This window comes from Pseudomonas sp. dw_358, from assembly GCF_018449655.1.
In the GTDB taxonomy this organism is placed as follows: Bacteria; Pseudomonadota; Gammaproteobacteria; order Pseudomonadales; family Pseudomonadaceae; genus Aquipseudomonas.
This window is the reverse complement of record NZ_JAAVUX010000003.1, coordinates 167,217-224,887: the sequence shown is the minus strand read 5'-3', so window position 1 is coordinate 224,887 and position 57,671 is coordinate 167,217. Positions and strand designations below refer to the sequence as shown.

Here is a 57,671-nt window from a genome sequence, read left to right as displayed (position 1 = left end):
GAACGAGACCATGACCACAGCCATGATCACCCGCGAGCCGACGCTGCCGAAGGCATTGTTGAGCACGGTGGTCACCGGGTCCTTGTCGGTGCCGTTGATCACCGCCTGCATGTTTGGTACGGCGAGGATCAGCGCCAGGCAGGCAAACATCGCCGAGATGCCACCGATGTAGAGGGTCATGCGCATGGCAATGGGAATTTGCCTGCTCGGGTTGGGGGTTTCTTCGGCCACGTCGCCGCAGGCTTCGAAGCCGTAGTAGAGAAACATCCCGGCCAGCGACGCGGTGAGGAAGGCCGGCAGGTAGGAGCCGTCGACGCGGATGTCGAAGGTATTGAACAGCACGCTGAACGGCTGATGGCGTTCGAAGATCAGCAGGTAGAGACCGACGATCAACGCGCCCACCAGTTCACAGACGAAGCCGAACATGGCGATACGCGCCAACACCTTGGTGCCGCTGAGGTTGACCAGGGTGGCGAACAGCGTCAGCACCAGGGCAATGGCGATGTTGGTGTTGTTGCTTGGTTCAAAACCCAGCATCACAGCCAGGTACGGGCCGGCCCCGACCGCCACGGCGGCGATGGTCACGCACAGGGCGATGGAATACACCCAGCCCACCATCCACGCCCAGCGCTTGCCTGCCAGACGGCGGGCCCAAGGATAGACGCCACCGGAAATCGGGAATTGCGACACCACTTCGCCGAAGATCAGGCACACCAGCATCTGCCCGAAGCCCACCAGCAGGTAGGTCCAGAACATCGGCGGGCCACCCGCAGCCAGGCACAGGCCAAACAAGGTGTAGACGCCCACCACGGGGGACAGGTAGGTGAAGCCCAGGGCGAAGTTTTCCCACAGGCTCATGCTGCGATTGAAATTGGAGGTATAGCCAAGTTGACGCAGTTGTTCTGCGTCGCTGTCGTGGTCGAGGGTGCTCATGGGTCGGGATGCTCCGTAGGTACGGCCGTTTTTTTTGGTTTTATGAGGGGCGGTCTGAGGTGCCGCTTTTTTGAGAGGTGTCGGGTTCTCTGCAGGACCGAGCTTGCTCGGGAATTGGCCAGGCCGGGTTCCCGAGCAAGCTCGGTCCTACAGATAATCGCGGTGGTTCAATGCTTGAACATCACATGCCGAATGGTGGTGTAGTCCTCCAGCCCATACATCGACATATCCTTGCCGTAGCCCGACAATTTCTGCCCGCCATGGGGCATTTCGCTGACCAGCATGAAGTGCGTGTTGACCCAGGTGCAGCCGTACTGCAGGCGCGCCGAGAGGCGGTGGGCGCGGCCTACGTCCGTCGTCCACACTGATGAGGCCAGGCCGTAGTCAGAGTCGTTGGCCCAGCCCAGCACCTGGGCTTCATCCGCGAAACGGGTCACCGAGACCACTGGGCCGAACACTTCGCGGCGGACGATCTCGTCATCCTGCTGCGCGTCTGCCAGCACGGTGGGCTGGAAGAAATAGCCGTCGCCGTCCACCGCCTTGCCGCCGGTGATCAAGCGGATGTGCGGTTGCGCCACGGCCCGTTCGACGAAGGCCGCCACACGGTCGCGATGCTGGGCGGTAATCAGCGGGCCCAGCTCGGTGTCCGGGTCATCCTGCAGGCCCACTTTGATGCTGCTCACCGCTTCACCGAGCTTCTCCACGAAGCGCTCGTAGATGCCCGCCTGGGCATAGATGCGGCAGGCCGCCGTGCAGTCCTGGCCGGCGTTGTAGAAGCCGAACGTGCGAATCCCTTCGACTGCCGCGTCAATGTCGGCGTCGTCGAAGATGATCACCGGGGCCTTGCCGCCCAGCTCCATGTGCATGCGTTTGACGTTGTCGCTGGTGCTGGAAATGATATGGGCGCCGGTGGCAATCGAACCGGTCAGCGAGACCATGCGCACTTTGGGATGGGTCACCAACGGGCTGCCGACGGTGGGGCCGCGACCGAACACCAGATTGAGCACGCCGGCCGGAAAGATGTCGTTGGCCAACTGCACCAGGCGCAAGGCGGTCAAGGGTGTCTGCTCCGAAGGCTTGAGCACCACGGTGTTGCCGGCGGCCAGCGCCGGGGCGATCTTCCAGGCGACCATCATCAGCGGGTAGTTCCATGGCGCGATGGAGGCAATCACGCCGACCGGGTCGCGGCGGATCATCGAGGTGTGACCCGGCAGGTATTCCCCGGCCGCCGAGCCGCTCAGGCAACGGCTGGCCCCGGCGAAAAAGCGGAAGACGTCGGCAATGGCCGGGATCTCGTCGTTCAGCGCTGCGCTGTAGGGTTTGCCGCAGTTGTCCGACTCCAGTCGCGCCAGTTCTTCGCCGTGGGCTTCGATTGCATCGGCCAGTTTGAGCAGCAGCAGCGATCGGTCCTTGGGTGCGGTTTGCGACCAGCTGTCGAACGCCCCGTCGGCAGCGCTCACGGCGGCGTCCACCTGGGCTTCGCTGGCTTCGTGAACCTCGACCAGCACGCGGCCGAGCGCCGGGTTGAACACCGCTTGCAGCGGGCCTTCGCCGGTGACCAGTTGGCCGTTGATCAGCAATTGGGTTTGCATGGGAATACGCTCCATTGGCTCAGTCAGTCTTATTTGCTGCTGCCCGCAACGCTTTCGCCGCCACGGGTCAGGTAATAGGCGCCGAGGATCGGCAGCATGGTCACCAGCATTACCGCCATGGCCACCACGTTGGTCACCGGCACATCCCTTGGCCGGCTGAGCTGGTTGAGCAGCCAGATGGGCAAGGTGCGCTGGTTGCCGGCGGTGAAGGTGGTGACAATGATTTCGTCGAACGACAGGGCGAAGGCCAGCATGCCGCCCGCCAGCAAGGCTGAACCCAGGTTGGGCAGGATGATGTAGCGGAAGGTCTGCCAACCGTCGGCGCCCAGGTCCATGGAGGCTTCCACCAGACTGTGGGAGGTACGCCGCAGCCGGGCGATGACGTTGTTGTAGACGATCACCACGCAGAAGGTCGCGTGGCCGATGACGATGGTCAGCAGCCCCGGCTCGATCCCCAGCGCCTTGAACGCCGAGAGCAAGGCCAACCCGGTGATGATGCCGGGCAAGGCGATGGGCAGTATCAGCATCAGCGAGATGCCGTCCCTGCCGAAGAAATGCCGCCGGTACAGCGCCGCCGAGGCCAGAGTACCCAGTACCAGAGCGATGGCGGTGGCCAGGCAGGCGACCTGCAACGACAGCTTGATCGCGTCTAGCACGTCGGGCCGCGAGAAGGCGATGCTGAACCACTTCACGGTGAAGCCCTGCGGTGGAAAGCTGAAGGCCGAGTCTTCGGTGTTGAAGGCGTAGACGAAGATGATCAGGATCGGGAAGTGCAGAAACACCAGCCCACCCCACGCCGCCAGGCGCAGGCCCCATGGCGCTTTTTCAGAGTGCATCGAAGGCCCCCAGGCGTTTGACAATGGAGAGGTAGATCGCGATCAGCACGATGGGCACCAGGGTGAACGCCGCCGCCATGGGCAGGTTGCCAATGGCGCCTTGCTGGGCATACACCATGCTGCCGATGAAGTAGCCGGGCGGGCCCACCAGTTGCGGCACGATGAAATCACCGAGGGTCAGGGAGAAGGTGAAGATGGAGCCGGCAGCGATGCCGGGCACCGACAACGGCAACACGATCTGCATGAACGTCTGCCGAGGCCGCGCACCCAGGTCCGCCGAGGCCTGCAGCAAGGATGGCGGCAGGCGCTCCAGAGACGCCTGCACCGGCAGGATCATGAACGGCAGCCAGATGTACACGAAGACCAGAAAGCGCCCCAGCTGAGACGTGGACAGGGTGCTCCCGCCCACCCCCGGAACCTGCAGCAGCCATTGCAGCAGCGGTTCCAGCCCCAGGTGCTGGAGGAACCATTGCGCCACGCCGCCCTTGGCCAGCAGCAGGGTCCAGGCGTAGGTCTTGACGATGTAGCTGGCCCACATCGGCATCATCACCGCAATGTAGAAAAACGCCTTGGTCTTGCCCGAGGTGTAGCGCGCCATGTAGTAGGCGATGGGGAAGGCGATGATGGCACTGGCAATGGACACCGCCACGGCCATCAGCAAGGTGCGCTCGATGACGTCGAAGTTGGCCGGGTTGAACAGCGCGGCGAAGTTGGCGCCGGTCAGGTCCGGGGTGACCGTCATGCTGAAGTCGTCGAAGGTGTAGAAACCCTGCCACAGCAGGTTCAGCAGTGAACCAAGGTAGATCGCGCCGAACCACAGCAGCGGCGGCACCAGCAGCAGTGCCAGGTACAGATTGGGCTGGCGGTAGAGCAGGTTCCAGACCCGCCGCAGCGGACCCGGGCGCGGCGTGGTCATGGCCGATTGCAGGGCCGTCAGGCTCATCACAGCGCACCGCCGGCATGGCTGTCGTGCAACGCCACCATGGCTTCCCGCGCCCAGCGGGCGGTCAGGCGCTGGCCGGCTTGCAATGGGGTGGCGTCGGTCTGCCATTGGCTGTTGGCCTGGCTGACGCTGAGGGTCTGGCCGTTGTCCAGCTTGAGCTCGTAACGGGTGGCGCTGCCCTGGTACTGGATGTCGTGGAGCAGGCCCGAGACCTGGACTTCATGGCTGGCGGGTGCGCTGTCGCCCAGCAGGATGTGTTCCGGGCGAATGGAGAAGGGCAGGGCGTTGCCGCTGAGCAGCAGGGCGAGATCGCCGCGCAGAACATTGGAGGTGCCGACGAATTCGGCGACGAAGGTGGTGGACGGACGCCTGTACAGGTTGCGCGGGGTGTCCACCTGCTCGATACGGCCCTTGTTGAACACCGCCACGCGGTCGGACATGGACAGCGCTTCGGTCTGGTCATGGGTGACGAAGATGAAGGTGATGCCGAGTTGACGTTGCAGCTTTTTCAGTTCGCCCTGCATCTGTTCGCGCAGCTTGAGGTCCAGCGCGCCCAGCGGCTCGTCCAGCAGCAACACCCGTGGCCTGTTGACCAACGCCCTGGCCAGGGCCACGCGTTGGCGCTGGCCGCCGGACATCTGCACCGGCTTGCGTTCGCCGTAGCCGTCGAGGGCGACCATCGCCAACGCTTCGTCGGCCCGTACCAGGCGCTCGGCCTTGGCCACGCCCTTGACCTTGAGACCGTAGGCGACGTTGTCCCGCACGTTCATGTGGGGAAACAGCGCATAGTCCTGGAACACCGTGTTGACGTCACGTTCATAGGGCGGCAAGCCGGCGGCTTCCACCCCATGGATGCGGATGGAACCGGCGCTGGGTTGCTCGAAACCGGCGATCAGGCGCAGGCAGGTGGTCTTGCCCGAACCCGATGGGCCGAGCATGGAAAAGAATTCTCCGTCCTGGATGTCGATGGACACTCGGTCGACGGCTTTGACCTCGCCAAAGATGCGCGAGACGTTAGTGAACTGGACGGCAAGCGTCATGGGTAATCTCCAGAAATTTCGCGCACACAGCGCCGCCCTCACAGGTTGGTCCTGCTTGAGGTTCACGCTGCAGGAGCAGCCCTTGGGCGCGATGGCCTCAACGCGCACCCCCGTCAGACCGGGTCGCCTGCATCGCAGCCAAGGCTTGCTCCCACAGAAAAGCAGCCGCAGAGGATGTCGGCCCTAGCGGCCGCCCATGATCGCGATATAGTCCTGGGTCCAGCGGCTGTACGGCACGAACTTGCCGCCCTCAGCCTGTGGCGTGGTCCAGAAAGCGATCTTGTCGAACTGGTCGAAGCCGTTAGTGGCGCAACCCTCGGCACCCAGCAGGGTGCTCGCCTTGCACGCGGCCGGTACCGCCGGCAGCGAGCCGAACCAGGCGGCGACGTCCCCCTGGACCTTGGGCTGCAACGACCAGTCCATCCACTTGTAGGCGCAGTTGGGGTGCTTGGCCTCGGCGTGGAGCATGGTGGTGTCGGCCCAGCCAGTGGCACCTTCCTTGGGAATGGTCGAGGCCACGTGCTGCTTGTCGGCCTGCAGGCCGTTGACCATGTAGCCCCAGGAGCTGGTGGCCACTACGCCTTCATTTTTCACGTCGCTCATCTGCACCGTTGCGTCATGCCAGTAGCGATGGACCAGCGGATGCTGTTGGCGCAGCAGGTCGAGCACTGCCTTGTACTGGGTTTCGGTCAGTTCATAAGGATTGCTGATGCCCAGTTCAGGCTTGGCGCTCTTGAGGTACAGCGCCGCATCGGCGATGTAGATCGGGCCGTCGTAAGCCTGCACGCGGCCCTTGTTGGACTTGCCGTCAGGCAGGGTCTGCGGGTTGAACAGCACACCCCAGCTGGTGGGCGGCGTCTTGAAGGTGTCGGTGTTGTACAGCAGCACGTTCGGCCCCCACTGGTAGGGCGTGCCATAGGTCTGCTTGTTCACCACGTACCAGGCGCCGTCCTTGAGCCGCGGGTCAAGGTTTTTCCAGTTGGGGATCAGCGCGGTGTTGATCGGCTGCACCCGCTTGCCGGCCACCAGGCGCAGGGACGCATCCCCGGACGCCGTGACCAGATCGTAGCCACCCTTGGTCATCAGACTGACCATCTCGTCAGAGGTGGCCGCAGTCTTGACGTTGACCTTGCAGCCCGTCTCCTGTTCGAAGCCGGTGACCCAGTCGTAGGCCTTGTCACTTTCGCCCCGTTCGATATACCCCGGCCAGGCGACGATATCCAACTCGCCTTCGCCCGCGCCGACGGCCTTGAGCGGCTCGGCGGCCTGAACGCCACAGCTGCCCATCAGCAAGGTAGTCAAAGCGCTCAACAGTGCGGTCTTGTGCACAAACATGGTGATCCCTCTTTTTCAAATTATGTTCGGGGCAGTTGTGAACAGCTCAAGCAGGTGCATCTGGTTATTGGAATGGGTGCGGCGGGTTAAAACTGTGCAGCGCCGTGGCGCGCCATGATGTGGCGCACCACGCTGTAGTCGTGCAAAGAATCGCTGGACAGATCCTTACCATAGCCCGAGCGTTTCAAGCCGCCATGGGGCATCTCGCTGACCAGCATGAAATGGCTGTTGATCCAGGTGCAGCCGTACTGCAAGCGCGCGGCCACCTGCATGGCCTTGTCCAGGTTCTGGGTCCACACCGAAGAGGCAAGGCCGTACTCCGAATCATTGGCCCATTCCACTGCCTGACCCAGTTCCTCGAAGCGGGTCACGGTCACCACCGGGCCGAACACTTCGCGCTGGACGATCTCGTCGCCTTGCTTGCAGCCGGCCAGCAACGTCGGCTGGTAGTAGAAACCGGGGCCCGAGTGCACGGCAGCGCCAGTCACCCGTTCGATGTGCGGCTGGCTCAAAGCGCGCTCGACAAAGCTGGCAACGCGGTCGCGCTGACGTGGGCTTATCAGCGGGCCGAGCTCGTTGTCGCCATCGCGCTTGCCGGCAAAGCGCAGGGTCGAGACGGCCGCGCCCAGCTCGGCCACCAGCCGGTCGTGAATCCCGGCCTGCGCGTAGATGCGGCAGGCGGCAGTGCAGTCTTGACCGGCATTGTAGTAACCGTAGTTGCGTACCCCCTCGACAACGGCGGCGAGGTCGGCGTCGTTGCAGACAATCACCGGCGCCTTGCCGCCCAGTTCAAGGTGGGTGCGCTTGACCGTGCGGGCGGCGGCCTGAAGGATTTTCTGACCGGTGACGATATCGCCGGTCAACGACACCATGCGTACCTTCGGGTGGCTGACCAGATGGCTGCCCACCCCTTCGCCGCCGCCGCAGATGATATTCAGCACGCCCTTGGGCAGCCGCTCGGCAAGCACCGGCGCCAGCGCGAGGATCGACAGCGGGGTGTGCTCCGAGGGCTTGAACACCAGGGTGTTGCCCGCGGCAAGGGCCGGGGCGATCTTCCACGCGGCCATCATCAGCGGGTAGTTCCACGGCGCAATGGACGCCACCACGCCGATGGGGTCGCGACGCACCATACTGGTGTAGCCGGGCAAATATTCGCCTGCGAGCTGGCCGGTCTGGCAGCGCACGGCGCCGGCGAAGAAGCGGAACACGTCGACCGTAGCGTTCAGGTCATCCTGGCGTGCCTGGTGCAAGGGTTTGCCGCAATTCAACGATTCCAGACGGGCGAGAGCATCGGCGCGGCTTTCAATGGCGTCGGCGATGGCCAGCAGACAACTGGCCCGCTGCTGCGGGGTGGTGCGCGACCAGCCGTCGAACGCGCGGTGGGCGGCGAGGATGGCCGCTTCCACCTGTTCGGTGCTGGCTTCGGCAATCTGCGTGATGAGCTCGGCGGTGGCCGGGTTGACGATGGCTTCGACAACGCCCTGGCCGGCCACTAACTGGCCGTCGATCAACAGGCATGTCTGAAGTTCGCTCATCTTGTGCGCTCGGGTCTTGTTCGGCACGGCGGCTCTCCTGGGCTTGCAACTGAAGATCCGCGCAGTGCGCTCGATGAATCGAGACTAGTGGCTGCGCAGGGGGACTACAAATTCTAAATAACGAAGGCAGCATTCGATTAAATCGATAGCCGCTTGCCGCCATGGGGTTGCTCGCGGGCGACGGTCAGGAACGGGTCCACCAGCGCCGGTCGCGCCGTGCCCCGGCGCCAGGCCAGGCCGACGTCCAGCGTCTGGGTCAGGTCGGCCAGTGGCCGTGCTTCGATGATGTCACCCTCCAGAGACCAGGGTCGGTAGGTCATGTCCGGCTGGATCGACAGCCCCAGCCCGGCAGCCACCAGGCTGCGCACCGCTTCGGTGGACGCCGTGCGCAGGCTGATCCGCGGCTGCAGACCGGCACCGGCCCAGATGCGCTGGGCATTGCGGTCCATTTCATCGACGTTTAGCTGAATCAACGGCTCGCCGGCAACGTCGGCGAGGTTGATGCTGTCGTGTTCCAACAGCGGGTGCTGGGGTGGCAGCCATAAGCGGTGGGGCGAGTGGGTCAGTACTTCGGTCTGCAAGGCGTGCCGGTCTTCGAGGTTGGAGAGAATCAGCACCCCGACATCGATCTCGCCACTGACGAGCAAATGCTCGATGTAGGGGCGCTCGTCCTCCATCACACGGATGCCGACATTGGGGTAGGCGCGCTGGAAACGGGTCAGCAGGTCGGCCAGGTAATAACCGGCCACCAGGCTGGTCACCCCCACGGTCAACTGACCGGCGACCTGATCAGTGCTTTGCTGCAGGCTGCGCTTGGCGTTGTCCACCGTGGCCAGAATCAAATGCGCCTGGCGCAGGAATTGATGGCCCTGATGGGTCAGGGTCATGCCCTTGGCATGGCGACTGAACAGGGTCACGCCGATCTCCTGCTCCAGTTGCTGGATGGCCTGGGTCAGGGTGGACTGGGAAATGAACACGGCCTGAGCGGCGGCGGAGATAGAGCCGGTCTCGGCAACGGCGATGAAATGGCGGATCTGGCGCAGGGTCATCATGCGGGCTGGGTCCGGTTTTTGCGATTGGCTGGAGTGTATATCTTATTTATCGATGGCCGAATGCTCGTGTGGGGCTGAGGGCGTTGGAACTGAAATATCCAGAAGTACATCTGCCAACTGCTGGTTCCCCATTGGAATTAATCTCCTGTGTATCCCATCCCAGCCTGGAGACCCTCATGGACACCCGCCGCCTGCTCGACCAATTATTCCAGTCCGGCCAGCAACTGCTGCAAGGCAAGCCCGGCTCGCCTGCCCAATCTCCGGTCACTGGTGCATTGGGCAGCCTGCTCGGCGGCACCGGAGGTGGGTGGCTGGCAGGCGGTGCGGTGGGGCTGCTGCTGGGCAACCGCAAGGCGCGCAAGCTCGGCGGCAAAGCACTGGCCTATGGTGGCCTGGCGGCGTTGGGGGTGATGGCTTACAAGGCCTATGGCAACTGGCAGGCGCAGCAGCAGACCGCACCCCGAGGCGAGCCCCAGACCCTGGACCGGCTGCCGGCCGCGCAAGCCGAGGAGCACAGCCAGGCGATCCTTCGGGCGCTGGTGGCGGCGGCCAAGGCCGATGGCCACGTGGATGAGCGCGAGCGGCAGTTGATCGAGGAGGAGATCACGCGGTTGGGCACGGGCGACGAGCTGCAGGCCTGGCTGCACAGCGAACTGAATCGGCCGTTGGACCCTGTAGACGTCGCGCGCTCGGCCAAGACCACGGAAATGGCCGCCGAGATGTACTTGGCCAGTGTAATGATGGTGGATGAAGAGCACTTCATGGAGCGGGCCTATCTGGACGAGCTGGCGCGGCAGTTGTCGCTGGACGATAGGCTCAAGGCCGAGCTGGAGGCGCAGGTGAAGGCCGCGAGGGCAGCGCTTTCCTGACACAGGGGCGCCATCGCGGTTTGTGTGGGGAGCGCGCGCCGGCCGGCCCACCAAAATTCTGACGCCTGAATGTCAACCGCCGCTGGTAATACCCTTACATATAATGGAAAGTATTCGCTGAGCATGAATCTGTCTGAGCTGCCGTTTTATACTCGGCCGCCTTTCATGTGCAGTCGAAGCATTCCCCCGAGGGTTTACCGTGAAGAACTGGACGTTGCGCCATCGCATTCTGGCGAGTTTCGCCGTGATCATCGCCATCATGCTGGCCATGGTTGTTGCCTCTTATAGCCGTCTGCAACGAATCGAGGCCAGTGAAACGGCGGTGCGCACCGACAGCGTCCCCGGGGTGTTCTATGGCTCGATGATGCGCAGCGCCTGGGTCGACAGTTATCTCTATACCCAGCAATTGATCGGGCTGAGCTACCAGCGCGAACTGGTCACGGCCGACGATGATGCCTACAAGGGCTTCGGCGATAAGCTCACCGAGCAGATGGCGCTGTACCGCGCGACGATCCAGGACGCCACCGACCAGGCTCAGTTCGAACAGTTCGGCGATATGCGCAAGGGCTATGAGGCCTCACTGGCCAAGGTCATCGACGCCTACAAGCACAAGCGTTTCATGGAAGCGCAGGAAATGTTCACCAACGAGCTCACACCTCTCTGGAATAACGGCCGCAAGCACCTGAACCTGGTCATCGATGCCAACCGCAAGGCGGCGACCCAGGCCACCGATGCCATTGACCAGGACGTCAACACCGCGAAGCTGACCATGGGCATCTCCCTGGTGCTGGCGATATTGGCCGCCGCACTCTGCGGTTTCCTGTTGATGCGCTCGATCATGGAGCCGATGAAGAAGATCGTCGGCATCCTCGAGACCATGCGCACCGGCGACCTTAGCCGGCGCCTGAACCTGGCGCGCAAGGACGAGTTCGGCGCAGTGGAGTTGGGTTTCAACGACATGATGACGGAGCTGACCGGTCTGGTTTCCCAGGCCCAGCGTTCGTCGGTGCAGGTGACCACCTCGGTCACCGAGATCGCCGCCACGTCCCGGCAGCAGCAGGCCACGGCCACTGAAACTGCGGCGACCACCACCGAAATCGGCGCTACTTCCCGTGAAATCGCGGCGACCTCACGTGATCTGGTACGCACCATGAGCGAAGTGACCACGGCGGCCGATCAGGCCTCGCTGCTGGCCGGTTCCGGACAGCAAGGCCTTTCGCGCATGGAGGAGACCATGCATCAGGTCATGGGCGCGGCCGAGTTGGTGAACAACAAGCTGGCGGTGCTCAACGAGAAGGCCGGCAACATCAATCAGGTGGTGGTGACCATCGTCAAGGTCGCCGACCAGACTAACCTGCTGTCCCTCAACGCGGCCATCGAAGCCGAAAAGGCCGGTGAGTACGGCCGTGGTTTCGCCGTGGTGGCCACCGAAGTGCGGCGCCTGGCCGATCAGACGGCAGTGGCCACTTACGACATCGAACAGATGGTCCGCGAGATCCAGTCGGCCGTGTCCGCGGGGGTGATGGGCATGGACAAGTTCAGCGAAGAAGTGCGCCGGGGCATGTACGAAGTCACCCAGGTGGGCGATCAGCTGTCGCAGATCATTGCTCAAGTGCAGGCGTTGGCGCCGCGGGTGCTGATGGTCAACGAAGGCATGCAGGCCCAGGCCACCGGTGCCGAGCAGATCAATCACGCCTTGACCCAACTGGGCGACGCCAGCAGCCAGACCGTGGAGTCATTGCGCCAGGCCAGCTTCGCCATTGATGAACTGAGCCAGGTGGCCACCGGGCTGCGCGGCGGCGTATCGCGCTTTAAAGTCTGATGAGTATCCCCGGCACTGCGGGCGCGCCCGCGCCGCGCCATAAATTGTTTCTGGTGTTCAGCATCGGCCAGGACCGCTTTGCCTTGCAGGCAGCGGAAATCGCCGAGGTGCTGCCGCGCCTGGCACTCAAGCCGATCGCCCGTTCGCCGGGCTGGGTCGCGGGGATTTTCGCCCATCGCGGGCAGATGGTGCCGGTGATCGACCTCAGCCAACTGGCGTTCGGCCACCCCGCTGCCGCGCGCACCAGCACCCGGCTGGTGCTGGTGCACTACCGCACGGACCCCCGGTATCCCGAGCGTTTGCTCGGGCTGGTGCTGGAGCATGCCAACGAAACCTTGCGCTGCTCGCCGGACGAATTTCGCAGCTATGGTTTGAATAATCGCGAGGCGCCTTACCTGGGGCCGGTGCGCGAGGATGCCCAGGGGATGATGCAATGGGTGCGTGTCGGGGACTTGCTCAGTGAGGCGGTGTGCGAGTTGCTTTACATGCCGGCCGATACGGATGAGGTGGGCCCATGAGCGACGATTCGCGGTTTTTCGCCTATCTGCGTGACCGCATCGGTCTGGATGTGGCGTCGGTGGGTGCGCCGATGATCGAGCGGGCCGTGCAGCTGCGCTGCAAGGCCGCCGTACAGCCGGACTTGTCCGCCTATTGGCAGCTGTTGCAGAGCTCACCGGCCGAGCAGCAAGCCTTGATCGAAGCCGTGATTGTTCCCGAGACCTGGTTCCTGCGCTACCCGGAAACCTTCGACGCCTTGGCGCGGCTGGCCCAGCAACGGCTGGCCACGCTCAAGGGCGTGCGCGGCCTGCGGCTGCTTAGCCTGCCGTGCTCCACGGGCGAAGAGCCTTATTCCATTGCCATGAGCCTGCTGGATGCCGGTATCGCGCCAGCGCAATTCAAGGTCGACGCCGTGGACATCAGCCCGTTGTCGGTGGCCAAGGCCCAGCGCGCCGTGTATGGGCGCAACTCGTTTCGCGGGCAGCAACTGGGTTATCGCGACCGGCACTTTCAGGCCGAAGCCGACGGCTATCGCCTCAACGAACGGGTGACGGCTCAGGTGCGCTTTCAGGCGGGCAACATTCTCGACCCGGCGCTGCTGGCCAAAGAGCCCCGCTACGATTTCGTGTTCTGCCGCAATCTGCTGATCTATTTCGACATCGAGACCCAGCAGCGGGTGTTCGAGGTCTTGAAGAACTTCACTCTGGCCGACGGCGCACTGTTCATCGGCCCGGCCGAGGGCAGTCTGTTGGCGCGCATGGGCATGCGCCCGATCGGTATCGCGCAGTCCTTCGCCTTCGTCCGTGCAGAGCCTGAGCCTGCGCCGATGCCGAGCCCGGCGGCGCCGGTCATCGCGCCTCCGGTGCCCGTCCGCCAGGCCAGGGCCGCGCGCCCGGCCCCGAACGTCACGCCCAGGCCAAGGCCGGTACTGGCGGCGCCGATCGCGCCCCAGGCCGCCAGGGACACCGATAACCAGGCGCTGTTGACGCATATCGCCAACCTCGCCAACGGAGGCAAAAGCCTGGAGGCTCGGGCGGCCTGCGAGGACTACCTCAAGCAGCATGCGCCCACGGCACAGGTGTATTACTGGCTGGGCCTGCTCAGTGATGTGGCCGGCGACATCAGTGCTGCGCAAGCCTTCTACCGCAAGGCGCTGTACCTGGAACCCCAGCATGTCGAAGCCTTGTCCCAGTTGGCCATGTTACTGGCCGCCCAGGGGGACACTGCCGGTGCGCGGCGTCTTCAGGAGCGCGCCGCCCGCAGTGGCCGCTCGGGTGAGCAGGAGCCGCGCGGATGAGTGAGCACAGTCTGCAGACGCTGGATGTGATCCAGCAGGATGCCGAGCCCATCGACGATTGCTGGAACCGGATCGGCGTACTGGGCGACAAGTCCTGCCCCCTGCTGGTGGAGCATATCCATTGTCGCAACTGCTCGGTGTATGCCGCCGCAGCCACGCGCCTGCTGGACCGCTATTCGCTGGGTCAGCAACGGGTGCAACAGGAATACCGGGCGCAACAGGGCGAAGTGGCCAGCCGCTCGCTGCTGATCTTTCGTCTGGGCGATGAGTGGCTGGCGTTGGCCACGCGCCGGCTGATCGAGGTTTCCACCTTGCAGCCGGTGCATTCGTTGCCCCATCAACGTTCCCGGGCCTTGCTGGGCGTCGCCAACGTACGCGGTGCGCTGGTGGCCTGCCTGTCGCTGGGCGAGTTGCTCGGTATACAGGCCGGCAGTGCGCCGCCCGCCAGCACGGCACGGGTGACACCGCGGATGCTGATCATCGGCGCCCAGGGTGGCTCGGTGGTGGTGCCGGTGGACGAGGTCGACGGCATCCATGGTATCGGTGAAGACCTGCTGGACAGTGCCTCGGTGGCCGCCAGCCAGGCGGGCGCTCGTTTCACCCGCTGCGTGCTGGCGTTCAACGGCCGCAGTGTGCGCGTGCTGGATGATGAGCCGTTGCTGGCCGCGATGACCCGGAGCCTGACATGACCCCCGACCAGATGCGTGATGCATCGCTGCTGGAGCTGTTCAGCCTGGAGGCCGAGGCTCAGACCCAGGTGCTCAGCAATGGCTTGCTGGCCCTGGAGCGCAATCCGACCCAGGCCGAGCACCTCGAAGCCTGCATGCGCGCCGCCCACTCCCTCAAGGGGGCGGCACGGATTGTCGGCGTCGATGCCGGGGTCAGCGTCGCGCACTTGATGGAAGAATGTCTGGTGCGCGCCCAGGACCGGCGGCTGTACCTGCTGCCCGAGCACATCGATGCCTTGCTGCAGGGCACCGACCTGTTGATGCGCATCGGCACGCCGGGCAATATCCCCGGCCCCCGGGACATTGACGCCTGGGTCGTGCAAATGGAGGCACTGCTGGACCCGGACGTTGCGCAGACGGCAGCCCTCGCAGCCCCCGCAACAGCGCCGCCCAGCGTGGCTCCAGAGCTGGAGTCGAGCCTGATCCTGCCCGTGGTCGAGGCGCCAGTCCCGGTCGAAGCCCAAGCCCCCGAGCCGGTAGGCGGTGGGATCGCGCCGAACCGCGGCGGCCGTCTCGAGGGTGGCGAACGGGTGCTGCGAGTCACCGCCGAACGCTTGAACAGCCTGCTGGATCTTTCCAGCAAGTCACTGGTGGAAACCCAGCGGATCAAGCCGTACCTCACCGGAATGCAGCGCATGCGCCGGTTGCAGTCCCAGAGCCTGCAAGCCCTGGACCGGGTCAAGGAGCAACTGGAGGGCAGCGCGGCAGGCGATGACGTGCGCGAAGCCCTGGGCCAGGCTCAGCACCTGCTGGCCGACGCCCAGCAAATGCTCTCGCGCCAGACCAGCGACCTCGACGAGTTCGGCTGGCAGGCCAGTCAGCGCGCGCAGTTGCTCTATGACACCGCGTTGGCGTGCCGCATGCGGCCCTTTGCCGACGTGCTGGTGGGCCAGGAACGCATGGTACGCGACTTGGGCCGCAGCCTGGGCAAGCCGGTGCGCCTGGAAATCGAAGGCGAGAAGACCCAGGTCGATCGCGATGTGCTCGAACGCCTCGAAGCGCCCTTGACCCACCTGCTGCGCAACGCCGTGGACCATGGCATCGAATCGCCCGAAGCGCGCCTGCTGGCCGGCAAGTCTGCCGAGGGCACGATTCGCCTGCGGGCCTCCCATCAGGCGGGTCTGCTGGTGCTGGAACTGAGCGATGACGGCAACGGCGTCGATCTGGAGCGCCTGCGCCGCACCATCATTGCCCGGCAGTTATCGCCGGCCGACACGGCGGCGCAGCTGAGTGAAGAGGAACTGCTGTCGTTTCTGTTTCTGCCGGGCTTCAGTCTGCGCGACACCGTGACCGAAGTGTCCGGCCGCGGCGTGGGCCTGGACGCGGTGCAGCACATGGTCCGCCAGTTGCGTGGCTCCGTGGACCTGTATCAGGTGGCGGGGCAGGGCAGTCGCTTCCATCTGGAAGTGCCGCTGACCCTGTCGGTGGTGCGCAGCCTGGTGGTCGAGGTGGGCGAAGAAGCCTATGCCTTTCCCCTGGCCCACATCGAACACATGCTGGATCTGGCCGCCGACGACATCGTCCAGCTCGAAGGCCGCCAGCACTTCTGGTATCAGGGCCAGCACGTCGGCCTGGTGGCCGCCAGCCAGTTGCTGCAGCGGCCGGCGTCCCAGGGCCCCGAAGACTCGTTGAAAGTCGTGGTGATTCGCGAGCGCGAGGCCATCTACGGCGTGGCGGTCGAGCGGTTCATTGGTGAGCGCACCCTGGTGGTGTTGCCGCTGGACCCACGACTGGGCAAGGTTCAGGACATTTCTGCCGGTGCCCTGCTCGACAACGGCTCGGTGGTATTGATCGTCGATGTCGAGGACATGCTGCGCTCGGTGGAGAAGTTGCTCAATACCGGGCGGCTGGAGCGTATTGACCGGCGCAACCGCCAGAATGAAGTGCCGCGCAAGAAAGTCCTGGTGGTGGACGATTCCCTGACCGTGCGCGAGCTGCAGCGCAAGCTGCTGACCCATCGTGGCTACGAGGTGGCCGTGGCAGTGGACGGCATGGACGGCTGGAACGCCCTGCGCAGCGAAGCGTTCGACCTGCTGATCACCGACATCGACATGCCGCGCATGGACGGCATAGAACTGGTCACCTTGTTGCGTCGCGACAGCCGCCTGCAGGCATTACCTGTGATGGTGGTCTCATATAAAGACCGTGAGGAGGACCGACGACGGGGGCTGGATGCCGGCGCCGACTATTATCTGGCAAAAGCCAGTTTTCATGACGACGCGTTGCTCGATGCGGTCGTGGAGTTGATCGGGGGAGCCCAGGAATGAAGATCGCCATCGTCAACGACATGCCGCTGGCAGTCGAGGCATTACGTCGGGCTATTGCTTTCGAGCCGGCCCACCAGATCATCTGGGTGGCGCAGGACGGCGCCCAGGCGGTGGAGCGGGCCGAGGCGCAGACGCCGGACCTGATCCTCATGGACCTGATCATGCCAGTGATGGACGGGGTAGAGGCCACGCGCCAGATCATGGCCAAGAGCCCCTGCGCCATCGTCATCGTCACCGTGGACCGTCAGGCGCACATGAATCGGGTCTTCGAGGCCATGGGCCATGGCGCACTGGATGTGGTCGACACGCCGGCCCTGGGCGCGGGCAATCCGCAGGACGCCGCAGCGCCGCTGTTGCGCAAGATCCTCAATATCGGCTGGCTGATCGGCCAGCGCGGCGCACCGGTCAAGACCTTCCAGCCGGCACCACGGCAGAGCGAACAACGCGAGCGCCTGGTGGCCATCGGTTCCTCCGCCGGCGGCCCGGCGGCGCTGGAAATTCTGCTCAAGGGGCTGCCGCGAGACTTTCCTGCGGCCATCGTGCTGGTCCAGCATGTCGACCAGGTGTTCGCGGCCGGCATGGCCGAGTGGTTGTCCGGTGTTTCGGGTCTTCAGGTCAGGCTTGCCAGCGATGGCGAACGGCCGCAAGCTGGCGTTGTGCTACTGGCTGGCACCAATCACCATATTCGTTTGTTAAAAAATGGTACCCTCGCCTACACGGCAGAGCCGGTAAACGAAATTTACCGGCCGTCGATCGATGTTTTCTTTGAAAGTGTCGCGCAGTTCTGGACCGGTGACGCCATTGGCGTGCTGTTGACCGGGATGGGGCGCGATGGCGCGCAAGGCCTCAAGCTGATGCGCGAACAGGGTTATCTGACCATTGCTCAGGATCAGCAGAGCTGTGCGGTGTACGGGATGCCCAAGGCGGCTGCGGCGATAGATGCAGCGGTCGAAATACGTCCGCTGGAGCGGATTGCCCCACGACTGATGGACGTTTTTGCCCAATGAACCCGAGCCACCGAGCGCGCCGTAACCAGGTGACAGAGCATGATTGACCTGCAGATCGAAGAATTCACCTCCTCAGACGCCTATAAATCGATGGTGTTGCTGGTCGACGACCAGCCCATGATCGGTGAGGCGATCAGGCGCAGCCTGGCCCACGAGCAAAACATCGACTTCCATTTCTGTTCCGACCCGCAGCAGGCCATCAACCAGGCCATGCGCATCAAGCCCACGGTGATTCTGCAGGACTTGATCATGCCTGGGCTGGACGGTCTGTCCCTGGTGCGCGAATACCGCAATCACCCGGCGACCCAGGACATCCCGATCATCGTGCTTTCCACCAAGGAAGACCCGATGATCAAGAGCGCCGCGTTCGCCGCAGGCGCCAACGACTACCTGGTCAAGCTGCCGGACACCATCGAGCTGGTGGCGCGCATCCGCTACCATTCGCGTTCCTACTTGACCCTGCTGCAGCGTGACGATGCCTACCGCGCCTTGCGGGTCAGCCAGCAACAGTTGCTCGACACCAACCTGGTGCTGCAGCGCCTGATGAATTCCGACGGCCTGACCGGGCTGTCCAATCGTCGGCACTTCGACGAATACCTGGAGCTGGAGTGGCGCCGCGCCCTGCGAGACAAGACGCAGATCTCGCTGCTGATGATCGACGTCGATTACTTCAAGCTGTACAACGACAACTTCGGCCACCTGGACGGCGACGAAGCGTTGCGCCGGGTGGCTGAAGCCATTCGCCAGACCACCAGCCGCGCCACCGATCTGCCTGCACGCTACGGCGGCGAAGAGTTCTCCCTGGTGCTGCCGGGCACGTCCCCGGGCGGCGCGCGCTTGATCGCCGAAAAGCTGCGCCAGACCATCATCGGTTTGAACATCCCGCACATCGCCCCGCAGGCGGGTTCCAACCTGACCGTCAGCATCGGCCTGGCCACCATGACCCCATCGCGGCCGGACAACTGCCGCGAACTGATCTCCACGGCGGACAAGGGCCTGTACCAGGCCAAGAACAACGGCCGCAATCAGGTGGTGGTGGGGCAGGATCTGTAGGGATATCTCTGCAGCTCAGGGCTGCTGTGGAAGATTCCAGGGTTGCCAGTGATGCGGACGCGGCGGTCGGGCAGAAGGGTCGCGTTGTTGCCACTGCGGCCCACGGGCTGAACCCATAGAGATCGCGCACGCCTCGCGCAGCTGGGTTATACTCTCCGGCTTTTGACACGCCCAAGCACGAGTGCCGCCCGCCATGGAAATCAACCCGATCCTTAACAGCATCAAGGACCTGTCCGAGCGCTCCGAAACTATTCGGGGGTATCTTTGACTACGATCAAAAGCATGAGCGTCTGACCGAAGTCAATCGCGAGCTTGAAGATCCCGCTGTCTGGAACAACCCGTCTTACGCCCAGGAACTGGGCCGTGAACGCTCGCTGCTGGCCCAGATCGTCGACACCCTCGACGAAATGCACAGTGGGCTGGCCGATGCCCGCGACCTGCTGCAAATGGCCGCCGAAGAAGAGGACGAAGGCGCTGTAGCCGACGTCTCGGCCGAAGTCGAACGCCTGCGCGAGTCGCTGGAAAAGCTCGAATTCCGGCGCATGTTCAGCGGCGAAATGGACGCCAACAATGCCTACCTGGACATCCAGGCCGGCTCCGGCGGAACCGAGGCCCAGGACTGGGCCAACATCCTGCTGCGCATGTACCTGCGCTGGGCCGACAAACGTGGCTTCGACACGACCATCATGGAGCTGTCGGCCGGTGAAGTAGCCGGTATCAAGGGCGCAACACTGCATATCAAGGGTGAATATGCCTTTGGCTGGCTGCGCACCGAGATCGGCGTGCACCGTCTGGTGCGCAAAAGCCCGTTCGACTCCGGCAACCGTCGCCACACCTCGTTTTCGGCGGTGTTCGTCTCTCCCGAGATCGACGACAACATCGAAATCGATATCAACCCGTCGGACCTGCGCATCGACACCTATCGGTCGTCCGGCGCGGGCGGTCAGCACGTCAACACCACCGACTCGGCGGTGCGGATCACCCACGTGCCCACCAACACCGTGGTCAGCTGCCAGAACGAGCGCTCCCAGCACGCCAACAAGGACACCGCCATGAAAATGCTGCGGGCCCGGTTGTACGAGCAGGAAGTGCAGAAGCGCAACGCCGCCTCCCAGGCGCTGGAAGACACCAAATCCGACATCGGCTGGGGTCACCAGATCCGCTCCTACGTGCTCGATGCCTCGCGGATCAAGGATCTGCGCACCAGCGTCGAGCGCAGTGACTGCGACAAGGTGCTGGACGGCGATATCGACGAGTACCTGGTGGCCAGCCTGAAACAAGGGCTGTAAGCCACGCACCCCTGCCGCGAGGCAGGGGGTAACGAACCCGTGATGGAAATTGTGAAGACATGAGCGACCAACAACTCGATCCGCAAGACCTGCAACAGGAAGAGAACACCCTGATTGCCCTGCGCAAGGACAAACTGGCCGCCGTGCGCGCCCAGGGTCAGGCCTTCCCCAACGACTTCCGCCGCGACAGCTATGCAGGTGACCTGCAAAAGCAATACGTCGACAAGACCAAGGAAGAGCTGGAAGCTGCAGCGATCCCGGTCAAGGTTGCCGGTCGCATCATGCTCAACCGTGGCTCGTTCATGGTGATCCAGGACATGACCGCGCGCATTCAGGTCTACGTCAATCGCAAGACCCTGTCGCCGGAAACCCTGGCCGCCGTGAAAACCTGGGACATGGGCGACATCATCGCTGCCGAAGGCACTCTGGCCCGTTCCGGCAAGGGTGATTTGTACGTGGAAATGACCCGCGTGCGCCTGCTGACCAAGTCGCTGCGCCCGCTGCCGGACAAGCACCACGGCCTCACCGACACCGAGCAGCGCTATCGCCAGCGCTACGTCGACCTGATCGTCAACGAAGACGTTCGCGAGACCTTCCGCGTACGCTCCAAAGTGATCGCGCACATTCGCAGCTTCCTGATGCAGCGCGACTTCCTCGAAGTCGAGACGCCGATGCTGCAGACCATCCCCGGTGGCGCGGCGGCCAAGCCGTTCGAAACCCATCACAATGCCCTGGACATGGAAATGTTCCTGCGCATCGCGCCGGAGCTTTACCTCAAGCGTCTGGTGGTCGGTGGCTTCGAGAAGGTCTTCGAGATCAACCGCAATTTCCGTAACGAAGGCGTCTCGACCCGGCACAACCCCGAGTTCACCATGCTCGAGTTCTACCAGGCTTACGCCGACTACGAAGACAACATGGACCTCACCGAAGAGCTGTTCCGTGAGCTGGCTCAGCTGGTTCTGGGCAGCACCGACGTGCCGTACGGCGAAAAGGTGTTCCATTTCGGCGAGCCGTTCGCGCGGATGTCGGTGTTCGATTCGATCCTGCACTACAACCCGGACCTCACCGCTGCCGACCTCAGCGACATCGACAAGGCCCGCGACATCGCCAAGAAAGCCGGTGCCAAGGTGCTGGGCTTCGAAGGCCTGGGCAAGTTGCAGGTGATGATTTTCGAGGAACGGGTGGAGCACAAACTGGAGCAGCCGCATTTCATTACCCAGTACCCGTTCGAAGTCTCGCCGCTGGCCCGTCGCAATGACGACAACCCCAACGTCACCGACCGCTTCGAGTTGTTCATCGGCGGCCGTGAAATCGCCAACGCCTATTCCGAGCTCAACGATGCGGAAGATCAGGCCGCGCGTTTCATGGCTCAGGTGGCCGACAAGGACGCCGGCGACGACGAAGCCATGCACTATGACGCCGACTTTGTCCGCGCCCTGGAATACGGCATGCCGCCCACGGCCGGTGAAGGCATCGGCATCGACCGTTTGGTGATGCTGCTGACCAATGCCCCGTCGATTCGCGACGTGATCCTGTTCCCGCACATGCGGCCACAGGCGTAACAAGGCTGATACAAGCCGCCTCCGATGAGGCGGTTTTTTTTGGCTTGAATTTGCACAAAACGGAAATGGACCCCAACCTCACATGGAACCCAAAGTGACCCCTATACCCCAAGGCGCCGCCACAGTCGCCACCGCCGTCGGCCAGGCCGTCCGCTACCAGGGCCGCAAGGCCGCCCGCCAAGGCAGCGAACAGCGCCGTCAGGACATTCTCGACGCCACCATGCGTGTGGTCGTGCGCGATGGCTTGCGCGGTGTGCGTCATCGCGCCGTTGCGGCCGAGGCCGATGTGCCGCTGTCCGCCACCACCTATTACTTCAAAGACCTCGACGACCTGCTCAACGATACCTTCGCTCATTACGTCGAGCGTAGCGCCGCGTTCATGGCCAAGCTGTGGCTGAACACCGAATCCCTGCTGCGCGAACTGCTGGCCGAGAACGACGGCACACCGGCAGGTCGCTCGCGGCTGGCCGACACTATTGCGCAGATGGCCGTGGATTATGTGCAGCGCCAGTTGCGCAGTCGCCGTGACTACCTGATCGCCGAGCAGGCTTTTCGTCAGGAGGCACTGCTCAATCCACGCCTGGCAGCGCTGGTGTGTTCCCACGAACGCATCCTGCTGCAAGGCGCTCGCCAGCTGCTGGAGGTGTTAGGCTCCCGGGAGCCCAGCGAAGATGCACAGCTGTTGACGGCGATCATCGGCCGCATGGAATATCAGGGCCTGCTCAAGCCGGACACCGCTCTGGATGGGCACCAGATGAATACCCTGGTGCGCTTCATGCACCTGGTGCTGGGCTCGGGTGGGCCAGGCTCTTCTCGATAACCGGCTTCTCAATTGCGGAGTGCAGATGGACGAATACCAGCAGACGATACGTGCCTTGTCCGACCGGATCGTGCAGGCGCAGACGCCGATCCGCGTGCTGGACGCCGTGAAGTGGGACGACAGCATCCGCCAAGGCTTTCTCAAGACCAAAGGCAAGGCGTTGCCGGCCGTTGACCGAGCGTATTACCAGAACCGCCCGCTGGCCTTCGACTCCAGCGCGGTGAAGCTGGAGTTCCAGAACATCGAGCGGGACATCACCCGCCAGCTCGGCCAGTTCAACCCGGTCGGGCAGATCATGCGGCGCATGTGCAAGGAATACCGCATGGTGGTGCGCATGCTTGAAGCGCGCGGCACCGAGGATTTCGGGCTGATTTCCCAGGAACTGTATGGCGCGGCCTCGGATGCCTTCCATGCCGGCGACCCGACCTTGGCCGACCTGGGCATGATGCTCTCTGATTACCTGAACAACATTGCCGGGCGCGGCGACCTCAAGGACGAGGCCAAGACCCTCACCGCCAAGGACGCCGTGGCGATGCTGCAAAGCCGTCTCAACCGCACCTTCGGTGAAGCGGAAGGCACCATCCGCGTGTTCGAGTCCGACGGCATCGTCGCCGACGCGGCGGCCGGTGCCGACTACATCAAGATCCGCGCCGATGCCATGTTCAACGAACGGGATGTACGTGCGCTGGAAGTCCACGAAGGGCTGGTCCATGTGGGCACCACCCTCAACGGCCTCAGCCAGCCGATCTGTACCTTCCTGGCCAAGGGCCCGCCGTCGTCCACCGTGACCCAGGAAGGCCTGGCCATCCTTATGGAAGTGATCGCGTTCGCCTCCTACCCCAGCCGCCTGCGCAAGCTGACCAACCGCACCCGCGCCATTCATATGGTGGAGGAGGGCGCGGACTTTCTGCAGGTCTACGATTTCTTCCGCGAGCAAGGCTTCGAGATGGCCGAGAGCTACGGCAACGCCAGCCGGGTGTTCCGTGGGTCGACGCCCACCGGGCTGCCGTTCACCAAGGACCTGTCCTATCTCAAGGGCTTCATCATGGTCTACAACTACATCCAGCTGGCCGTGCGCAAGGGCAAGCTGGAGCAGGTGCCGCTGCTGTTCTGCGGCAAGACCACCCTGGAAGACATGCGCACCTTGCGCCAGTTGGTGGACGAAGGCCTGGTGGTGGCGCCCAAGTACTTGCCCGAACAGTTCCGTGACATGAATGCCTTGAGCGCCTGGATGTGCTTCTCCAACTTCCTCAATCATTTGAGCCTGGACCGGATTGAAGCCGATTATTCGAACATTCTGTAGGTCGGCGCTGTGGGCTGCGGCATTGGCGCTGGCCGGCTGCAGCTCGCTGTTGTTCTATCCCGCGCCCGGCCAGCCGCTGACCCCGGCGGTGGCGCATCTGGCCTATCGGGACGTGACCTTGACTGCCGCCGACGGTACTCGTCTGCACGGCTGGTGGTTGCCGGCCAAGGCGGGTGTGCCGGTCAAGGGTACGGTACTGCACTTGCACGGCAACGGCGGCAATCTGGCCTGGCATCTGGGGGGCAGTGGCTGGTTGCCCGAGCAGGGTTATCAGGTGCTGATGATCGACTATCGGGGCTATGGCCTGTCGGCGGGTTCGCCAAGTTTGCCGGCAGTGTACGAAGACATCGATGCGGCCTTCGCGTGGCTTCAGGTTCAGCCCGAGGTGCGCAACAAACCGCTGGTGTTGCTGGGTCAGAGTCTGGGTGGCGCCTTGGCCGTGCATTACCTTGGCGAGCACCCGGTGCAACGGGGGCGGCTCAAGGCAATCGTATTCGATGGGGTGCCGGCCAGCTACCGCGACGTGGGACGTTACACCCTGAGCACGTCGTGGCTGACCTGGCCGTTGCAAGTGCCGCTGTCGTGGTTGGTGCCGGACAGCGACAGCGCCATTCGCGCGGTGGAGCGGCTCAAGGGTGTGCCGCAGCTGTATTTCCAGAGCATCGACGACCCTGTGGTGCCCGTGGCCAATGGTATCCGCCTGTTCAAGGCTGCACCGCCGCCGCGCGTACTGCAACTGACACGCGGCGGCCATGTGCAGACCTTCGCCGACCCGACCTGGCGTCAGGTCATGCTCGAGTACCTTGCCGACCCCGAGCACTTCAATGGTCTGCGCCGGCTGGCGATGGTGCCCGACTACCCTTGAGCGCCGAGTGGCCTCAAGGCAGCCGGGACGGCCCCGGTTGAGGTTCGCTGACGATCCACTCGGTGAGTTCCAGCCTCGCCCGCTCCACCTGATCAACCAGCGCCTGATAAGCACGCACATAGGCGGCGCTGTCCAGCTGCAACGAGGTCGGTAGAGGATCGCCTAGCGCCAGCAGGCCACTTGCCATCAATACCGAGTGCAGGTGCTGGTGTTCGACCGGCTCCCCTACCCGTGGCAATTCCTGATTGCTGACCGCCGCGTCCAGGAATTGGCCGATACTGTCGCGCCAGCGGTTGATCGCCTGGATTCGGTCGCGGAAGGTGAAGTCCACGAAGCGCCTCCAATAGGGTTGCTGGTTCAAATACACGGGCAGCAACTCGGCCTGACTGGACACCACGGCTTGGTAGGCCGCGTCCAGCATGTTGGCGGTTACCCAGCCGGTTAAGTCTTTGTAGCGCTGGTACGTCGGCTGATCCCGCAAGCCAAGGCGCGTGGTCAAGGCCATGCGAAAGTAGAAACTGATCTCGCTGGAATCGATGCGACGGGTGTGGGTGGACCAGATCGGGGTATTCGCTTGAACGTATTCCTCTAGCCGCGCCGATCGCCAGTGACTGGTTCCCATCGCTATCAACTCATGCATGGCATTGCCGTCCATGGCCCGGGCCATGGCCTGGTCGGCGTGCAGCATGTTTTCCATCTGTGAAAAAACCAAGGCATCCCGGTCCACACAGGTGATGGCCTGTTGGGCTTGTCCATACAGCTCGCGGCGCAAATCATGGTTGAACGCCCCGCGTATCAGCGCTTGAATGCGCTGGCGTATGCGTGCTGCGGGTGTGCTGGCGGCATGCGAATGGTCTATGCGCACCAGAAAATCGAAAAATTCCACCGAGCTTGAGTCGTGGGCGGCCAACAGTGGATCGGCGCGTGCCAGATCGGCGGTGCTCATGCCTTCCAGCAGTTGCTGGCGATGGTGGATACGCAAAGCCTCGCGTTCGGCAGTGCTGGCTTCGTCCTCGCCCGAGGACAGGTCCGATCCTGAGCCGTGGCTGGACTCATCTGAATCGTAAAGATTGCCGGCCATTTGCATTTCAACGCGAAAGCGATCGCGATCCCGCGGCTGCAGGTTCGCGCCGGAGAGGCGCAGGCCCGGCACGCTACCAGCCCCTTCTGGCACATCGCCGATAAGGAGATGTTCCAGACTCACGTCTTGTATCGAAGTCAGATGCTCCAGGCCAGTGGGCCACCGAGTAATTCCGGTTCTGGACAGATCAAGGTCTTGCAGATGAACCATACGACTGACGTCGGGTGCGTTTTGCAGGAGGTTTCGCGACAGGTCGAGCGCCCGGAGGTGCACCATGTCGGCCAATTCCCTCACGCTTTGCTCGTCGAGCGCAATGAGGTTCCTGTTGAGGTTCAGCTGCTCTATTTGGGCGCGCGCCATGACGGCGAACACCCCCGCTTGAAATTGGACGCTCGAGTTTTCCATGATCAGCGTGCGAATCGAGCCGCTGGCGAGCAAGCACTGCATGTACCTCGCATTCCAGGTGGACGAGGGGTTGTTCTGATCTGAGACCACAAGTGTCTCCAGGACCGGCAGTTGGCCAAGGTCGATGAGGCTCAGGGGGGGCAGCGGTATACGCGAGAGGTCAAGCCAGCGTAGATGGCGCAGTTGCAGCAATTCGGCGGGCAGCTCCTGCAGGGGTAGGTTATTCAGTTCCAGGCGGCCTAACGTGGGCAGGTGACGCAGGAATGCGGGGAGGTTGTCGAGATTTTGCAGGTCCGCCACCCGGAGGCTGTTGACTGCGGGCAAGGGGCATGGCAGTGGAGGCAGTTGATCGAGATCGGCGTTGTCGAATCTCAGCGCAAAGGCATTCATGCCGAGCCGCGCCTCCCACGCGTAGCGCAACTGGTCAGAGGCGTTGGCGCGGGCTGCGCGGATGGCTGCGGAGGGGCCAGCCTGAACCCAGGTGACAAGGGTGCTTGCGAGCAGGGCTTGCTGTTCTTCCAGCACGGCGAGCAGCGGGCCGATGGGTTCGTCGCGGGCGACCTGTTCGGCGAGGAATCGATCGCGGCTGTCGCTCAGCCACAGGGGGGTATGCACTTGCAGGCGGGTGAGGCGTACCCGTGCCGATTCGCGCCGAAGCAGGTCGTCTGTCGGGTCCGGCTCTCGTTGAACCGCACCGACCTGCGGCGGGCTAAGCCAGGTTCTGGGCACGTCCATCCCTAGAAGCAGACGGCTTCGCGCCGGACGCGCCAACGCCATCTCGCGCAGACGCTGGTGGAGCCGCTCGGGCTCGTTTTGGCCAAAGCCCAGGGCCGCGCATTGCTCCGGGCCCAGAATCAGAAGTACAGCGCGATAGAACCCCGATTCGCTGAGATCCTGAGCCAGCAGCACGCTCTGTGCGTGGGTTGCAAACCAGCCTTCGTCGTCGTCGCGGTAAAGGCTCGGGCTTTCGACATCGGCCTGGCCTAACGTGGCCATCGGCTGGCCAAAGCGCCCCTCACGGCGGAGAATCAACGTGGTGCCCGGTCGCCAGCCGTCCAGATATTCAAGCAACCGAATGGCCAGGATCAAAGTGTCTTCGTGTGCCGACCCGGGTTGGATGAAACCTTCGAGCGCACGGCACAGACGTGCCTCCTGCTCGGTGACCAAGGCCTGCTCGGCAATTTCCATCGGCAGCGGATCTTCGGCATTTTGCAGATGGCCGGCAACCCATGTTCGATTGTCGTCGACAAAGCGTTGGGCAATGGCGAGCGGCATCATCGGATAGCGGCGCTGCAATTCGAGTACTGCATTGTCCGCAGGGATCTGCGCCAGCTCATAGAGATGATTGGCGAGCGCAAAGTGCAGTCGCACCTCCCAACTGTCCAAAAACGTGAGCAGATGCGGCAAAGGCACGGGACATTCGACATTTCCATCGAGCGTCGGCAGCGGGCATTCGCCCTCCGCGTCACGCGCAGGGGCCGGGTCATCCACGCCGCGGCGCACGCGAGACACACCGTGCCGGGCATGAGCTTCTGCCAGGGCCTCGTAGAACGCCTTGACCTGGGGAATTCTGTACGGGTCATCGATTGTCTGGCCGTTGCGCAGCCGCTGCATCACAGCAGCGACCTCACCTTGGATTCGGGCGCGCACCAGTACATCGTGCAACAGGGCGGGAACCGGCTGGTCGAGCTGGTATACCCGGCGCAGTTGGGTGTTATCCACTCCGCTGACGCGCCCCAGTTGCAGCAGGCGCTCATCGTCGAACCCGGCGCTGATCGGCCCCAGGCGACGCAGCAGCGACAGCCGGCTCCAACGCTGGGGATGCTCGTGCTCGTGGTGCCAGGCGCCGGCACCGTTGTGATGCAGCCTGGGGCTGTAGGCGCCGGTCTGACGGGGGGGCTGGATACGCCAGTGGCCGTTGTCGTCGCGGCTGACGTGGTAGAAAGCCTCGTTGATGTTGATCAGCTGACCCATGTCGGCTTCGTACAAGCCTCTGGGGTCGGCCTGGCCGGTGGGATGGATGCCCTCCGGCTGGCGATACCCGCTCAGGTCTGCAATCCAGCCGCTGGGCTGCCCAGTGCCCGAGCGCACCCAGTGCAGGGAGGAGATCCAGTCGGATGGCGCCCCGCCTTCGTTTTCTTCGCCGCACCGGATGCCAGCGCCGGCCCCGTCCAGCAAATGCCTTTGCACAGCAGCCCCGAAGTCTGGCAACGCCAGGGTCAACGTCTGCACCTGCTCTACAGTGGTGGCAGTCAGGTAACGAGCATCAGCGAGCAGTCGCGCGCCCATCTGTTCGGCGACGTGGGCGCGCAAACCGTGCGGCAAAGCCCTGGTGTCCAAAGCCAAAGTGTTCAGCATTTGGCGATGACGCAAGGCAATGAAACGGCCGAAGAACGCCTGGAATGCCGGGGCCTGCAATTCGCGGCGCAGGCTCGCGTAGAAGTGCTCCAGGCTGGCGTGCTCTTTGAGTGGGTGCAGGGGATGGCCGGGAATATAGGCGACGCAGGGCGTATCCGGCCCGCTGACCAGCAGGATCACCTCGTGTGCCGGTACATCGTCTTGCAGCAACAGGTAATGGCATTCAGCCAAGTAGTGGCCGAAGAACGGTCCCTGTCGCGCAAACTCGGTCGAATCGGTCGAGTATGCCCCGATGACCCAGTCCAGCAGGCGCCGCCCGATCTTGTTCAGTCGCTGTCCGCTGATCAGCGCCAGGGTGTACTCCTCGCGCAGCGTCGCCAGGTAAGCTTCCTGCTTGCCTTGGCGCAGCGTGGCATCATCCAGTGCAGCACTCAGGTAGTCTGGGTAGGACTCGCCCAGGTTTTGAATCTGTTGCAGGGCGTAAACGTTTTGCGGGGTGATGCTCGCCAGGTCCAGCGCCGCGAGGTCCGGGCGGTGATAGGCATAGAGGCTGTGCAGGCGGCTGAAGGCCTCGGTCGCTTGGCGCCTGGCCAATCGGCCGCTTGCGCTGCGTTCGTTCATTTCTCGGCGTTGCTGGGCATCGGCGTGCTTCAGCCAGGCAGGTTGCTCGGCAGATTCCAGCGGGGAAACGAGCGTCTCGAAATGACGGACGAGGTCAGTTGATGAGTGGGGCATGGTACTGGCTTCCATTGCGGGGAGGAGCCGCTATGGATAACCCGCAGAGCCAGGTTGAATGCCCTACCTATGTATGCCGGGCCACAACGGTGGGCAAAAAAAACCCGCCGTAGCGGCGGGTTTCTGCTGTCAGTGGCCGAACACTCAGTGAGTGCGGGGTGCCACTGGCTGGTTGTCGTTGGAAATGGTCACTTCCACACGACGGTTCATCGCACGGCCCGAAGCGCTGGTATTATCTGCCACCGGGAAGTCCTTGCCGTAACCCTGGGTCACGATACGCGACGGGTCCACACCCATTTTCACCAAAGCCGCCTGCACGGAACCGGCACGGCGCTCGGACAGGCTGACGTTGTAGGACGCCGAGCCGGTGGAGTCGGTATAACCCTCGACGATCACTTTACGTTCCGGGTTCTGCTGGAGGAACTGCGCCAGTTCGCTGACGTTGTTCAGGCCGCTGGTTTTCAGGCTCGCCTTGTTCACGTCGAACAGCACGTCGCCAAACGTGACCACGGTGCCGCGATCGGTCTGCTTGGCGTTGAGGTCGTTCTGCAGCTTCTTGATCTGCTGATCACGGGCATCAAGCAAGGCCTTGGCGCGATCGGCCGAAGCGTTTTTCAACTGGCCTTCAGCCGAGTGCAGCGCGATGGTTTCCTTGGCCAGCTCGACGCGCTGGTTGGTCAGGTAAGCCAGCTGGTCAACTTTCTTGCTGTCGTCCTTGTTGCGGTAGGCCATCTCGGCCTTGTCCAGCCAGTCGGCTGCGTCCTTGGTTTCCAGCGGTGCCAGCGTGCTGGCCTGCGGGTTGGTCTGCAATGAGGTGTAGTTGGTGCGCGCCTGTTCCAGACTTTGGTTAGGCGGGGTGGCACAAGCGGCCAGGCCGACGCTCAGGGCCAACAGGGCAGGGATCATCAATTGTTTACGCATGGTGTTCGTCCTTTAAATCGAATTCGGAGGGCAAAGGGGCTGGGGCGTTATTGCGCCTGGCGCAGGCCTTCATTTTTCAGGTCCTGAACCCCTTGCTGAGAGTCCTTGAGAGCGGCCTCGGCTTTTTCAGCCTGGGCTTTGCGCTCCGCTACACGAGCGTCCCACTCGGCCTGTTCGGACAGCACCCGGGCCTTGTCATAGTTTTCGTCATGCATGGCGAATTCGGCTGCCTTGAGCTTGTCCTGGGCAGTCTTGGTTTCGACGGGTGCGTACTGAGTACCGCCCGCGCTCACCGCGCTGTTGACAGCGGATTGAGCCACGGCATATTGCGAAGTAGGTGGGTTGCCAGCGCAACCGGCCAGCAGCAGGCTGCTGCCCAGGGCCAGGGCAGCCAGTTTCAACGAGCCCACTTTGTGCAGCGATGATTTGGCAGTGCTGATGTTCATGGTCTTCAACTCCATTGGATAACTCCCGAAATACTTCTACATCCATGACAGTCGAAGGTCCCTGCGTACCGGTCTGTTCAGACCTCGATTCACGCGTTCGACTTCTCGTCCTGCGATGGCTTACAAGGTCGGACCAAATGGTTTTTTCAAAAGTTCAAGATTCGTTAGCACACGAACAATATGTCATGTTGGGAATTATGGAGGGGCGAATGGGTCGCGGGCGGACCGGGGGCTTATCGAGAGCGGCGCAAGGCCGCCCTTGACGAGAGATCAGTGCTGAGGCTCGTCGGCCTGCGCCGACAGTTCGTGCAGATAACGCTTGGACAACTCGAGAAACTTCGGCGTCGGCCCCACGTCCTCGTACAGCGGATCGCCTTCCTCGTCCGTGGAGATCACCTTGGTGCCTTGCACATAAGGAAAGCTGGCCTCCAGCTCTTCCAGGGCCGCGCCGATCAACTCGCCCAGCAGTTCTTCGGGATGATGCTTGGGGTACATTTCGCTCAGGGCCGCGAGGCGAGCGGCCGCCTCGACGTCCAGGTGGATGCTGTAGGCGGTCTTGCTCAGCCGCCCGGTGGCGGTCTGCTCCCAGTGCCTTGTCAATTCACGGATCTTCATGGACGACCTCCAGGGTGACGTTGTGCTGCAAGCTTGCAGCTTCAGGCTAGCCTCTACACCATAGAGCAGATTTTCCGCTGCCCGTTCACTCACCACCCCGTTCAGCCATAACCACAATCAAACAGGGAGAAAGCCGATGAGCGATATTGACGCGCGTCTGCGCGAGGACGTCCACTTGCTGGGCCAGTTGCTGGGCAACACCGTGCGCGAGCAGTACGGCGACGAGTTTCTCGAGAAGATCGAGCGCATCCGTCGCGGTGCCAAGGCCGACCGCGGTGCCCAGTCACGCCAGGCGTCCTTGGAGAGCGACATCAATGTCGAGCAGCTCAGGTCCAGCCTCGATGCGCTGGGTGAAGACGACCTGCTGCCCGTAGCGCGCGCCTTTAACCAGTTCCTCAACCTGGCCAACATCTGCGAGCAGTATCAGCTGATCCGCCGGCGCGACGAGGGCCAGGGCGTGGCTTTCGAGAACCGCGTCTTGCCCGAGCTGCTGGAGCGACTCACGCAGGCCGGCCACAGCGGCGACTCACTCGCCCGGCAAGTGGGGCGGCTGGACATCGAGCTGGTGCTGACCGCCCACCCCACGGAAGTGGCGCGGCGCACCTTGATACAGAAGTACGATGCCATCACTGCCCAGTTGGCCTTGCAGGACCACCGTGACTTGATGCCCGCCGAGCGTGAGCAGATCAAGCAGCGCTTGCATCGGCTGATCGCCGAGGCTTGGCACACGGAAGAAATCCGCCGTGTACGGCCCACCCCCGTGGACGAGGCCAAATGGGGCTTCGCAGTCATCGAGAACTCCCTGTGGCAGGCCATTCCCAACCACCTGCGCAAGGTCGATCAGGCCCTGCACGCGGCCACCGGCCTGCGCCTGCCGTTGGAAGCTGCACCGGTGCGCTTTGCCTCGTGGATGGGGGGCGACCGTGATGGCAATCCCAATGTCACCGCTGCCGTGACCCGCGAAGTGCTGCTGTTGGCACGGTGGATGGCGGCCGACCTGTTTCTCGCCGATGTCGACCATCTGGCCAGTGAGCTGTCCATGCAGCAGGCCAGCTCGGCGTTGCGCGCCCGCGTCGGTGACAGCGCCGAACCTTATCGCACGCTGCTCAAGCAATTGCGCGAGCGCCTGCGCGCCACCCGCAGCTGGGCGCAGGCATCGCTGGCGGTGACCCAGCCGGCGGGGGAGGAGGTGCTGAGCAACAACCGCGACCTGCTCGAACCCCTGCAGCTGTGCTTCCAGTCCCTGCATGAGTGCGGCATGGGTGTGATTGCCGATGGCCCGCTGCTGGACTGCCTGCGTCGAGCCGTCACCTTCGGCCTGTTTCTGGTGCGCCTGGACGTGCGGCAGGATTCTGCCCGCCATCGCTCAGCCATGAGCGAAATCACCGACTACCTTGGGCTGGGGCGCTACGAAGACTGGGATGAGGCGACGCGGGTCGAATTCCTGGTGCGTGAATTGAACAACCGCCGGCCCTTGCTGCCGGTGCATTACAACCCCTGCGCCGACACCGCCGAGGTCCTGGCCACCTGTCACGAGATCGCCGCTGCCCCGGCGGCCTCGCTGGGTTCCTATGTCATCTCCATGGCGGGCTCGGCCTCGGACGTGCTGGCCGTGCAACTGCTATTGAAAGAAGCCGGTGTGTTGCGTCCGATGCGAGTGGTGCCGCTGTTCGAGACCCTCGCCGACCTCGACAACGCCGGCCCGGTGATCGAACAGCTGTTGCAGTTGCCGGGTTACCGTACGCGGCTGCATGGCCCGCAGGAGGTCATGATCGGCTACTCGGATTCGGCCAAGGACGCCGGGACCACGGCGGCCGCCTGGGCGCAGTACCGCGCCCAGGAGACCCTGGTCGATATCTGCCGCGCCCAGGATGTCGAGCTGCTGTTGTTCCATGGCCGCGGGGGCACCGTAGGCCGTGGCGGCGGCCCGGCTCACGCGGCCATTCTGTCGCAGCCGCCGGGATCAGTGGCGGGGCGATTCCGCACCACCGAGCAGGGCGAAATGATTCGTTTCAAGTTCGGTCTGCCGGACATCGCCGAGCAGAACCTCAACCTGTACCTGGCCGCCGTGCTGGAAGCCACCCTGTTGCCGCCGCCCAAGCCCGAGCCCGCCTGGCGCGGGGTGATGGATGAACTGGCGGCCGATGGCGTGCAGGCGTACCGCAAAGTGGTGCGTGAGCACCCGCAATTTGTCGAATACTTTCGCCAGTCCACCCCCGAGCAGGAGCTGGGGCGCTTGCCCCTGGGCAGCCGTCCCGCCAAGCGTCGCCAGGGCGGTATCGAAAGTCTGCGGGCGATTCCGTGGATTTTCGGCTGGACCCAGACGCGCTTGATGCTGCCGGCCTGGCTAGGTTGGGAGACCGCGCTGAGCAGGGCACTGGAGCGGGGCGAAGGCGACCTGCTGCGGCAAATGCGTGAACAGTGGCCATTTTTTCGCACCCGCATCGACATGCTGGAAATGGTCCTGGCCAAGGCCGACAGCGACATTGCCCGGTTCTACGACCAGCGCCTGGTGGACGATTCCCTCAAGCCCTTGGGTGAAGAGTTGCGCGACCTATTGTCGCAGGCATGTCAGGTGGTGCTCGGTCTGACCGGGCAGTCGCAATTGCTGGCGCACAGCCCTGAAACCCTTGAATTCTTTCGCCTGCGCAACACCTACCTCGACCCTTTGCACCTCTTGCAGGCCGAGCTGCTGGCACGCTCGCGTCAGCGTGAGACCGCGCTGGACAGCCCTCTGGAACAAGCCCTGTTGGTGACAGTGGCGGGTATTGCTGCGGGACTTCGCAACACCGGTTGAGGACGGGGTGCAACCCGCACCGGGTTGCACCGGCGGGCTGCCCTCGACGGGCGCGGCCACAGACCACAGGTTCATGCGACTTTAGGCGTCTTGTGTGGCTCGGGCGCGCTGTGTATCTTGATCAGCCTTTGGCCGCCAATGTCGGTCACGATCACTATTTTTGGGAAGGGCGTCAGGCAGTTACAGCGGCCGACGCAGTTCGACAGTTTTCTATAAAAATTGAGGAGTACATCGATGCGCGTGATTCTGCTGGGAGCTCCCGGGGCCGGCAAAGGTACTCAGGCGAGTTTCATCACCACCAAATTCGGTATTCCGCAAATTTCCACTGGCGACATGCTGCGTGCAGCGGTCAAGGCCGGTACTCCGTTGGGGCTTGTGGCCAAAAGCGTGATGGACAGTGGTGGCCTGGTGTCCGATGACCTGATCATTGCCCTGGTCAAGGAACGCATTGCCCAGCCCGACTGTGCGAAGGGCTTCCTGTTCGACGGGTTCCCGCGCACCATCCCGCAGGCCGAGGAGCTGGTCAACGCCGGTGTCGAGCTGGATTACGTGGTGGAAATCGCCGTGGCCGACGAAGAAATCGTCAAGCGCATCGCCGGTCGCCGCGTCCACGAAGCATCCGGCCGCGTCTACCACACCGAGTTCAACCCGCCGAAGACGCCGGGCAAGGACGACCTGACCGGCGATGACCTGGTGCAGCGCAAGGACGACACCGAAGAAACCGTGCGTCATCGCCTGTCGGTCTACCATTCGCAGACCGAACCGCTGGTCAAGTTCTATCAGAACCTGTCGGCGGCCAAAGGCAAGCCCAAGTACAGTCACATCGAAGGCCTGGGCAATGTCGAAGACATCACCGCCAAGGTACTGGCTGCCCTGAGCTGATGTGAAAGCCCTGCCAACGGCCCGCTTGCGGGCCGTTGGCGTTTATACTGCCTCCCTTTTTCTTGCCTGGATCGACCGATGACCACCTTGCTGGCCCTGGATACCGCCACCGAAGCCTGTTCCGTGGCCTTGCTGAATGACGGCAAGGTGCTGAGCCACTATGAGGTGATCCCGCGTCTGCATGCGCAGAAGCTGCTGCCGATGATTCAGCAGCTGCTCAGCGAGGCGGGCATTGCGCTGTCGGCGGTCGATGCCATCGGCTTCGGTCGCGGGCCGGGTGCCTTCACCGGCGTGCGGATCGCCATTGGCGTGGTCCAGGGCCTGGCCTTTGCCCTCGATCGGCCGGTGTTGCCGGTGTCCAACCTGGCCTTGCTGGCCCAGCGCGCCTGGCGCGAGCACGGCGCGTCGCAGGTCGCGGCGGCCATCGATGCGCGGATGGATGAAGTTTATTGGGGCTGTTACACCGAGCAGGCCGGGGAAATGTGCCTGGCCGGTGACGAAGCCGTGCTGGCCCCGGAGTCAGTCGTGCTGCCAGGCGAGGCCGGCGGAGACTGGTTTGGTGCTGGCACCGGCTGGGGCTACGCAGACCGCCTTGCAGTCGAAGCCAGTGCCATGGATGCCGGGATGCTGCCCCATGCCCTCGACCTGTTGACCTTGGCGCAGTTTGCCTGGGCGCGGGGGGAGGGGCTGGCCGCCGACCTGGCCCAGCCGGTCTACCTGCGTGACAAAGTGGCCGTCGCCAAGGCACGATAGGCTCGGTTTGCCGGATTTTCTCGGCAGAACCGGCTGTTCATCGGGTAAATGTGACCATGTGCAAACGTTTTGCAATACTGGCGGTCTAGTTATCACACGGCTCATTGCGCTGGCGTCTAACGGCCAGTAAATTGCCACCCTTGATACCGAGATGTAGCACATGCGCATAGACGGCCTTCCCACTTCTTCGTACCCCATCAAGCGCAAGCCGCGCAAAGCGGCCGCGCGTGTGGAAGACGATATCGAAGACGTTGAAGGCCCATTCGAAGCCGTTGCCGAGCCTGTCGTGCGTCCGCGTACCAGCGGGGGCGGCAATGTCAGCAGCCTGCCGGCCCGTCAGCAGGACGTGCTGTTCCAGCGCGCCATGAGCCGCAGTGCTGCCCACGCGCTGGCCAGCTACATGACCACCTCGACCTACGTCGACTGGGACCTGGAAGTGCTGGGTCTGGACGTCCACATCTGACGGTCGATCTGCCCTATTTCCTGGGCTGCCCTTCGTGGAGCGAAAATGCCTGGCGCGGATCGCTCTATCCGTCTGCCTCGCGCCCAGGCGACTTCCTCGGACACTACTGCCAGGTCTTCAACGCCGTTGAAGGCAATACCACGTTCTATGCACGGCCCTCTGTCGCCGTGGTCGAGCGCTGGGCACAGGTGTTTCCCGCCCATTTTCGCTTCACGGCCAAGTTTCCCCGAGACATCAGCCATGGCGGCAACCTGGCGCTGCAATTGCCGGCTGCCGAGCAGTTCTGCCAGTCGCTGGCAGCCCTTGGGGCACGCGTAGCGCCGTTCTGGCTGCAACTGCCGGCCACTTTCGCCCCGCATCAATTGAATGAACTGGTGGCCTTTATCGAAGGCTTGCAGCGACCCTTGGCTGTGGAGGTGCGCCACCCCGGCTTCTTCGCCAAAGGCGAGGATGAGCGGGCGCTGAACCGGATCCTCATGGAATACGGGATAGAGCGGATCTGCCTGGACTCGCGGCCGTTGTTCAACTGTGTCTCCACTGACCCGGCCGTACTCCATGCCCAATCGAAAAAACCTCGGCTGCCCGTGCGACCCACGGCATTCAGCCAAGCCCCTCAGGTCAGGTTCATCGGTGGGCCGGACTTGCAGGCCAACGACCGCTATCTCGGCCAGTGGGTGGATAAGGTTGCAGGCTGGATCGAGGAAGGGCGTACGCCGTATGTATTTTTGCACACGCCGGATAATCACTTGGCTGCGGCGCAAGCGTTGCGTTTTCACCAGCAGTTGAGGGAGCGCTTGCCTGGCTTGCCGGTTGTCGAGGCAGAACCCTTGGAGGCTGAACAGTTAGGGCTGCTGTAGGGGGTCAGGCCGAAATGCGCAAGTTCTGCACCACCACCGGGGCCGCCCAGTGATGGTCGAAGTCCAGGTCGGTCTGTTGTCTGGCCAGGGTCTGGCTGTCGTAGGGTTCGGCAGGCTTGTCGGCCAGCTCCCATTCGAATTCGGCAATCGGCAGGTTCAGGGCTCGTGGGCGCGGCGCAGGGCCGGGTTCACCGAGGTCCTGGCCAGCATTGAGTACCAGTGGGCGGACCCACCCACTGTCGAAATCCAGCTGCTTTTGTTGTGCGGTCAGTTCATCGGCGCTGAAGGGCGGTGCAGCCTTGTCCAGCAGGTCGGTGTCGAACTCGGCGATGGGCAGGAACAGTGGCTCCGGCGGCTTGACCTCGGTACCCTTCACGTCGCACAAACGCTGCATGTTGACCTGCGCCAGCCAGTCGCTGCCTGCAGTGGGTTCGGCAGCGACGTCGGTGACGACCGTTGCGGCGCTGACGTCAGTGCTGTCCTGGCTTTGCTGGTCCTGCATCGCGCGGGCGAAAAAATCCTGCCACAGGTGGCTGACGCCGCCCAGGGCCTGGGAGTTTTTCAGGGCATAGTCGCCAACGGGCGAGATATATCCTGGCGATGTAGTGGTCAGGTTGGACATGTGGGTCGCTGCAATCAGGTGTCGGCTAAATACCGGATACAGGGCTTATCGGCGGACTCGGCGATTGGTTTAATTTTTTTCATGGGATTTTGATCGGTGGAACCATCGTCACAACAGTCACACACCCGCATCGAGGTGCAGGCGCATGGTGCCTCTCATCAGGCCGCAGCCGAGCAGTGGGCACAGCGCCTGGGCTTGCCGCTGCACATCGACGCCGCGGAGTTTGCCTTGCAAGTCACCGATATCGGCCTGCAGTTGCAACAGTTGAGCGACGATGCGCCAGGCCCGGTGCGGGTCGACTTTGTCGAGGGTGGCGCGGCGCACCGGCGGCTGTTCGGCGGCGGTGCCGGGCAGATGATTGCCAAGGCGGTCGGGGTGCAGCCCGGTGTGCGCCCGGCGGTACTGGATGCCACGGCGGGGCTGGGCAAGGATGGTTTTGTGCTGGCCAGCCTGGGCTGTCAGATGAGTTTGATCGAGCGCCAGCCAATCATCGCGGCCTTGCTGGAGGACGGCCTGCAGCGAGCGGCGGCGGACCCCGACGTAGCCGTCATCGTCCAGCGCATGCGCTTGCTGCAGGGTAATTCCATCGAGTTGATTGCCCAGTGGCAGGACGTGCCGCCCCAGGTGATCTACCTCGACCCGATGTTCCCCCACCGCGACAAGAGCGCGCTGGTGAAGAAGGAGATGCGCCTGTTCCGCCCGCTGGTGGGCGATGACCTTGATGCCCCTGCCTTGCTGGCCGCTGCCCTGGCCCTGGCCAGTCACCGGGTGGTGGTCAAGCGCCCCCGCAAGGCACCGTGCATCGAAGGGGCCAAGCCCTCCCATACGCTGGAGGGCAAGTCGAGCCGGTATGACATCTATGCCAAGAAGGCGTTGAAGGGGTGAACGCCCCTCAAAGCGCGCTGAACACTTTCTTGGCCAGGCTGGTGGCCGCCGCCATCGGGTTGGCGCGGATGTTTTCTTCTTGCTTGGCGATCATCTTGAACAGCCCGTCCAGGGCCTTCTCGGTCACGTAGCCTTCGACGTTGGCGTCCTTGCTGTCCACCACGCCCAGGCTGGCGGCCTGGCCGGCAAAGCTGTTGTATTTCTGCGCCAGGCCGACCTTGTCGGTGGCTTGCTTGACGATGGGCAGAAACTTGGCGCGAATCTGGTCGCGGCTGGTCTTGCTCAAGTATTCGGTGGCCGAATCCTTGCCGCCGGTGAGGATGCCCTTGGCATCGGTCAAGGTCATCTTCTTCACTGCGTCCACCAGCAGCGCCTGGGCCTGGGGCATGGCGGCCTCGGCGGCCTGGTTCATGCTGGTTTCCAGTGATTGCACCTGGGCGCCCATGCCCAGTTTCTCCATGGTCTTGGCGACTTTGCCGAGCTTGCCCGGCAGCTCGATGCGCACGTCCGGGTTGTTGCTGAAGCCCCCGGGCACGCCCAGTTGCTGAACGGCCACTTGCGCGCCCTGGGTCAAGGCATCCTTGAGCCCACCACCGGCGTCCTGCTGCGACAGGCTGCCCAGCGACAGGGCCATGGCGTTGGCAGACAGCAACAGGCCGGCAAGTGACAGGGCGGAAACAGCGAGCAAACGACGAATCATGGGCAAATCCTGAAGACAAGGGGAACGGGACGTTTATTGCGCCGGATCGACCCGAATCCTCAACGGCTGCGGGTCTTGGCCGTTCAACTGTACGTCATGATGCGCGGTAGTGACGAATAACAAATGGCCCCCCGCCTCGATTCGCGCACTGACCGAGTAGCGATGGCCCGGTTTGACGTCCTTCGGGTGGTACACCAGCCGCCAGGGGATGGGCACCTGGCCGGTGATCGGACCATCGTATTCAGCCAGGGCGATAGCGGGGGCATCGGCCAGGGATACGTCCTGCAGCTTGACGTTGAGATGGGCGGAAGGCGGCAGGGCGATGCGTTGCAAGTACACGACTTCGCCTTCCAGCGAAGCTTTGTGCGAGAACGTGGAACAGCCGCCGAGCGCCAGAACAGCGGCCATGAGCAGGATTTTGTGCATGGGGTTCACCAGAGCAGGGGGATGCATGAAGGCTAGTCCAATTTGGAGGTGGGGCGTAGCTTGCTCGGGAACACTGGCACCACCACTCTGTACGGCTATCGCGTACACCCGTTCCCGAGCAAGCCCGGTCCTGCGGGTACCGGTTACACCGGTATCTCGCCCTCATCCCCTCGCTGCAACGCCACCTGGCGGATCGAAAGGCGGATCTCCGCCGGCAGCACCCGCTTGGCCATCCCCTCTGCCAACTCGCCCAGGGCCTCGTGATAACCCAGCTTGCCGGCTTCGTTCTTGCGCAGGACGCCTTGGTCGACCAGCTGCGCAATGAAGTGCCGGAACAGGCTCTTGTCGAAGAATTCCGGTGCATTGAGCCCGTGCAGGATCGACAGGCGCTGGGCCATGACCACGCACAGGTCCTCCAGCTCCACGGCGTCGAGGCTGTCCTGGCCGCTGTTGATCAGCAGTGAGGTGGCCATGTAGAACCGCTGCAAGGTCTGGGCAATGGCCCGCGACAGCAGGGTCAGCAGCACGAACAGTCGCGAACTGGGCGCCGGGCGCAGGTACATCTGGTTGTCGAAGCGCAGCAGGCCCTGCTCGACAAACGCCATGAGCCATTGATCGACCACGGCGTCCAGCTCTTCCAGGCTCCAGCGCAGGAACAGTTCGGCTTGCAGGTACGGGTACAAGGCGCGGGTATAACGCAGGATCTGCTCGCGGCTCATGCGAGACGCGCTTTGGAAAAAGCACGCCAGCAGCGACGGCAGAGCAAAGATATGCAGGACGTTATTGCGGTAATAGGTCATCAGCACCGCGTGCTGCTCGTCCAGGTAGAGGATCCGCCCCAACGCGTCTTTCTGCTCGCTGAGCAAATTCATGCCGCGCACGTACTCGATCAATACCTTGCCATCACCCTCGGGCAAGCTGATGTGGGGTGAATAGGGCACCTGACGCATCAGGGTCAGGTACAGGTCCAGGACGCGGGCCAGCGCGCGCTCGTCCAGGGCCAGCTTGCTGGTGGCGAGCAGGGCCATGGCGACCATGTTGACCGGGTTGATGGCTGCTGCTTCGTTGATGCGTTGGGCCACGGTCAAGCCCAGACGCTGGGTCGTCGCGTTGAGCCAGGCCGGTTTGAAGTGCGGGTCCGGCGTTTCGTCGCGCCATTGCGGATGTTGCTGATCGAGAAACTCGGCGAGCTTGATCGGCTCGCCGAAATTCACCGCCACCTGGCCGAAGCGCTGCTTCAGCGCGCTGAAGACTTTGAAGATATCGAGAATCGACTCTTTCTTCTTGCTGGCCCCGCGCAACTCACCGAGGTAGGTCCGGCCTTCCAGTACACGCTCATAGCCGATATACACCGGCACGAACGCCACCGGCATCCGCGATGAACGCAGGAAGCTGCGCACGGTAATGGCCAGCATGCCGGTCTTGGGTTGCAGCATACGCCCGGTACGCGAACGACCACCCTCGACGAAATACTCCACCGGGAAGCCTTTGCTGAACAGCGTGTGCAGGTATTCGTTGAACACGGCGGTGTACAGCGGGTTGCCCTTGAAGGTACGGCGCATGAAAAACGCCCCGCCCCGGCGCAGCAGGCTGCCGACCACCGGCATGTTCAGGTTGATCCCGGCCGCGACATGGGGCGGGGTCAGGCCGTTGCGAAACAGCAAATAGCTGAGCAGCAGGTAGTCGATGTGGCTGCGGTGACAGGGGACGTAGACGATCTCGTGGCCCTGGGCGATGTCTTGCACACTCTCCAGGTGGTTGACCTTGATGCCGTCGTAGATCTTGTTCCAGAACCAGCTGAGCACCACTTCGAGGAAGCGGATTGCCGTATAGGTGTAGTCCGAGGCGATCTCGTTGCCATAGTGCAGGGCCTTGTCCTGCGCCTTGTCCAGGGCGATATTTTCGCGGGCCGCCTCGGCGGCGATGGCTTCGCGCACCTGGGGTGCGTGGACCAGCCCCTTGACCAGGTTGCGGCGGTGGGAGATGTCCGGCCCGATCACTGCCGCCTTCAGGTTGCGAAAGTGCACCCGTAGCAGGCGTTGGGTCATGCGCACCGTGCGTTCGTGGTCCTTGTTCTGCTGGACCAGTTCGCGCAAATGGATGGGCGCGGAGAACTGCACCCGGGTCTTGCGGCCCAGGGCGACGATGCTGAGCAGTTTGCGCAGGCGCCCGGTGACTGCCCAGCTGTCGGCGAACAGCAGCTTCCACGGGCTTGACTCACTCGCCGGAGACTGGCCCCAGAACACGCTGATGGGGATTATCTGGGCGTCTGGCACCGCGTCATTCTGCAGCGCGGTCACCAAGCGCTGGAGGGTCGGCGGGGCACCGCGCTTGTCCTGACGGCCAAGCCAGTCCGGCGCCGGGGTCAGGTAGAAAAACGCATCGGACTCCATCAGGTCGCCGACTGCGACCGGTAGTACCGGCCGGGGCAGGCCGGCTTTGGTGCACTCGTGGTCAAGCACCGCGAGGTCGCTCAGCGACGGCGATTGCAGGGCGTAGAACACCGGGCGGCTGCGGTCCAGGTCGAGGTTGAACGAGGACTGGTTGATGGTTTCCGAGCGCACCCAGAAGTACAGGACCCGGCGCAAGGCGCCATACAGCAGGTGACGCAGCGGCGTGGGGGTCATCATGCAGTACGCCAGGTGATCTCTTCTTCGCCGTCGCTGCTGATGCGGATCCAGCGGTCGGCAGTGTCTTCACCTTCTTCCTCGACCCAGCTGCCGGGGGCGCAGCGCACCTCGACACCGAGGGCAGCAAAGGCGGAACGGGCGCAGGCGACGTCGTCGTCCCAGGGGGTCTGGTCACTCTCCAGGTACAGGCTGTTCCATTTGCCTACCGCCTTGGGCAGCCAGGTGATCGGCACGCCACCGGCCACGCACTTGTAGGTCTGGCCTTTCTGCTGCCAGTCGGAGCAGGGGCCCAGAACCTTGCCCAGCCAGGCGGTGATGGCCTTGTGATCGACCTCGGCGTCTTTCAGGTAGATCTCGATATCGGGTTGGCGCATGGTCGGGCTCACTTGGCGTCGGACAGCAGAAAATAATCGTAGCGCATCGATACAGTGACCACGAAGGGCCGGGCCTGTTCGATGACGGCGGTGCGGCGCTCGGCACTGGCGCGCCAGCCGTGGGGCGTCATGGCCAGCAGGTGGGCGCGGGATTCGGGGTCGATGAGCTTGATCTTGAAGGTCAAGGTCTCGCTGTGGTCCAGGTGCATGCCTTCGGGGACCTGCGCCAGGTGCTTGTCGTCGACGTATTCACGTACTTCATCGTAGAGCCGCTCGCGCAGTTCCATCAGGTGCTCTCGGGTCGGGCCGACGCGCATCAGGCCGCCGCCGGGGCTCAGCAGGCGCTTGGCTTCATGCCAGTCCAGCGGGCTGAACACACTGGCGAGGAACTGGCAGCTGGCATCAGGCAGCGGGATACGCGCCATGCTGGCCACCAGCCAGGTCAGCGCTGGCGCGCGCTTGCAGGCGCGTTTGACCGCTTCCCGGGAAATGTCCAGGGCGTAGCCTTCACTGCGCGGCAGGGCCTCGGCGATCTGTGCGGTGTAGTAGCCTTCGCCGCAGCCGATGTCCAGCCAGCGGCCGGGTTGGCGCTCGGCGGCCAGTTCGGCCAGGCGTTGGGCCACCGGAGCATAGTGGCCGGCGTTGAGAAAATCGCGACGGGCTTCGACCATGGCCTGGTTGTCACCAGGGTCGCGGCTGTTCTTGTGCTGCACCGGCAGCAGGTTCAGGTAGCCCTGGCGGGCACGGTCGAAACGGTGGCCGGCGGCGCAGACCACGCCGTTGTCGGCATTGGCCAGGGGCGCGAGGCAGATCGGGCAGGTCAGCATCAGGCGAGCAACTTGACCAGGGTTTGGTAGTAGATGTCGGTCAGCACATCGAGGTCGCTGGCCAGGATCCGTTCGTTGACCTGGTGGATGGTCGCATTGACCGGCCCCAATTCCACCACCTGGGTGCCGAGGGTGGCGATGAAACGCCCGTCCGAGGTGCCGCCGCTGGTGGACGCCTGGGTATCACGGCCGGTGACCTGCTTGATGCTGGCGGCTACCGCATCCAGTAGCGCGCCCGGTTCGGTGAGGAACGGCAGTCCGGACAGGGCCCAGTCCACGTGCCAGTCCAGGCCGTGCTTGTCGAGAAGCGTGGTGACGCGCTGTTTCAGGCCTTCTACCGTCGATTCGGTGGAGAAGCGGAAGTTGAACACCGCCGTCAGCTCGCCCGGAATCACGTTGGTGGCTCCCGTGCCGCTGTTCAAGTTGGAGATCTGGAAGCTGGTGGGCGGGAAGAAGGCATTGCCTTCGTCCCATTGCTCGGCAGCCAGTTCCGCCAGCGCCGGTGCGGCCAGGTGGATCGGGTTGGCTGCCAGGTGCGGGTAGGCGACGTGGCCTTGTTTCCCACGCACGGTCAAAGTGGCGCCGAGGGAGCCGCGACGGCCGTTCTTGACCACGTCACCCACGAGGGTGGTGCTCGACGGTTCGCCGACGATGCACCAGTCCAGACGCTCGTTGCGCGCCTTGAGGCGTTCGACCACGGCCTTGGTGCCGTGATGCGCCGGACCTTCTTCGTCACTGGTGATCAGAAAGGTCACGGCGCCCTTGTGGTTCGGGTAATCACCGACGAATTTCTCCGCCGCCACCAGCATGGCCGCCAAGCTGCCTTTCATGTCGGCCGCGCCTCGCCCGTGGAGCATGCCGTCGGTGTCGATCACCGCCTCATAGGGCGCGATCTGCCAGTTCTGTACCGGGCCGGTGGGCACCACGTCGGTGTGCCCGGCAAAGCACAGCACGGGGCCGTCCTGGCTGCCATGGTGGGCCCAGAAATTGTCGACGTCCTCGATGCGCATTGGCTCCAGTGCAAAACCGGCGTCGCCCAGGCGCTGCATCATCAGCTTCTGGCAATCGGCATCCACCGGGGTCACGGAAGGGCGGCGAATCAGGTCGCAGGCCAGTTGCAGGGTCGGCGAGAGGTCGGCGGAGGCCGTCATGGTGCTACTCCAGGCGGGGCGGGCAAAGGGGCCACATTCTAATGCAAAAGCCCGCGTCGGACGCGGGCTTTGATGGCTCAAGTCAACGGCACAGGCTCATCGGCCGTCACCGACGGCCTGGGCTGTGATGACAGGAATGCCATGATCAACGCCGCCAGGTACGGCAGCGACTGCACCAGCAACATGGCCACCCAGAAGCGCATGTCATTGCTCGGCAAGCCCTGCACCAGGCAGATGCCTCCCGCCGCGCTCCACAGCAGCAGCATGATGAACAGTTCTTCGCGGGCTTCCGATATGGCCACCAGCAAACCATGGCTGTCGGCGTTTTTCGGCGTGCGGAAAAACGGAATGCTGGTGGTGAAGAAACCATACAGCACCGCCTTGGCGATAGTGTGCGACAACGCCAGCCCGGCCAGTGCCGCACAGAAGGCATCGGTCAGATTGACCCCGACCGCGCGGCGGTACAGGAAAATGATCTTGCCGACCTTGAAGAAAAACAGCGCCAACGGCGGAATGGCGAAGATCATCAACGGCGGATCGACCCGCTGCGGCACGATGATCATCGCCGCCGACCACAGCAGCGCACCCACGGTGAAGAAGATGTTCATGCCGTCGGCCACCCACGGCAGCCAGCCCGCCAGGAAGTGGTAGCGCTGGCCACGGGTCAGCGCGGTGTCCTTGCCCCGCAGCAGGCTGGCGGTGTGGCGCTTGATGATCTGGATTGCGCCATAGGCCCAGCGAAAGCGCTGCTTCTTGAAGTCGATGAAGGTGTCGGGCATCAGGCCTTTGCCGTAGCTGTTGTGGTAATACGCGGCGCTCAAGCCTTTCTCGAACACCCGCAGGCCCAGCTCGGCGTCTTCACAGATGCACCAGTCGGCCCAGCCCAGCTCTTCGAGCACCGAGCGACGGGTCATGGTCATGGTGCCGTGCTGAATGATTGCGTCGCGGTCGTTGCGGGTGACCATGCCGATGTGGAAGAAGCCTTTGTATTCCGAATAGCAGAGCTTTTTGAACAAGCTCTGGTCCTGATCGCGGTAGTCCTGGGGCGATTGCACCACGGCGATTTTCGGGTCGGCGAAGTGCGGCACCATGTGCTTGAGCCAGTTGCGCTCCACGCAGTAGTCCGAGTCGATCACGGCGATCACCTCGGCGTCGGCCGCGGTGTGCGGGATCAGGTAGTTGAGTGCACCGCCCTTGAACCCGGCCAATGGCGCCACGTGGAAGAACTTGAAGCGCGGGCCAAGGGTTTCGCAGTACGCCTGTACGGGTTCCCAGACGGCCGGATCCTTGGTGTTGTTGTCGATGATCAGGACTTCGAAGTCCGGGTAATCGAGGTTTGCCAGGGCGTCGAGGGTCTGTTTGACCATCTCCGGCGGCTCGTTGTAGCACGGCACGTGGATCGACACCTTGGGCCGATAGGCTTCATCGGCATGCACCGGCAGGAATTCGCGCCGGCGCTTGTGAGTCCACACCGCTTCGGCCAGTTCGTGGGCCTCGGTCAGCAGTACGATGAACACGCCAAAGGCGCCCAGGGCCAGCAACACGCCCACGGTCAGGCTGAACCAGGTGCTGTATTGCTGACTGTAATCGTAACCGATGTACACCAGCACTGACCCGCACAGGAAGGCAATGAAGGTCAGGAAGGTGCGGCCGCGCTGGCGCAGGGCCGAGCCGTCGATCAGCAGCAGGGTCAGCGCCAAAAGCGCCATGACCACCGAGCCCACCGCCAGCACGCGCCATTGCTGAATGGCCACGACCGGGCCTTCAAGGTTGAATTTCGGCTGGCGATCGGCGTTGAACACACCCCAATAGGCACCCACCGAACCTTCGTCGCTGGCCTTCCAGGGCTGGTCGTAGGCTTCGATCACAAAGTAATTGAAGCCCTGACGGTTCAGGCGATTGACCAGCGTTCGCAGGTAGATGGCCTGATCGGCCTGGTTGGCGTCGGCACCACCGCGCATGTGGCCGTTGCTCGGCCAGCCCACCTCAGACAGCAGAAGCGGCTTCTTCGGGAACATGCGCTTGAGTTCGCGGGCACGGTCTAGTACGAACTGCTGGGCATTGGCCACCGGGATATGCTCCCAGTACGGCAGGATGTGTGCGGCGATCAGGTCGACGTGCTTGGCCAGGGAAGGGTTGTGCTCCCAGATGTGCCACTGTTCCGAGGTGGTCACCGGCACTTTCACGGCGGCGCGGACACGGTCCAGGTAGTCGCTCAGGGCTTGCACCGTGACTTCCTTGCGGAACAGGGCTTCGTTGCCCACCACCACGCGCACGACGCTGCGGGTGGTGTTGGCCAATTGAATGGCGGTGGCGATTTCCCGCTCGTTACGTTCCAGGTCCGGGCTGATCCAGATCCCCAGGGTCACGCGCAGGCCATATTCCTCGGCCAGCTTGGGAATGTCGGCCTGGGTGCCGTCCACCGAATAGATGCGGATGTTGTCCGTCATCTTGCTCATCTGTTCCAGGTCCTCACGAATCTGGTCATCGGTCGGGTACTGGTCTTTCTGCGGGTTCTGCCCCAGGCGGAAAGGCGAATAGGAGAAACCGGAGATGTGCTCGGGCCAGTCAGGGGCGGTCACCGGACGGTTGACCAGCGCCCAGAACCCGGTAAACAGTGCGGCAATGGCCACGACGACCACCAGGTTGATGCCAAATTTACGCGAAGACATAGGTAGTTCGGGTTCCGAAGGGTGGAACAAGGCAGTACCGGCGACCGCCGGTCGGCGCGCATCCTACTCCGCAGTGTGTAGGACTGTACACATCCAGGCGCAGGGCATTTGCTTAGAGTGTTTATTCAAGCAGAGTTCGAGACGGTGCGTTCGGCTTTTGGCTGCCGGGCTCAAGGCGTATACTGCGCGCCGGTTTTTCGAGGGGTTGCTGATGAGTACTGAAGATCCACGGTTCGCCGGTGTTGCCCGGCTGTATGGCCGTGAAGGCATGCAGCGGTTGCAGGCGGCGCACGTGGCCATCGTCGGCATCGGCGGGGTCGGTTCCTGGGCGGCCGAGGCGATCGCGCGCACCGGCGTGGGGGAAATTTCCCTGTTTGACCTCGACGATGTCTGCGTCAGCAATACCAATCGTCAGTTGCATGCGCTGGAAGGCAACGTCGGGCGGAGCAAGGTGGACGTGATGGCCGATCGCATTCGCGCCATCAATCCGGCGTGCACCGTGCATGCCGTGGCTGACTTCGTAACCCGCGAGACCATGGCCGAGTACATCGGCGAGCATTTAGATTGTGTGATCGACTGCATCGACAGCGTCAACGCCAAGGCGGCGCTGATTGCCTGGTGCAAGCGGCGCAAGGTGCAGATTATCTGCACCGGTGGCGCCGGCGGGCAGATCGACCCCACGCAGATCCGCGTGGGCGACCTCAACCGCACCCACAATGATCCCCTGGCTGCCAACGTGCGCTCGACCCTGCGCCGCGATTACGGTTTTTCCCGCAACGTCAGCCGGCATTACAGCGTGCCTTGCGTGTACTCCACCGAGCAGCTGCGCTATCCGGCGGCGGACGGCAGCGTGTGCTTGCAGAAGCGCTTCGTCGGGGAGGGGGTCAAGCTTGATTGCGAGGGCGGGTTCGGCGCGGTGATGATGGTCACGGCGACGTTCGGTATGGTCGCGGCGACCAAGGCGGTGGAGAAGATCGTGGCGGGGGGGCGGCGGCCTTCGGAGCGGGTTGCAGGTTGATTCAGGCCGTCATGCTCCGAATCCGCCCCAACACTGCATTCATCCCGTTACTGCGCGAAGGCGACAATTGCCGCCCCAGCCCCAGCTGACTGAACCAGTCCGCCAGATCCAGCGCCTTGAGCTCCTCGGTGGATGCGTCTTCGATCCGCGCCAGCAGCAACGCCAGCAACCCGCGAATCAACCGCGCATCGCTGGCCGCGCGAAAGCGCCAGTGGCTGCCCTGCTGATCAGCCACCAACCACACCACGCTCTCGCAGCCATGCACCCGGTTGATATCACTGCGTTCGTCGTCGCTCAGCGGCATCAGGCGCTCGCCCCATTGCATCAGAAAACGCGCTCGCTGCTCCCAGCCGGGGGCCGCGGTGAAGGTGTCGAGGGCTTCCTGGGCGGCCGGTGACAAGCTCATCGCAGAATCTCCAGGGCCTTGTCCAGGGCCAGGAAAAACCGCACCAGGTCGTCCGAGTCGTTGTACAGCCCCAGGGACACGCGGATCGCGCCTCCCAGGCCAAAGCGCTTGAGCAGCGGCATGGCGCAGTGATGACCCGCGCGCACGGCGATACCTTGTTCTGTCAGCAACGAAGCCAGATCGGCGTTGTGCACCCCCTCGACCACAAAGCTGGCCAGCGCGACTTGCGGCTCGCCGAGCAGCTTGATGCCTTCGCGGTCGTTCAGGCCACGCAGCAGTTGGCTGTGCAGGGCTGCTTCGTGGGCTTCGACCGCGCTGGCGTCCAGCCCCCCCAGGTACTCCAGGGTCGCGGCCAGGCCGATGACGCTGCCGACGGCCGGAGTGCCGGCTTCAAAACCCAGGGGCGCAGGGCGAAACGAGGCCGACTCATAGTCCGCCATCTGGACCATTTCTCCGCCGTACTGCCAAGGTTGCAAGCGCGCCAGCGCGTCGGCCTTGCCATAGAGCACGCCGAGACCGTCGGGGCCGTACAGTTTGTGGCTGGAAAAGGTGTAGAAGTCGCAGTCCATGGCGGTCACATCATGTCGACCATGGACCACGCCCTGAGCGCCGTCGACCACGGTCAATGCGCCCACGGCACGGGCCATGGGCAGCAGCTGATCCAGAGGCTGCCAGGCGCCGATCACGTTCGAGAACTGGCTGACGGCGAGCAGCCGGGTGCGCGGTCCGATCAGCGAGCGGGCCGCTTCGACGTCTATCAGGCCATGGCGGTCGAGAGGCAAGACCACCAGGTCGAGTTGCTTGCGCAGAGCCAGTTGCTGCCAGGGCAACAGGTTGGCGTGGTGTTCCAGGGCACTGATGACGATGGCATCACCGGGCGCGAACTCATGCTCCAGGCCGTAGGCCAGCAGGTTGATCGCGCTGGTGGTGCCCTGGGTGAACACGATCTGCAAAAGGCTCGGTGCGTTGAGCCATTGCGCGACTTTCTCGCGGCTGGCTTCGAAGGCCTGGGTGGCCAGGGCACCGGGCAAGTGTTGGGCACGGTGCACATTGGCGGCACCGTGGCTGTAGTAATGGATCAGCGCATCCAGCAGGGCCTGGGGTTTCTGGGCCGTGGCGGCATTGTCCAGATAGGTCTGGTGCTGGCGTTGCAGGGCGGCGATGGCCGGAAAGTCAGCGCGCCAGGGAGAAGGTACGAACATGTGCGTCGCCTCACGGCTCCGGTACGGAGGTGCCCGGCCCGGAGCAACCGGGCAGGGCAGGTCACTCAGTTGTGAGCGTGCAGTGCTTCGTTCAGCTCGATGGCCGACTTGTGGGACTTGCATTCCACCGCACCGGTTTCCGAGTTGCGACGGAACAGCAAGTCTGGCTGGCCGGCCAGTTCGCGGGCCTTGAGCACCTTGACCAGCTGATTGCTGTCATCCAGCAGGGCCACTTTGGTGCCGGCGGTGATGTACAGGCCGGCTTCGACGGTGTTGCGGTCGCCCAGCGGAATACCGATACCGGCATTGGCACCGATCAGGCAGCCTTCGCCGACCTTGATCACGATGTTGCCGCCGCCCGACAGGGTGCCCATGGTGGAGCAGCCGCCGCCCAGATCAGAGCCCTTGCCGACGAAGACGCCCGCGCTGACGCGGCCTTCAATCATGCCCGGGCCTTCGGTGCCCGCGTTAAAGTTGACGAAGCCTTCGTGCATGATGGTGGTGCCTTCGCCCACGTAGGCGCCCAGACGCACACGGGCGCTGTCGGCGATCCGCACGCCGGCCGGGACCACGTAATCGGTCATCTTCGGGAACTTGTCCACCGAGAACACTTCCAGCAGCTCGCCACGCAGGCGCGCTTCCAGTTGCAGGCCGGCCAGCTCGCCGAGGTCGACAGCGCCCTGGCTGGTCCAGGCGACGTTGGGCAGCAATGGGAAGATACCGGCCAGGTTCAGGCCGTGGGGCTTGGCCAGGCGGTGGGACAGCAGGTGCAGCTTGAGATAGGCCTCGGGGGTCGAGGTCAGCGCGGCGTCTTCGGCCAGCAGGGTGGCGACCAGCGGTTTGTGGCTCTCGGCCAGGCGGGTCAGCAGGGCGCCTTGGGTGGCGTCGATGCCTTTGACGATTTCAGCCAGTTGCGAGGCCTGGGTGTTGCTGAAGGTGATGGCCTGGTTGCCGCCGGTATAGCCCAGGAGCGGGGCGACAGCCGCGATCAACTCGGCGCAGGGGTTGACCAACGGCTGTGCGTAGAAGACTTCCAGCCAGGTGCCTTGACGGTTTTGGGTGCCGACGCCGAAAGCCAGGCTGAACAATGAGTGGGACATGGAGTTACCTCTTGAATAAAAACGGGGCTCGGGTGCCAGTGCTTACTGGACGGCCGCCGCGTATAGGTCTGGCTTGAAGCCAATCAGGGTTCTGTCGCCCAGGTCGAGTACCGGGCGTTTGATCATGGACGGCTGGGCAAGCATGAGCTCGACGGCCTTGGCCTGGTCGATATCGGCTTTCTGGGCGTCATCGAGCTTGCGAAAGGTGGTGCCTGCACGATTGAGGACGATCTGCCAGCCGTGCTCGTCGCACCAGCGGTTCAGATGATTGCGGTCTATGCCCACGGCCTTGTAGTCGTGAAACTGGTAGACAACATTGTGTTCGTCGAGCCAGGCGCGGGCTTTTTTCATCGTGTCGCACGCCTTGATGCCGTAAAGGGTGTAAGTCATGAATTGTCCGAGTCAAGCCGGTTGCCCCGACGCTTGCTCTTTGCTCCTTCCTGTTCAAGCGACGAATTATGCGACAACGATTCTTTCATTGCCATGACGATGTGGTGACAGCAGCGCAGCGCCACGCGATCCGCTGTTGATCTGGCTGTTGATCTTGATTGCCCGCGCCCGCATTGGCCCTTCGCTGCGCTACGGGTTCCCTCCTTGCGCATCGCTCCGTGGGGGTCGCGCTGTACGGCCATCCATGGCCTACAGCGCTAGCTCGGCTTCCTGCCTCGCTCCCCCCACTCCCGCGCTGCTCCAGTCGGCCTGCTGAGGGCGCGGACAGTCAAGATCACAAGCAGATCAAAAGCCAGAGCCAGAGCAACCGCAACCGCAACCGCAACCGCAACCGCAACCGCAGCTGACATTGCGGTTCGGCCAGTCACATCGGTAACACTCCGCTGGGTGGTCTAGATGAAAGCTGCGCTACCTGAATGTCCTGCGACCTTAAAACGCACCTGCCTTGTGTAACATCCGCCCAGCGCAACGCTCTAACGCGCGTACTGTCGCAGTCACCAATTGAAGGATTTCCTGTTTTATGCAAACCGCCTACACCGTCCTGCTCCTCCTCATGCTGGTCGGCGCCTCACGTCTGGTGGCGCGTTTGATACCGTTGCCGCTGCCCCTGGTGCAGATCGCCGCCGGCGCGATCCTGGCGGTGCCGACCCTGGGCCTGCACGTGGCGCTTGACCCGGAGCTGTTCCTGTTTCTGTTCCTGCCACCGCTGCTGTTCTCCGACGGCTGGCGCATGCCCAAGCGCGACCTCTGGCGCCTGCGCAGTTCGATCCTGACCCTGGCAGTGGGCCTGGTGCTGTTCACCGTGATCGGCGCCGGCTACTTCATCCATTGGCTGCTGCCCAGTATCCCTCTCCCGGTAGCCTTCGCCCTCGCTGCCGTGCTGTCGCCCACCGATGCCGTGGCGGTTTCGGCCATTGCTCAGGATCGCCTGCCCACCAACCTGATGCGCCTGCTTCAAGGCGAGGCTCTGATGAACGACGCCTCGGGCCTGGTGACCTTCAAGTTCGCTATCGCCGCCGCGATGACCGGCTATTTCTCCATCACCGAGGCCAGCCTGAGTTTCCTCTGGGTGGCACTGGGCGGTCTCGGGGTCGGCGTTGCGCTGAGCTGGGTGGTAGGGCGTGCGCGGGCCTGGATGATCGCGCGGGGCTGGGATGACCCGGCGACTCACGTGGTGTTCATGCTGCTGTTGCCGTTTGCCGCCTATGTGCTGGCCGAGCGCCTGGGGCTATCGGGCATTCTTTCGGCGGTGGCGGCCGGCATGATGCAGAGTTGGCTCGACCTGCTGCCGCGCCAGACCAGCACGCGCTTGCTCAACCGCAGTGTCTGGGCGTTGCTGGAGTTTCTGTTCAACGGGTTGATCTTTCTGATGCTGGGCTTGCAGCTTCCGGATATCGTCAAGGCCGTGGTCAGCCATGAGAGTTCGCTGTGGCCGACCCTGCTGTGGCGATGCCTGGACGTGGTGGCGATCTTCGCCGTTCTGGTGCTGTTGCGATTTATCTGGGTGCAGAGTACCTGGCGGATGATCGGTCGCCTGCGGCGCTGGAGCGGCAGCAGTCAGCTCACCGAGTTGCCCTCGGCGCGCTCATGCTGGCTGCTGACCTTCGGCGGAGTGAGAGGTGCTGTGACCCTGGCCGGTATCCTGTCGGTGCCTTTGCTGGTGGCGCCGGGGCAGAACTTTCCGGAGCGCGACATGCTGATCTTCATCGCCGCCGGGGTCATTCTGCTCTCGCTGGTATCGGCCTGCGTCGGCTTGCCGTTGCTGTTGCGCGGGGTGGTCAAGGGGCCGGATGAAGCCCAGGAGCGCGCCTTGCGCGAGGCGCGGCGGCACACCGCCGAAGCGGCCATTCGCGAGCTGGAGAAGGAAGACCCGGCCGACGCGGCCACGGGTGACGATGCCGCAAAAGCCGCTCAGGCAGCGCTGGCCACCGAAGCCAAGGCGCGGGTAATGGCCGAGTATCGCCATCATTTGGACATATTCGACGATTCCGCCGAGGCCCAGGCGTTGGCCGAGCAGATGGATCAGCTGGAGCGACGCTTGCGCCTGCGGGCCTTGCGGGCCCAGCGGCGGGAGTTGTACAGCCTGCAACGTCACCACCGGGTCGGTGATGACGTGGTTCGCGAGGTATTGGCCGAACTGGACCTGAGCGAGGCTCAGTTGGGCAAGGTGGCCTGAGGGCCGCGATCAGGCATTCGCGGTCAGGAAGTCGCGAATGCGCCCTGCGGCCTCGACACATTCGGCCAGCGGTGCAACCAGCGCGAGGCGCACGCGCCCGGCTCCCGGGTTGACGCCGTCCACTTCCCGCGACAGGTAAGAGCCCGGCACCACAGTGACGTGTTCCTGCTCGAACAGCCCGCGGCAGAACCGGGCGTCGTCCATCGGCACTTTCGGCCACAGGTAGAAGCCGCCGTCCGGGCGTTGTACCTCCAGCACCGGCGCGAGAATGTCGAGCACGGCATCGTACTTTTCCCGATACAGATCGCGGTTGGCAAGCACGTGGGCTTCGTCGTTCCAGGCCGCGATGCTGGCCAGTTGGGTCTGCACCGGCATGGCGCACCCGTGGTAGGTGCGGTAAAGCAGAAACGCCTTCATGATCTCGGCGTCTCCAGCCACGAAGCCCGAGCGCAGGCCCGGCAGGTTGGAGCGCTTGGACAGGCTGTGGAACACCACGCAACGCTTGAAGTCACTGCGTCCCAGTGCTGCGCAGGCGCTGAGAAGGCCCGGTGGCGGGGTGGCTTCGTCGAAGTACAGCTCGCTGTAGCATTCGTCGGCGGCAATCACGAAATCGTGCTGGTCGGCCAGGGCGATCAGCTTCTTCAGGGTGTCCAGTGGCACCAAAGCGCCAGTGGGGTTGCCGGGCGAGCACAGGAAGAGGATCTGGCAGCGGTCCCAGGTCTCGGCCGAGACGGCATCGAAATCCGGGTTGAAGCCGTTTTCTTCCAGGCAAGGAAGGTAGTGCGGGGTAGCGCCGGCGAGATACGCCGCGCCCTCGTAGATCTGGTAGAAGGGATTGGGGCTGATCACCAGGCCATTGGCCTCGCGTTCTACCACGGTCTGGGTGAAGGCGAACAGTGCCTCGCGCGTGCCGGTAACCGGCAGTACGTGGCGAGCGGCGTCGAGCCAGCCAGCCGGCACGTCGAAGCGTCGCTCGCACCAGCGGGCAATGGCCTCGCGCAGCGCGGGCAGGCCCAAAGTGGTGGGGTACACGGCCATCTGGTCGAGGTTGTCAGTCAGCGCCTGGGCCACGAACGCCGGCGAGCGGTGTTTGGGCTCGCCGATGGAGAGCGCAATGCCACGCTTGTCGCCAGCGGGCACTGCGCCGGCCAGCAAGGCCCGCAGCTTCTCGAACGGGTAGGGTTGCAGCTGCTTCAGTGCGTTGTTCATGTCAAATGCTCAAACGGGTCAATTCAACGCCGGACGTCGGGTTGACGCTCAGCTGTTCGACAATGGTGTTCTGCAGCCGACCGCACAGCAGCGGGTCGGACAGCGGTTGATTGTGCGCATCGGTCAGGAAAAACACGTCTTCCACGCGCTCGCCCAGGGTGGCGATCTTGGCGTTCTGCAACGACAGGTCGAACTCCAGGAAAATCTTGCCGATGCGCGCGAGCAGGCCGGGGCGGTCCGGGGCGCTGAGCTCCAGGATGGTCACCGGGCGCTGGGTGTCGTTCTGGATGGTCACCTGTGGCGCGAAGGCAAAGTGCTTGAGCTGGCGCGGTACCCGCCGGGAGATGATGGTGGGGTAATCGTCGGGGTTGCGCAGGGCTTCGGTCAGGCCACTGCGGATCTGTTGAATACGCTGGGGATTGTCGCCGATCGAGCCACCATCGTTGTCGAGCACGATGTAGGTATCGAGGGTGAACTGGCTGCTGGAGGTGATGATCCGTGCGTCATGGATGTTCAGGTTCAACTGGTCCATCGCCGCCACAGTCACCGCAAAGAAGTCGTGCTGGTCGGGGGCATAGATGAAGATCTGCGTGCCACCTTCGAATTCGCGCTGGGTGGTTTCCTTGATCAGCACCAACGGCCCGCTGTCCACCGGTTGCAGGAGAATGGCGTCACTGTGCCAGGCCACGTCGGCGGCATTGTGGCGCAGGAAATAGTCATCCCCCAGCTGTGACCAGAGCTGCTCGACATCGTCCGGGTCTGTGCCGCTGCGCACAAGGATGTCCAGCGCGGCGCTCTGGGTACGACGAATCTGTTCCTCGCGCTCCAGCGGGTTTTCCAGGCCGCGACGCAAGGCGCGCTTGGTCTCGGTGTACAGCTGGCGGAGCAGGCTGGCGCGCCAGGAGTTCCATAGCGTCGGGTTGGTGGCGTTGATGTCGGCTACGGTCAGCACGTACAGGTAGTCCAGGTGCACTTCGTCGCCGACTTGCTGGGCGAAATCGTGGATGACCTGCGGATCGGAAAGGTCCCTGCGCTGGGCGGTGGTCGACATCACCAGGTGGTTCTGCACCAGCCAGACGATCAAGCGGCTGTCCCAGGCCGGCAGTTGGTGCCGTGCACCGAAGTGTTCGGCGTCCAGCGCACCCAGCTCCGAGTGGTCTCCTCCACGGCCTTTGCCGATGTCGTGGTACAGCCCGGCCAGGTAGATGAGCTCCGGCTTGGGCAGGCGGGCCATGACCTTGCTGGCCAGCGGGAATTTCTCCGACACCTGGGTGTACTGCAGCTTGCGCAGGTGTTTGATGAGATTGAGCGTGTGAGCGTCCACCGTATAGATGTGGAACAAATCGTGCTGCATCTGCCCGATGATGTGGCCGAACTCGGGCAGGTAGCGGCCGAGGATACCGTACCGGTTCATGCGCCGCAGGTTGCGATGGATGCCGATTTCGCACTTGAACAGCTCGATGAACAGGCTGGTGTTGCGGATATCGTGACGGAAGTCGTCGTCGATCAGGTGCCGGTGCTCGCGCAGCAGGCGAATGGTGTCCGCGCGCACGCCCTTGATCTCGGGGTTCTGCGCCATCAACACGAAAATTTCCAGCATGGCGAACGGCGTGCGCTTGAACACGTTGGCGTGGGTTGCCTCGATATAGCCGTCGTGCAGCTGGAAGCGCGAGTTGATCGGCTGGGTGCTGCTGCCGTCATCGTCGGCCAGGATCACCTCTTCGAAATGCTGGATGATCAGGTCGCTCAGTTCGGCAATGCTCATTACCACCCGATAGTACTTCTGCATGAAGCGTTCGATGGCCTGCTTGGCGTCGCTGTCCTTGTAGCCCAGCAGGCCGGCGATGCTGCGTTGGTAGTCGAACAGCAGCCGGTCTTCGCTGCGCCCTGCGAGCATGTGCAGGGCATAGCGGACCTTCCACAGGAATTCCTGGGAGGACGCCAACAGATTGTTCTCGCTTTCCAGCAGGAAGCCTTGGCCGGCGAGGGCGTGCAGGTTCAGGGTGCCGAACTGGCGCCGAGCTACCCAGAGGATGGTCTGGATATCCCGCAGGCCGCCGGGCGAACCCTTGACGTTGGGCTCCAGGTTGTATTCGGTATCGTTGTATTTGTGGTGGCGGGTCTTTTGCTCGGCGCGCTTGGCCAGGAAGAACTCCTTGCTGGGCCACATGTGCGCCGGGCTGGTGACCTCCAGCATGCTGCGGCGCAGCCGTTCGGGACCTGCGATGGTGCGACTTTCCATTAGGTTGGTAATGACGGTGAGGTCGGCGCGAGCTTCGATGGCGCATTCGGCGACCGAACGCACGCTCTGGCCGACTTCCAGGCCGATGTCCCAGAGCAGGGTCAGAAAGCGCTCGATGGAGTCCCGGAAAATCTCGTGATCGTCGCTTTCCAGGAGGATCAGCAGGTCGATGTCGGAGTACGGGTGCAGTTCGCCGCGGCCATAACCGCCCACGGCCACCAGTGTGATGTCGGCTTCGTCATTCCAGTCGAACTGCGTCCAGGCCTGCTGCAGGATGTTATCGACGAACCAGGCGCGGTCCTCGATCAGGCGACGAATATCGCGGCCGGCGCGAAATCGCCCGTCCAGCACGTCGTGGGCCTGACGAATGGCTTTCTTGAAGGCGCCGATGGGGCTGGCCTTCAAGGCCAGTTCAGCCTGGAACTGGCCGCGATCGAACAACTCCGGATCCACTTGTGGCATCTAAAACATCCTGAGCGGTAGAAAATATTATGGCTCGCCGCAAACCCTGCAGGACCAAGCCTGCCTGGGAAGAGGCCGCAGCAGCGTGTCGATCACACCGCAGCAAAGTTTTCCGAGCGGGCCAGGTCCTGCGCAGAGTTTTGACGCTTGGGGTATCAGT

The 57,671-nt window shown here is 63.4% G+C and carries 48 protein-coding genes (2 of these 48 cut by a window edge); 21 read left to right on the top strand and 27 right to left on the bottom strand.

Annotation, left to right across the window (positions count from 1 at the left end):
* The 8 genes from HB675_RS06900 to HB675_RS06865 form a co-directional block, all read right to left on the bottom strand.
* Positions 1-933: the 5' portion of an amino acid permease gene (locus HB675_RS06900; protein ID WP_213877007.1), read on the bottom strand. Its footprint begins 534 nt before the window's first position; the window shows 933 of its 1,467 coding nt (coding positions 1-933); it begins with the start codon at positions 931-933; its stop codon lies off the left edge, out of view.
* Between the two features lie 167 nt (positions 934-1,100).
* Positions 1,101-2,525 (bottom strand): gamma-aminobutyraldehyde dehydrogenase, encoded by a 1,425-nt coding sequence (locus HB675_RS06895; RefSeq protein ID WP_213877005.1) that lies wholly within the window; start codon positions 2,523-2,525, stop codon positions 1,101-1,103.
* Positions 2,526-2,554: 29 nt separating this feature from the next.
* Positions 2,555-3,361 (bottom strand): ABC transporter permease, encoded by an 807-nt coding sequence (locus HB675_RS06890; protein ID WP_213877003.1) that lies wholly within the window; start codon positions 3,359-3,361, stop codon positions 2,555-2,557.
* On the bottom strand, positions 3,351-4,304 hold the full coding sequence (locus HB675_RS06885; protein ID WP_256737481.1) for an ABC transporter permease: 954 nt from the start codon (positions 4,302-4,304) through the stop codon (positions 3,351-3,353). Before HB675_RS06885 ends, HB675_RS06890 begins: the two co-directional genes overlap by 11 nt.
* Positions 4,304-5,344 carry an ABC transporter ATP-binding protein gene (locus HB675_RS06880; protein WP_213877001.1) on the bottom strand — a complete coding sequence of 347 codons (1,041 nt, stop codon included), beginning with the start codon at positions 5,342-5,344 and terminating at the stop codon, positions 4,304-4,306. Before HB675_RS06880 ends, HB675_RS06885 begins: the two co-directional genes overlap by 1 nt.
* 183 nt (positions 5,345-5,527) lie before the next feature.
* Positions 5,528-6,679, bottom strand: coding sequence for a putative ABC transporter substrate-binding protein YdcS (ydcS, locus tag HB675_RS06875; protein ID WP_213876999.1), 1,152 nt, complete (start codon positions 6,677-6,679; stop codon positions 5,528-5,530).
* 86 nt (positions 6,680-6,765) lie between these two features.
* A complete protein-coding gene (locus HB675_RS06870) occupies positions 6,766-8,214 on the bottom strand; it encodes a gamma-aminobutyraldehyde dehydrogenase (protein ID WP_213877309.1) in 1,449 nt (482 codons plus the stop codon).
* A gap of 137 nt (positions 8,215-8,351) precedes the next feature.
* A complete protein-coding gene (locus HB675_RS06865) occupies positions 8,352-9,266 on the bottom strand; it encodes a LysR family transcriptional regulator (protein ID WP_213876997.1) in 915 nt (304 codons plus the stop codon).
* 176 nt (positions 9,267-9,442) lie between these two features.
* Between HB675_RS06865 and HB675_RS06860 the strand changes: the two genes are divergently transcribed.
* The 13 genes from HB675_RS06860 (at position 9,443) to HB675_RS06800 (ending at position 24,646) form a co-directional block, all read left to right on the top strand.
* Positions 9,443-10,135, top strand: a complete 693-nt coding sequence (locus tag HB675_RS06860) for a tellurite resistance TerB family protein (protein WP_213876995.1) — start codon at positions 9,443-9,445, stop codon at positions 10,133-10,135.
* Between the two features lie 199 nt (positions 10,136-10,334).
* A complete protein-coding gene (locus HB675_RS06855) occupies positions 10,335-11,957 on the top strand; it encodes a methyl-accepting chemotaxis protein (protein ID WP_213876993.1) in 1,623 nt (540 codons plus the stop codon).
* Entirely contained in the window at positions 11,957-12,475 is a 519-nt protein-coding gene (locus HB675_RS06850; protein ID WP_213876991.1) for a chemotaxis protein CheW, read from the top strand. The genes HB675_RS06855 and HB675_RS06850 overlap by 1 nt, the downstream gene beginning before the upstream one ends.
* Positions 12,472-13,752 (top strand): protein-glutamate O-methyltransferase CheR, encoded by a 1,281-nt coding sequence (locus tag HB675_RS06845; RefSeq protein WP_213876989.1) that lies wholly within the window; start codon positions 12,472-12,474, stop codon positions 13,750-13,752. Before HB675_RS06850 ends, HB675_RS06845 begins: the two co-directional genes overlap by 4 nt.
* The gene (locus tag HB675_RS06840) at positions 13,749-14,441 is read left to right on the top strand and encodes a chemotaxis protein CheW (RefSeq protein ID WP_213876987.1); all 693 of its coding nucleotides are present in this window, start codon (positions 13,749-13,751) and stop codon (positions 14,439-14,441) included. The genes HB675_RS06845 and HB675_RS06840 overlap by 4 nt, the downstream gene beginning before the upstream one ends.
* The gene (locus HB675_RS06835; protein WP_213876985.1) at positions 14,438-16,747 is read left to right on the top strand and encodes a hybrid sensor histidine kinase/response regulator; all 2,310 of its coding nucleotides are present in this window, start codon (positions 14,438-14,440) and stop codon (positions 16,745-16,747) included. The genes HB675_RS06840 and HB675_RS06835 overlap by 4 nt, the downstream gene beginning before the upstream one ends.
* Positions 16,744-17,754 carry a chemotaxis response regulator protein-glutamate methylesterase gene (locus HB675_RS06830; RefSeq protein WP_213876983.1) on the top strand — a complete coding sequence of 337 codons (1,011 nt, stop codon included), beginning with the start codon at positions 16,744-16,746 and terminating at the stop codon, positions 17,752-17,754. The genes HB675_RS06835 and HB675_RS06830 overlap by 4 nt, the downstream gene beginning before the upstream one ends.
* A 39-nt stretch (positions 17,755-17,793) precedes the next feature.
* On the top strand, positions 17,794-18,807 hold the full coding sequence (locus HB675_RS06825; RefSeq protein ID WP_213876981.1) for a PleD family two-component system response regulator: 1,014 nt from the start codon (positions 17,794-17,796) through the stop codon (positions 18,805-18,807).
* A 193-nt stretch (positions 18,808-19,000) separates the two neighbouring features.
* A protein-coding gene (gene prfB / locus HB675_RS06820) for a peptide chain release factor 2 (RefSeq protein WP_213876979.1) occupies positions 19,001-20,096 on the top strand; the annotation gives its coding sequence in 2 pieces (ribosomal slippage) (positions 19,001-19,072 and positions 19,074-20,096; 1,095 coding nt in all).
* Positions 20,097-20,155: 59 nt separating this feature from the next.
* Positions 20,156-21,658 carry a lysine--tRNA ligase gene (gene lysS / locus HB675_RS06815; protein ID WP_213876977.1) on the top strand — a complete coding sequence of 501 codons (1,503 nt, stop codon included), beginning with the start codon at positions 20,156-20,158 and terminating at the stop codon, positions 21,656-21,658.
* A gap of 103 nt (positions 21,659-21,761) precedes the next feature.
* A complete protein-coding gene (locus HB675_RS06810) occupies positions 21,762-22,478 on the top strand; it encodes a TetR family transcriptional regulator (protein ID WP_213877307.1) in 717 nt (238 codons plus the stop codon).
* 25 nt (positions 22,479-22,503) lie between these two features.
* On the top strand, positions 22,504-23,781 hold the full coding sequence (locus HB675_RS06805) for a flavohemoglobin expression-modulating QEGLA motif protein (protein ID WP_213876975.1): 1,278 nt from the start codon (positions 22,504-22,506) through the stop codon (positions 23,779-23,781).
* Positions 23,753-24,646 carry an alpha/beta hydrolase gene (locus tag HB675_RS06800; protein ID WP_213876973.1) on the top strand — a complete coding sequence of 298 codons (894 nt, stop codon included), beginning with the start codon at positions 23,753-23,755 and terminating at the stop codon, positions 24,644-24,646. The genes HB675_RS06805 and HB675_RS06800 overlap by 29 nt, the downstream gene beginning before the upstream one ends.
* A gap of 13 nt (positions 24,647-24,659) precedes the next feature.
* Here HB675_RS06800 and HB675_RS06795 read toward each other — a convergent pair whose 3' ends face one another.
* The 4 genes from HB675_RS06795 to HB675_RS06780 form a co-directional block, all read right to left on the bottom strand.
* On the bottom strand, positions 24,660-29,225 hold the full coding sequence (locus HB675_RS06795) for an NEL-type E3 ubiquitin ligase domain-containing protein (protein ID WP_213876971.1): 4,566 nt from the start codon (positions 29,223-29,225) through the stop codon (positions 24,660-24,662).
* A 144-nt stretch (positions 29,226-29,369) separates the two neighbouring features.
* The gene (locus HB675_RS06790; RefSeq protein ID WP_213876969.1) at positions 29,370-30,146 is read right to left on the bottom strand and encodes an OmpA family protein; all 777 of its coding nucleotides are present in this window, start codon (positions 30,144-30,146) and stop codon (positions 29,370-29,372) included.
* Between the two features lie 47 nt (positions 30,147-30,193).
* Positions 30,194-30,607 carry a DUF4398 domain-containing protein gene (locus HB675_RS06785; RefSeq protein WP_213876967.1) on the bottom strand — a complete coding sequence of 138 codons (414 nt, stop codon included), beginning with the start codon at positions 30,605-30,607 and terminating at the stop codon, positions 30,194-30,196.
* 255 nt (positions 30,608-30,862) lie between these two features.
* Positions 30,863-31,207 (bottom strand): pilin assembly protein, encoded by a 345-nt coding sequence (locus tag HB675_RS06780; protein WP_213876965.1) that lies wholly within the window; start codon positions 31,205-31,207, stop codon positions 30,863-30,865.
* Positions 31,208-31,343: 136 nt separating this feature from the next.
* Between HB675_RS06780 and ppc the strand changes: the two genes are divergently transcribed.
* The 5 genes from ppc (at position 31,344) to HB675_RS06755 (ending at position 36,959) form a co-directional block, all read left to right on the top strand.
* Positions 31,344-34,004 carry a phosphoenolpyruvate carboxylase gene (ppc, locus tag HB675_RS06775; RefSeq protein ID WP_213876963.1) on the top strand — a complete coding sequence of 887 codons (2,661 nt, stop codon included), beginning with the start codon at positions 31,344-31,346 and terminating at the stop codon, positions 34,002-34,004.
* 234 nt (positions 34,005-34,238) lie between these two features.
* A complete protein-coding gene (gene adk / locus HB675_RS06770) occupies positions 34,239-34,886 on the top strand; it encodes an adenylate kinase (protein ID WP_213876961.1) in 648 nt (215 codons plus the stop codon).
* A 78-nt stretch (positions 34,887-34,964) separates the two neighbouring features.
* The gene (gene tsaB / locus HB675_RS06765) at positions 34,965-35,639 is read left to right on the top strand and encodes a tRNA (adenosine(37)-N6)-threonylcarbamoyltransferase complex dimerization subunit type 1 TsaB (protein WP_213876960.1); all 675 of its coding nucleotides are present in this window, start codon (positions 34,965-34,967) and stop codon (positions 35,637-35,639) included.
* A gap of 160 nt (positions 35,640-35,799) precedes the next feature.
* Entirely contained in the window at positions 35,800-36,102 is a 303-nt protein-coding gene (locus tag HB675_RS06760) for a hypothetical protein (protein WP_213876958.1), read from the top strand.
* A complete protein-coding gene (locus HB675_RS06755; RefSeq protein WP_213877305.1) occupies positions 36,099-36,959 on the top strand; it encodes a DUF72 domain-containing protein in 861 nt (286 codons plus the stop codon). Before HB675_RS06760 ends, HB675_RS06755 begins: the two co-directional genes overlap by 4 nt.
* A gap of 4 nt (positions 36,960-36,963) precedes the next feature.
* Here the strand turns inward: HB675_RS06755 and HB675_RS06750 are convergent, their stop codons facing one another.
* Positions 36,964-37,581: an energy transducer TonB gene (locus HB675_RS06750; RefSeq protein ID WP_213876956.1), complete on the bottom strand. Its 618-nt coding sequence runs from the start codon at positions 37,579-37,581 to the stop codon at positions 36,964-36,966.
* Between the two features lie 129 nt (positions 37,582-37,710).
* Here HB675_RS06750 and HB675_RS06745 point away from each other — a divergent pair, with 129 nt between their 5' ends.
* Entirely contained in the window at positions 37,711-38,466 is a 756-nt protein-coding gene (locus tag HB675_RS06745; protein ID WP_213877302.1) for a class I SAM-dependent methyltransferase, read from the top strand.
* A 7-nt stretch (positions 38,467-38,473) separates the two neighbouring features.
* Here the strand turns inward: HB675_RS06745 and HB675_RS06740 are convergent, their stop codons facing one another.
* The 7 genes from HB675_RS06740 to HB675_RS06710 all read right to left on the bottom strand — a co-directional run bounded on the left by HB675_RS06740 (position 38,474) and on the right by HB675_RS06710 (position 47,246).
* Positions 38,474-39,154, bottom strand: a complete 681-nt coding sequence (locus HB675_RS06740) for a DUF4197 domain-containing protein (RefSeq protein ID WP_213877295.1) — start codon at positions 39,152-39,154, stop codon at positions 38,474-38,476.
* A gap of 45 nt (positions 39,155-39,199) precedes the next feature.
* Positions 39,200-39,592 (bottom strand): YbaY family lipoprotein, encoded by a 393-nt coding sequence (locus HB675_RS06735; RefSeq protein WP_213876954.1) that lies wholly within the window; start codon positions 39,590-39,592, stop codon positions 39,200-39,202.
* Positions 39,593-39,735: 143 nt separating this feature from the next.
* Positions 39,736-42,219: a glycerol-3-phosphate 1-O-acyltransferase PlsB gene (gene plsB / locus HB675_RS06730; RefSeq protein ID WP_213877293.1), complete on the bottom strand. Its 2,484-nt coding sequence runs from the start codon at positions 42,217-42,219 to the stop codon at positions 39,736-39,738.
* Positions 42,219-42,596, bottom strand: coding sequence for a hypothetical protein (locus tag HB675_RS06725; RefSeq protein ID WP_213876952.1), 378 nt, complete (start codon positions 42,594-42,596; stop codon positions 42,219-42,221). The genes plsB and HB675_RS06725 overlap by 1 nt, the downstream gene beginning before the upstream one ends.
* 8 nt (positions 42,597-42,604) lie before the next feature.
* Complete coding sequence (locus HB675_RS06720; protein WP_213876950.1) at positions 42,605-43,423, bottom strand: putative RNA methyltransferase; 819 nt, start codon at positions 43,421-43,423, stop codon at positions 42,605-42,607.
* Positions 43,423-44,574, bottom strand: a complete 1,152-nt coding sequence (dapE, locus tag HB675_RS06715) for a succinyl-diaminopimelate desuccinylase (protein WP_213876948.1) — start codon at positions 44,572-44,574, stop codon at positions 43,423-43,425. The genes HB675_RS06720 and dapE overlap by 1 nt, the downstream gene beginning before the upstream one ends.
* A gap of 77 nt (positions 44,575-44,651) precedes the next feature.
* Entirely contained in the window at positions 44,652-47,246 is a 2,595-nt protein-coding gene (locus HB675_RS06710) for a glycosyltransferase (RefSeq protein WP_213876940.1), read from the bottom strand.
* A 211-nt stretch (positions 47,247-47,457) separates the two neighbouring features.
* Here HB675_RS06710 and tcdA point away from each other — a divergent pair, with 211 nt between their 5' ends.
* Positions 47,458-48,264: a tRNA cyclic N6-threonylcarbamoyladenosine(37) synthase TcdA gene (tcdA, locus tag HB675_RS06705; RefSeq protein ID WP_213876930.1), complete on the top strand. Its 807-nt coding sequence runs from the start codon at positions 47,458-47,460 to the stop codon at positions 48,262-48,264.
* Position 48,265: 1 nt separating this feature from the next.
* Here the strand turns inward: tcdA and HB675_RS06700 are convergent, their stop codons facing one another.
* The 4 genes from HB675_RS06700 to HB675_RS06685 all read right to left on the bottom strand — a co-directional run bounded on the left by HB675_RS06700 (position 48,266) and on the right by HB675_RS06685 (position 51,362).
* Complete coding sequence (locus HB675_RS06700) at positions 48,266-48,670, bottom strand: SufE family protein (RefSeq protein ID WP_213876928.1); 405 nt, start codon at positions 48,668-48,670, stop codon at positions 48,266-48,268.
* The gene (locus HB675_RS06695) at positions 48,667-49,872 is read right to left on the bottom strand and encodes a cysteine desulfurase (RefSeq protein ID WP_213876926.1); all 1,206 of its coding nucleotides are present in this window, start codon (positions 49,870-49,872) and stop codon (positions 48,667-48,669) included. Before HB675_RS06695 ends, HB675_RS06700 begins: the two co-directional genes overlap by 4 nt.
* A gap of 65 nt (positions 49,873-49,937) precedes the next feature.
* Positions 49,938-50,972: a 2,3,4,5-tetrahydropyridine-2,6-dicarboxylate N-succinyltransferase gene (gene dapD / locus HB675_RS06690; protein ID WP_213876924.1), complete on the bottom strand. Its 1,035-nt coding sequence runs from the start codon at positions 50,970-50,972 to the stop codon at positions 49,938-49,940.
* Between the two features lie 42 nt (positions 50,973-51,014).
* Entirely contained in the window at positions 51,015-51,362 is a 348-nt protein-coding gene (locus HB675_RS06685; RefSeq protein ID WP_213876922.1) for an ArsC family reductase, read from the bottom strand.
* 580 nt (positions 51,363-51,942) lie between these two features.
* On the opposite strand from HB675_RS06685, the gene HB675_RS06680 reads away from it, so the two are divergent.
* On the top strand, positions 51,943-53,598 hold the full coding sequence (locus HB675_RS06680) for a Na+/H+ antiporter (protein WP_213876920.1): 1,656 nt from the start codon (positions 51,943-51,945) through the stop codon (positions 53,596-53,598).
* 9 nt (positions 53,599-53,607) lie between these two features.
* Here the strand turns inward: HB675_RS06680 and dapC are convergent, their stop codons facing one another.
* The 3 genes from dapC to map form a co-directional block, all read right to left on the bottom strand.
* Complete coding sequence (dapC, locus tag HB675_RS06675) at positions 53,608-54,807, bottom strand: succinyldiaminopimelate transaminase (protein ID WP_213876912.1); 1,200 nt, start codon at positions 54,805-54,807, stop codon at positions 53,608-53,610.
* A gap of 1 nt (position 54,808) precedes the next feature.
* Positions 54,809-57,511: a [protein-PII] uridylyltransferase gene (locus tag HB675_RS06670; protein WP_213876910.1), complete on the bottom strand. Its 2,703-nt coding sequence runs from the start codon at positions 57,509-57,511 to the stop codon at positions 54,809-54,811.
* Positions 57,512-57,666: 155 nt separating this feature from the next.
* Positions 57,667-57,671: the final stretch of a type I methionyl aminopeptidase gene (gene map, locus HB675_RS06665; RefSeq protein WP_213876908.1), read on the bottom strand. Its footprint extends 775 nt past the window's final position; only the last 5 of its 780 coding nucleotides appear in the window; its start codon lies beyond the right edge, outside the window; its stop codon occupies positions 57,667-57,669.

Bases quoted from the DNA above. Each gene is read 5' to 3' on its own strand.
- HB675_RS06895 (WP_213877005.1), bottom strand. From the start codon at position 2,525: ATGCAAACCCAATTGCTGATCAACGGCCAACTGGTCACCGGCGAAGGC.
- HB675_RS06890 (WP_213877003.1), bottom strand. From the start codon at position 3,361: ATGCACTCTGAAAAAGCGCCATGGGGCCTGCGCCTGGCGGCGTGGGGT.
- HB675_RS06885 (WP_256737481.1), bottom strand. From the start codon at position 4,304: ATGAGCCTGACGGCCCTGCAATCGGCCATGACCACGCCGCGCCCGGGT.
- HB675_RS06880 (WP_213877001.1), bottom strand. From the start codon at position 5,344: ATGACGCTTGCCGTCCAGTTCACTAACGTCTCGCGCATCTTTGGCGAG.
- ydcS (WP_213876999.1), bottom strand. From the start codon at position 6,679: ATGTTTGTGCACAAGACCGCACTGTTGAGCGCTTTGACTACCTTGCTG.
- HB675_RS06870 (WP_213877309.1), bottom strand. From the start codon at position 8,214: ATGAGCGAACTTCAGACATGCCTGTTGATCGACGGCCAGTTAGTGGCC.
- HB675_RS06865 (WP_213876997.1), bottom strand. From the start codon at position 9,266: ATGATGACCCTGCGCCAGATCCGCCATTTCATCGCCGTTGCCGAGACC.
- HB675_RS06860 (WP_213876995.1), top strand. From the start codon at position 9,443: ATGGACACCCGCCGCCTGCTCGACCAATTATTCCAGTCCGGCCAGCAA.
- HB675_RS06850 (WP_213876991.1), top strand. From the start codon at position 11,957: ATGAGTATCCCCGGCACTGCGGGCGCGCCCGCGCCGCGCCATAAATTG.
- HB675_RS06845 (WP_213876989.1), top strand. From the start codon at position 12,472: ATGAGCGACGATTCGCGGTTTTTCGCCTATCTGCGTGACCGCATCGGT.
- HB675_RS06840 (WP_213876987.1), top strand. From the start codon at position 13,749: ATGAGTGAGCACAGTCTGCAGACGCTGGATGTGATCCAGCAGGATGCC.
- HB675_RS06835 (WP_213876985.1), top strand. From the start codon at position 14,438: ATGACCCCCGACCAGATGCGTGATGCATCGCTGCTGGAGCTGTTCAGC.
- HB675_RS06830 (WP_213876983.1), top strand. From the start codon at position 16,744: ATGAAGATCGCCATCGTCAACGACATGCCGCTGGCAGTCGAGGCATTA.
- HB675_RS06825 (WP_213876981.1), top strand. From the start codon at position 17,794: ATGATTGACCTGCAGATCGAAGAATTCACCTCCTCAGACGCCTATAAA.
- lysS (WP_213876977.1), top strand. From the start codon at position 20,156: ATGAGCGACCAACAACTCGATCCGCAAGACCTGCAACAGGAAGAGAAC.
- HB675_RS06805 (WP_213876975.1), top strand. From the start codon at position 22,504: ATGGACGAATACCAGCAGACGATACGTGCCTTGTCCGACCGGATCGTG.
- HB675_RS06795 (WP_213876971.1), bottom strand. From the start codon at position 29,225: ATGCCCCACTCATCAACTGACCTCGTCCGTCATTTCGAGACGCTCGTT.
- HB675_RS06790 (WP_213876969.1), bottom strand. From the start codon at position 30,146: ATGCGTAAACAATTGATGATCCCTGCCCTGTTGGCCCTGAGCGTCGGC.
- HB675_RS06785 (WP_213876967.1), bottom strand. From the start codon at position 30,607: ATGGAGTTGAAGACCATGAACATCAGCACTGCCAAATCATCGCTGCAC.
- HB675_RS06780 (WP_213876965.1), bottom strand. From the start codon at position 31,207: ATGAAGATCCGTGAATTGACAAGGCACTGGGAGCAGACCGCCACCGGG.
- ppc (WP_213876963.1), top strand. From the start codon at position 31,344: ATGAGCGATATTGACGCGCGTCTGCGCGAGGACGTCCACTTGCTGGGC.
- adk (WP_213876961.1), top strand. From the start codon at position 34,239: ATGCGCGTGATTCTGCTGGGAGCTCCCGGGGCCGGCAAAGGTACTCAG.
- tsaB (WP_213876960.1), top strand. From the start codon at position 34,965: ATGACCACCTTGCTGGCCCTGGATACCGCCACCGAAGCCTGTTCCGTG.
- HB675_RS06760 (WP_213876958.1), top strand. From the start codon at position 35,800: ATGCGCATAGACGGCCTTCCCACTTCTTCGTACCCCATCAAGCGCAAG.
- HB675_RS06750 (WP_213876956.1), bottom strand. From the start codon at position 37,581: ATGTCCAACCTGACCACTACATCGCCAGGATATATCTCGCCCGTTGGC.
- HB675_RS06735 (WP_213876954.1), bottom strand. From the start codon at position 39,592: ATGCACAAAATCCTGCTCATGGCCGCTGTTCTGGCGCTCGGCGGCTGT.
- plsB (WP_213877293.1), bottom strand. From the start codon at position 42,219: ATGACCCCCACGCCGCTGCGTCACCTGCTGTATGGCGCCTTGCGCCGG.
- HB675_RS06725 (WP_213876952.1), bottom strand. From the start codon at position 42,596: ATGCGCCAACCCGATATCGAGATCTACCTGAAAGACGCCGAGGTCGAT.
- HB675_RS06720 (WP_213876950.1), bottom strand. From the start codon at position 43,423: ATGCTGACCTGCCCGATCTGCCTCGCGCCCCTGGCCAATGCCGACAAC.
- dapE (WP_213876948.1), bottom strand. From the start codon at position 44,574: ATGACGGCCTCCGCCGACCTCTCGCCGACCCTGCAACTGGCCTGCGAC.
- HB675_RS06710 (WP_213876940.1), bottom strand. From the start codon at position 47,246: ATGTCTTCGCGTAAATTTGGCATCAACCTGGTGGTCGTCGTGGCCATT.
- tcdA (WP_213876930.1), top strand. From the start codon at position 47,458: ATGAGTACTGAAGATCCACGGTTCGCCGGTGTTGCCCGGCTGTATGGC.
- HB675_RS06700 (WP_213876928.1), bottom strand. From the start codon at position 48,670: ATGAGCTTGTCACCGGCCGCCCAGGAAGCCCTCGACACCTTCACCGCG.
- HB675_RS06695 (WP_213876926.1), bottom strand. From the start codon at position 49,872: ATGTTCGTACCTTCTCCCTGGCGCGCTGACTTTCCGGCCATCGCCGCC.
- dapD (WP_213876924.1), bottom strand. From the start codon at position 50,972: ATGTCCCACTCATTGTTCAGCCTGGCTTTCGGCGTCGGCACCCAAAAC.
- HB675_RS06685 (WP_213876922.1), bottom strand. From the start codon at position 51,362: ATGACTTACACCCTTTACGGCATCAAGGCGTGCGACACGATGAAAAAA.
- HB675_RS06680 (WP_213876920.1), top strand. From the start codon at position 51,943: ATGCAAACCGCCTACACCGTCCTGCTCCTCCTCATGCTGGTCGGCGCC.
- dapC (WP_213876912.1), bottom strand. From the start codon at position 54,807: ATGAACAACGCACTGAAGCAGCTGCAACCCTACCCGTTCGAGAAGCTG.
- HB675_RS06670 (WP_213876910.1), bottom strand. From the start codon at position 57,511: ATGCCACAAGTGGATCCGGAGTTGTTCGATCGCGGCCAGTTCCAGGCT.